We start from the raw sequence: 43,876 nt of genomic DNA, 5'->3' as shown, positions 1-43,876 counted from the left end.
CAACTAATGCAGGACCTGGGAATTTAGGGCCTCATATACAATTAGCCGATATAAGTTCAGGTTCAAATAATTATATAGACTTCAATAATGATGGTAATTTCCTAATGAGAATTAGAGGAGACGGCAACGTAGGCATCGGAACGACGGACCCGTCATACAAACTAGACGTCCAAGGAAACGTCAACGCCTACCAGTTGTTAATTAATGGCTCGGAGGTCGCGACAACAACTGGAGCAAACGTAACGTCAAGCGGGTCGGCTAATTACATTCCAAAATTCACGTCGGATTCAAATATAGGCGATTCAGTGATTTATCAGGACGGAAATAACGTAGGCATCGGGACAACGAGTCCAGGAAGTAAACTAAATGTCTATGATTCTTCAAGTGATGTGCAAATAAGAGTGGGGAAGAGTGATGGGACAATAAATCCTACTATTCGTTGGTCTGGAGATTTTGAAGGAGTAAACAATGAACATGCAGATATACAACTAGACGCAGAAAATAATGTGTTTAATATTTTTGCACCAAATAATGGGGCACCTGATATAAAAGCGATTTCAATAATAGAAAGTGGCAACGTAGGCATCGGGACGACGAGTCCGTCAGCGAAATTACACGTGAACGGCTCGGCGGTCATAAACGGGACGTTAATTGGACTTTCAAACGCGACGGAATTGACTGGGGCGGTAACGTTATCGCAACTTCAGGCGGTAAATGCGACTGCAAATATTGCTGAAACAGACCCTTATTGGACAGAAAATTCGACATTAGTTCCATATTTAGCGTCGGCAAACACTTTTACAAATAATAATATTTTCAACACTAATTTAACAGTTGACGGAACGACGTTTTTTGTCAATTCAAATACGAACAACGTCGGCATCGGCACGACGAGTCCGAATGCGAAACTTGAAGTGGCTGGAGGAATAAGAATGAATACGACTGCGAGTAAACCTACTTGTGATTCTAGTACTAGGGGCACGTTGTGGTTTGATCAGGAAGCTTCTGGAACAGAAGACATTATGTATGCTTGCATGAGAAATTCAGGTGGAACATATAATTGGGCAATGGTAGCAAGAGGTGGATAAATATGGAGGAAAATAGAATGAAGAATGAAAATAAAATGAAAGAAAAAAAAACAGTGAAAAAAGAGGAAAGAAAAAAAACAACGAAGAAACAAAACGCAGAAAAAAATAATGTTTTCAAATGGTTAACTTTAATATTTGCAGTTTTGTTTTTAGCAACAGTAATATATGTGTTAATAGGTAATTACCAACAAGCAAAAATTCAGCAGCAACAAGCAATATATATAAGTGGCGCACAGCAGGGTAGTGAAGATACAATAATGTATTTGTTTGAGCAAGGCAGTAATTGTAATCCAACTCCTATAATAGTTCAAAATACTACGATGACAATGCTTCCTTTGGAATGTGTGTTTTTACAAGCAACGACTTGTGAACCGTATCCTTTAACATTTGGAAATGTTACTGTTAATATGATTGCAGCGGAGTGTTTGCAGCAGACAAATTAAAAAAATGAAGTATGAAGAACAGCTAAAATTAAGTGTAATTTTAATATTCTTAGCGTTAGCATTATTTCCAAGTTCTAGCGCTGATATTAGTTGTAATGTTCAAACTACTGCTAGTTGTTCTGATGACATACTTCTAACTTTGCAATCAGATTCCGGAGGAATAAATAATAGTCATGTAAATCATGCAAATCAAACACAATACGCAAATGCAATTTGTTGTTCAAGCACAACTCAAACAATAGGTGCTGAGTGCAATGAAAAAGCAGATGCTATGTTATATTTAGAGTCCCTAACAAATAGTCATGTACAAGATCCTGAAAACAATTCTTTAAGTCCCAGATATTCTCATTCTACTTGTGTGAATAGTTTAGGAACTTCTTATTGTACTTTAGCAGAATCAAATTGTCCTGCTGATTATGAATGTACAGCAAGCATTGCAAGTTCAGAAGGAAATAATTATACTAATGCGCACATTGGTGATTGTAATGCGTATAATTTAAAAGTATGTTGTTTTTTAAACAGTGTTCCTACACATGATCAACCAACACTTTCAAGTACGGATTCAAATACCACAAATGATAATTTAACAGTGGTTTATCAGAATCAAAACGATGCGGATTCGGATACAATAACTTGGACTTATGATTGGAGAAAAACAGATACAAAAAGAGAATTATTAGTTATGAATTTTGACGAAAAAATAACTAGCACGACATTGGGCGCAATAAATGATTACTCGATTTATAACAATCATGGAACTCTTGGTGGGGGAAATTCACAGTATGTTCCTAATTGGACTACGAACGGAAAAATAGGGGGCGCGTATGATTTTGATGGTGCTGATGATTACATAAATATTTCTCACTCATCTTCACTAAATTTGCAATCCGCAGTATCGCTATCTGTGTGGGTATATCCAGAAACAGATCAAGTAAATTTTGCAGGAATAATTGCAAAAGACGAATCAGGAAGTTTTGGACATTATTCATTAGCATATTCTAGTGGAAATGAAATAGTCAGATTCGGATTCGAAAATGGAGGCACACAATACGAAGTTGATACGCAAACTAATATACCTATAGAAGAATGGTCATTTATAACTGGAACTTTTGATGACGCAACAAATACATTAAGGATATATGTGGATGGAGAACTAAAAGAAGAAAATGCTTCAATCACGGCATCTTTGGAACCTAACACTAATGATGTGTTGATTGGAAGCAGAAACGCAGGAAGCACATACGAATTCAATGGGCTGATAGACGAACCAAAAATATATAATTATGCATTAACTCAGGAACAAATAAATGCTAGTTACTATGCAGGATTGAGAAGATACAGAAATAATTATGACGGAGAAAGCTTAACTCTTTTACACATGAGTTTTGATAGAAATATTTCTAATGAAAGTACAGGATCTATAAAAGATTATTCTGTAACTGGAACTTTTGGAACTCTTGGAGATGGAGACTATGATAAAATGCCAGAATGGATAGAAAATGCAAAATATGGTGGTGGTTACAAGTTTGATGGTGTAAATGATTATATATCTGTACCTCAAAACATAATAGGAAGATTAAATGGTTCGCAAACATTCATATTGTGGTATAAACAACATCCTGATAATGTTACTAATTGGCAAACGGTTTTAGGAGGAAATAATTGGGCAGGAAATATAGATGTAGGTCATGCAATAGGGTTTTCAGTTACATCTAAAACAATTGGTTCTGATATATATTCAGGTGATCCTTATGGAACTCACAGAAGTTCGCTATCTTATAGTATGCCTTCAGATAATAATTGGCACTTTGTTGCAAGCGCATATAATGCCGAAACTAACACTCATTACTTAAGATTAGATAGTTCTTCGAAAACATCAAATCCAAATTTTTTGACTTATAATATTGACTGGTCAGGAACAGGTTTGGCAATAGGAAAAAAAGGAGGTTCAAACACTTATTGGTTTAACGGTTCATTAGATGAAGTGATGATTTTTGACAAGTACCTAAGCAATGAAGAAATACTTCAAATATATGCGGAAGGATATAACAAATTAGTTTCGCAAGAAACAACTTCAGGCGACAATTGGTCAGTTGCAGTAACTCCTAGTGATAAATATGATGAAGGAGTAACTTTAGTTTCCAATAGTTTATTAATAGAAAACACAGCTCCTCAAATGTTTTCTGTAAGAGTAGAACCAAGCACAAATGTGTTTACTAACAACACTTTGTTAGGTTTTTGCAATGCAACTGATGTTGATGAAGGTTCTATATTGCTTCATTATGTTTGGTACAGAAATGGAACTCAATATGCAACAGGAACTTCTTCTTTAGTAACGGAAGGAATTGAGCTAAACGTGGATAATATAACGAGCGGAGAAACGACAAAGCACGAAACATGGGTATTAGGTTGCAAAGCAGATGACGGAACCTTAAATAGTTCGTGGATGAACAGTTCAACAATAAATATATTAAATACTCCTCCAACAACTGTAAATTTAAGCAGGCCAACAAATAACGATTTGACATATACAAACAGAACTCCTTTTTATAACTGGACTCAATCATCAGATATAGATGGCGACGAATTAACATACGAGTTGCTAGTTGCAAGAAATGAATCATTCACGATAATAGTTGGAAATGAAACAGGGCTAACAAGCAATAATTATACCGAAATAAACGAACTAGATTTCGACACATATTACTGGAAAGTAAGATCTTATGATGGAGAAAATTACAGTGATTGGAGTGAAACTTGGAATTATACTTTAGTAAACAGTCTTATAATAACTATGACTAATAGTAACGTAGATTTTGGAACACTTGATGTTTCAAGCATAAGAAATACTTCTTTAGATTCACCTCTTCCATTTTCATTTAGAAACGATGGGAATGTAGAAGCAGATTTGAGAAACATAACAACTTCAGAAAGCTTATGGGAAACTGCTGATTTAGATACTGAGTATTGGCAAATAATGCCAAGAAGCACAGGAACATTTAATGAGTCTGGAAGCAAAGTTTACTGGAATAATATGTCTTTTGTAATAGACGACTTGATAAAGTTATTAGATTATCATCCAGAAAATAATACTGTAAATGCAGATATCCAAGTTAAAGTACCAACTTACGAATCACCAGGACAAAAACAAGCAACTCTAAATTTTACGTGGGGTGTATCTCAATGAAACGCGCCCTAATAATTACTTTGTTAATATTCATAATTTTCTCAAGTAATGCTTTAGCACTTGGTTTAGCACCTGCAACAAAAGAAATACTTGTAAAAGAGCAAAGCTACTCATTCCCAATAAAAATAATGAACAACCAAAACGAAGAGTTCATAGCTTTCATAAATGTAGAAGGAGAGCTATCCGAATACGTTTCATTAAGTGAAGAAACTATAATATTTACAAAAGACAAAGATTCTGAAATAATAAATGTGAATGTTGACTTGCCAAAAATAGAAACATTGCCACGAGGGAAAAATGTAGTAAACATTGTAATAATGCAAAAAATGCCGACAGGAAATCAACTGAGTGCAAATTTAGCAGTAAATTTCGACTTAATAATAACGGTTCCAAGCGAAGGACACTCTTTAGATATGAAATTTTACACAGCAAACTTCAAACAACACCAACAAAGTAACTTTTTAATAGAAGCTACAAATACAGGAACCGCAAATATAGTTAATTCAAAAGCAATAATAGAGATATATGATTTGGCAAATAACAAACTAGAAACTTTAACGTCTGAATCAAAAATGATAAGAAAAGGAGAAATGCATGCATATAATATGCCTTGGTCACCAGAACTAAATAATGGAGAATACAAAGCAACTGCAACCTTAATTTACGATGGACAATCAATGCAACAAACAAAAAGAATACATGTAGGAAGTCCATCCATAGACATAACAACAATAACGACTTATGATTTCTTATTAGGTGGTGTTGCGCACTTTGATTTGGTACTAAACAGTAACTGGGCAGAAAAAATAGAAAATGTATTTGCAGAAGTGGTCTTTATGAAACAAAACGAATTATTAGCAGCGACAAAAACACCTTCAGAAACACTAGAACCCTTAGGTAAAACAATTCTACCAGTATACTGGGACACAGAAAACCAAGCACCTGGCCTATATAAGATGATAATAAATCTTAATTATCTAGGAACGCAAAAATCACACACATATGATATTACCATGACAGAAGACGAATTAAATGTGTTGTTGCCTACAGGACAAGTATCAGGAAGCAAAAACAAAAAAGCGTCCTCATCTAGTAGTACAACGAGTTTATTAATAGTCTTGATACTGTTCCTAATAATTATGAATGCAATAATAATATACAAGTTCATGATAAAAAAGAAAAGAAAGTAATTACTAAAAAACAAACACAAAAAAAGAAAAATATATAAATGAAAACAGTCATGACTATTAATATTCAATAATATAGGAGGATAAAATGGGCAAAGAAAAGGATGTTTCGAAACAAACCGTAGTGGTCCTCGTATTCTTGGTTATTCTTGTATCGGTTCTGGGAACTTTCACAGTTTTGCAGGAAGCGAACAAAGTAGCACCATACGCAGAAATGCCACATTCGGAGACTACAGCGACTAGTAGTCGAGGCGTAGTAAAATTACACATAGGAGAACGAATACCGATAGAAGATTCAGTTAACGGAGAAGTTAGACTGAATATTGTAAATTAAAAATAAACCGTGGAGGAATAAAAAATGGATATATCAAATAGGGCATTAGCAATGTTTTTACTGGCTGCAATCGTAGTCTCACTAGGAGGAACAATAGTCAGTCTAAATAAATTAGATAGTGTGACAACAACAGGATACGCAACATCAGGATCAGGAGAAGTAAATCTGACAATAAATGAAACCTTAGCAATTGAAGTCGTAGATGGCTTAGTAGACTTCTTTGAATGTACAACAGGAGACACTGCAATTGTTATAACTTCTGATGCTAGTGGAGAAACAACAACTCACTGTTCTTTATTCACAGGTCCAGACAACATAACTGTAAGAAATAGCGGTAACACTGATGCGAATGTAACAATACAATTCAGCGATGTAGGAAATGGAACAACTTCATCAGGAGGATTCCTAGCAACAGAAAACGCTGAATCTGAAATAGCATACAAAATATCAAATGCAGGGGATGCTACTTACGGTGCTGGTTGTTCAGGAAACTCACAATCAACATTTGTGAATGCAACTCAAGCAGCAACCGAACTGCTTGCTTGTGAAAACTTAACAACAGGAGTGGATACTAGTATGTTTACAACGGATTTCCAAATAATAGTTCCAAGCAATGCACCACAAACAACACATTCAGTTACAGTAACGTATACTGCTACGGCTGCAGGGAACTAAAAATTTTTATTTTTTTATTTTCTTTTTATTTTTTTAACTAGAGGTGAAAACAGTGATTGTTAGATATTATTTTGGTATTATTTTTCTCTTACTTTTGATACCTAGCGTTTTATCTTTAGGAGTTACACCTCCAATAATAAGAGCATATTACGAACCATCTACAGGACTGAGTGGAGAATACTCTGTAAGTATAAGATCCTATTCTTCTCAAGAAACAAGTTTTGAAGTAATTATGAATGGAGAACTAGCGAAATATGTTATAATAGAAGATGAAAAAATAACTGTGCCTCCAAAAGGACTTACTGCAATAAACTTCTTAATAGACATACCTTCTTTTGCGGATTATGTGGGGCCTCACGAAGTACAAATAGGTGCAAGAGAATTTATTCCAGAAAACCAAGGATTGATAGCTGTAAGAACAGCAGTAAAATCAAGATTCATAGTTGACTTTCCATATCAAGGAGAATACTTAGAAATAAAAGGATTTTCTATTGAAAATGTAAATAAAAACCAAGACACAACAATGAACATAAACATTTTATCAAGAGGTCTAGATGTTACAAATTACGAGACAGAAGTTAAAATATTAGATAATAATTACGAAAAAATATATGAAAAAACATGGCCAAAAAAAAGAATAGGTCCAAAACAAACAGATGAAATACAAGAAACAATATCTACAAAAACATGGATTCCAGGAAAATACTATGCAAATCTTAAAGTAAAATACTCGGATATGATTAGAGAAAAAAACATTACCTTTAGAATAGGAGAAGAATCCATAATTTTACTAGACTATGACCCAAAGAATGTTACTGAGGGAGAACTCTTAAACCTAAGAATGGAATTTGAAAACTTATGGAAAGGAAGATTTGAAAATGTATATGCAGAAATAAACTTAGAAGGAGTAAATGCAAGATCTCCTAGCTTCACAATAGAAGAATTAGGAAAAATAAATATAACTCAATTCGTAGACACAAAAAATCTAGAAAATGGAACATATGATGGAGAAATAGAAATATTTTTCTTAAACAAATCAGAAAAACACCCTATAATTATAGAGGTATTAAATCCTTACATTCCTAAAAAAATAAATTATACCTTAGTACTACTAACAATTGCAATAATAATATTAATACTAGTAATTTTATTACTAACGCTAAAAACAACAAAAAAGAAACACAAACATAAACACAGAAAATGAACAAAACAAATAAAATATTACTTGGAGCATCGATAATTATAATTTTATGCTTACTACTTATAATAATTACGACGAGTTCACTTTCAAACAAAATACATTCCACAAACGAAATAAGAGCCAACATGATAATCGGAACTGACGTAGGAATAAATTTAGATTCTGACAAACTGTATTTTGGAACATTACTACCTAATGGTCGCGCAAAAAGAAACATGCACATAGCAAACGCACAAGATAAATACGTTTACATATCCTGGTCAGGCCAAAAAGACGGATGGCTAAAAACTTACGGAAACCCAATACAATCAAGTGTGAATGAATTCGACATAGAGATGCTTGCACAACCACAAAACAAATACTTCAAAGGAGAACACGAAGAAACAACATACATAACAATAACAAACAAAAAACTATCATTCTTAGAAGAACTATTTCTCAAAGGAACTCTAGTATCAACAAACACAATGCAAGAAGAAAAACCAAAAGTTGCAATAACAATAAACGATTCAATAAATACAACTCAAAATGACACAGATACTGAGTAAAAACACCCATTTAAAAGAAAAATTCCAAATTTAACAGCAACCTTTAAATATAAATAAGAGGATTTACCTGATATGAGAAAACTATTAATGTGGTTGGTAATAGCTCTATTCCTAACATCAATATTTCAAGCAACATTCTTAATATACACTACAAACAACATAGGATCTCCAAATTTTATAAAAGCAAAAGCAACAGGACAAGCACAACTAAATCTCTGCATAAATGCGCCTCCAATAATAGATACTTCTAATTGTTCTAATAACATAAATCAATCAACAACCATAGAAGATAACACTCAATATTGCCGTTTTTTAATAACAAATGATAATAATCAAACAAATGCAACTTGGGACTACGAACCAATAAATTATCCAGGAGTACTATTTGAAATAAATGACTCAGGTCACGTAACTATGTGGGGAAACCACACAGGCATAGGGACATATTCAACAGTAATACATTTTTTAGACACATCAGTTTGCACATCTTCAAATGTAACAAGAAACACAACTTATGAATTCACAATATGGCCGATAAATGACCCTCCCTACCTAATAACAAATATTCCCTCAATACAAATGCCTGCAGGAACAACATCATCCGTATTTTTCCTAAATAACTATTTTGGAGACTTAGAAGATACAACATTATCATATGAGGTTTCAGGAAATTCTGCTATAAGCATAAGTATAAACGAAAATACTTCAGAAGTATCCATTTTTAGTCCAAGCACCTTTTGTTCAACAGAAAATATATATTTTACAGCAATAGACTCCGGAAACCTAACAGCAGACTCAAACATTGTATCTGTAGAATCAATATGTGTACAAGAGTCAATTTCAACATCCAGTGGTGGTGGCGGTGGAAGCCGATGTATTCCTGAATGGCAATGCAGAGATTGGTCAAGATGCTTAATAAATGGAACAAGATACAGAGAATGTATAGATTTAAATGGTTGCGACGAGTATAACTTAAGAAGATTCTTCTGGGAAGAATGCGAATACGTGCCAACATGTTTTGACGGCATAAAAAATCAGAATGAAGAAGATGTAGACTGCGGTGGTCCTTGCCCAGCGTGCTTTGCAGAACCAACATGTTTTGACGGCATAAAAAACGGAGACGAAGAAGACATTGATTGCGGAGGTGCAACATGCAAAGCATGCCCAAAAATACCTGCAACTTGCTTTGATGGTATAAAAAATCAAAACGAAACGGGCATAGATTGTGGGGGAGAATGTGACCCTTGCAAAGAAATACAAATACCTTCTTCTATGGATGCACCAGATTCATCATTGGTAAGAATAGCTATGATTGTAGGTTTATCTTTAATATTTCTTGCAATGATATATTTAGTATTCAAAAAAGAAATAAATAATCTCATAGCAAAATTAGGTTGGCTATTTACAAGAAAACACAAAAAACAAATATTACTGGATGAAAAAGAAAAAACATCTTTACTTAAAGAATTAACAAACATAGAAAATAAATTGGCTCTTTCAAAAAAAGAGGAACTAAAAACAAACGAATCATTATCTTTAAACCTATTTAAAATAGCAAGAAAAGTATATTCAAAAGCACTAAATATGCAGCAAGAATTTGACAAAAAAGAATTAACAGAAAAACTAGAAAAAACAATACTTCTAAAAAATTTCGAAGAATCTCTAAAATCATACGCATATAAAATAATGTATTTAGAAACAAAATCCTTAAATCTGTCAAAAATACATTTTTCTTTATTAATAGAAGAATTAAGACTGATAATATTTGAAATAAGTAAAGTCAAATCTTCTGATTATACATTTAAAGCAAAAGAATTTCCTATAGAAGGATCTTCCTTAGAAATAATACTAAGATTATCTTTTGGCGCAATCATAGCACTACAATACGGAGAAATAGAAAAAGCAAAAAATAGGTATTTGAAGGCATGGAACCAATACGAATCATTAAAAACAAGCAAAAAAAGAATACTCTTTGCAGACTTGGAAAGACTATACAATCACATAAAATCAATAATTTCTTGGAACAAATAAAATATATTTACATTCGCATTTGCATATTTACAAGTATGAAACTAAAATATTCAAATTAAATCATCGGTTCTTATAAGCATATTTGTCAAAAAAAGTTCAATACAAATATTAGCAATAGCAAATCTAAAAAATAAGATGTTTGAGCGAACATCTAAAAAAATAAGTTTATGTCCTAAAAACCCCCAAAAAAAGAACTAACTCAAATAAGTTAACTAAGTAAGTTAAGCAAAATACGTAAACTTTATATACTAATTTAATAATTAAGATGGATATGCCAAATATCAACATACAAATACCTGAACAATTACACAAAAAACTAAAATACAAAGCACTAGAAAAAGACACAACTCTAAAAAATCTAATAATAGAATATTTAGGAAAATAAAAATGACAAACATAAACATACAAATAAAACCAGAACTTCACAAAAAGCTAAAATTTGAAGCACTAGAAAAAGACACAACTCTAAAAAACCTGATAATAGAAATCTTGGAGAAAAAAACAAAATGAAAACAAGAAACAAAACAACCACAATAATATATTTACTAGTGCTAATAATAATAACATACTCAACCCTGTCCCTAAACTTCACACAAAACCCTCAAATAAACTCAGGAACGGGAACTTCTTACACAACAGAAGACCTAATATGCAACTGGACATCATCGCCAGACACGACAAACACAATCATAAACTGGTACAACGGAACTCAACTGATATTAACAGAAAACCCAGCAACAAACCCAAGCACACTCAACTCCGCAAACACCACCAAAGGAGAAATCTGGCACTGCAACATAACAATACAAAACTCAACACACGAAACAAATCAATCAGCCTCAACAACAATAATAAACAGCCTGCCCCTAGTACCAACACTATATAATTCCACAAACCAAAACCAAGGAAGCACAATATTGGTATATGAAGACAACACATATGGCCTATTCATAAATTCAACAGACCCAGACAACGACCAAATAACCTACGCTCACGCTGGAACAATATGTGGAATAAGCACAACCTTTGACTACACAAACGGAAACTTTACTTGCACCCCAACTAACGATGACCTAACAAGCCCAGAAAGTCCATACAGCAAATTCATAAGCTTCTTTGCAGAAGACAACAGTCCAGGAGAAGGAGAATACTTAAGAGTAAATTTCACAGTAATACCTCAAAACGACCAAGCAAACTTTTCAACGCTGCCTTCCCCAATAATAACCATAAACGCAGACACAACTTGGGAATACACACTTATAGGAACAGACGAAGAAACAAACACACCATACAACTTCACACTAAGCTCGGACCTAAACAACGCATTTCCCAACTTAATAAACATACATAACACAAGCCAAACACAATCAAAAATAAACTTCTCAACACAAAACGGAGCACCAACAAACGCACACGTAGGAAACTGGACAATACAAATAAACATAACAGACAACTACGGATGGAACGCAACAGTGCCCCCTACAACATACACTTTTCAATTAATAATAAACAGAACAAACCACTACCCCGAAATAATCACTAACGCATCAATACAAAACGGAACACAAGGATTACTATACACAAACACATTATATGGAAACGATACAGACACAGAAAACAATCTAACATGGTCAATAACCCCTTTAACAAATGCAACACAACTATGCCAAAACAACTGGCCATGGACAATAGAAACAAAAAACAACTCAGCAATCAACTCAACAGCACTAATAAACATGACACTAAACAACACCCACATAGCATGCAGAACAGTAAATATAACCTTACAAGATGACGATTCAGGATCAACATCACAAATATACACTTTAAACCTAACGAATACAAACGACCCCCCCGAACTACATGAAGAAAGCGAATCAGGAAACATAACGCACCTAAACGTACACCTCTATTCAACAGTGCAATACAAAATAAACGCAACAGACATAGATTCATATACCTACGACGCAGAAAACACAGCAAATCTAACATATACTTCAAACGACACAACCTTCCTAACAATAAACAACGAAACAAACACAATAACGATAAATCCAACAAACGAATCATACGTAGGAAACTGGTCCTTTAACATAACTGTAACAGACAATGAATACAACTCATCAAGAATAATGAACATAACAGTAATAAACAACACAGCCCCAGAAATAACAATAAACCAAACAAACTATACATTCAACCAATCAGACACAATAGAAATATACTTTAACATACTAGAAAGAAATAACGAATCAATAAACATAACAATAGAAAGTCACACAGAATTCAACTCAACAATATATAATATTACAACAATAACAAACAACTACTCAAATTACATGAACAATCAGACATCATTAATAAACATGACTCAAACAACAAACAGATTAGCAAACGATCAAGTAGGGTTCCATAACATAACAATAAACACATACGACGAACTCAATTCATCAAGGCCAAATATAAGTACTGCAATAATAACTATGCAAATACTAAACGAAAACGATTACCCTATTTTTGACCAAAACAAAGACAACATATCAGATACATTAACAATGGGCACAATTGTAAAAAACATAATACACACAAAGAACATAAACGTAACGGACTACGACTTACTACTAAATTCAACATACGCAAACGAAACTCTGTCAATGACATACAACGAAACATCAGAAAACTTTGATCTAATAAACATAACAAAAACAGGACAAGACTCATTTGAATTAAAATTTAAAGCCAACACAACAGGAACGCAATGGTTAAATCTGATATTGACAGATTCAAATAATGCATCAACACAACAAAACATATCATTTACGGTACTAGATTCAAGTACGCCCCCAATAATTCACTATATAAAACCCTATTACAACGAAACGCTAAATGAAACACTAAATAACTTTACAAATGCAACAATATACCAAACAAAACATATGAATTTAACAATACCTGAAAATACGACTCTAATATATGATGCAATAATAGAAAATGATACAACAATACTTAATAACAACCTAACATATGCTTGGTACATCAACGGACAACTAAATAAAACAATAACAAACACGACGCAAAACACAAATACAAATCTAACAATAGAATACGATTTTTGGAGTTCTGGACTATACAATATTACGCTGATCGCGGAAGACATAAGATACTCCACAACAAATTTCACATGGCAAATAAATGTAACAAACATAAACAGACCACCGCAATACAACCACGATACACTAGAAGACTTATCTGTAAATTATTCTTCAGAATTCGTAAACTACATGAATTACAGAAATTTAACACAAAGATTCTACGATCCAGATGATGACATATTTCCACAAACACCAGATGGAAAAATACGTTCAGAAGACAATGAAACAAGCCAACTAACATACTCAGTGATGAATCCAGAACTATGTTCGCTAGCAACATTTTCATTCACACAAGACACTCTAAGAGTAACACCAACAGAAACAGGAAGTTGCGTGATAGTATTTAACGCTACAGATCCATACGGAGAATCTGTATTAAGCGATCAAGTAACAATGACAGTAATAGGCGCAACACCAGAGACAGGCACTAGTAGCGGAGCAAGTAGCGGAGGATCAAGAACAAATACTAGAGTAATAACAGTGCCTATAGAAGAAGAAGTAGAAACGCCAAAACCAATAAAAATAATAGCGCCTGCAAACGTAGATACATATGCAAACAAAACAATACACATACCTATAAAAATACTAAATACTTGGGAAGAAGAAATTAAAGGCGTTTATATAAATGCTTCAATGGCTCTACAAAATAACATAACGTACAAATTTGACAAAACATACTTTAACATAATAACTCCAGGGTCTCAAGTAGAAACAGACCTAAGCATAACAAACTATAGAACAGACGGACCATTTGAAATTACAATATATGCATCAGTACAAGAACCAAATTTTGTTGATTCCACAACAATACTAATAAACTCAATGGAACAAACAAATGAAGGAAAAGAAATAGAAGCAAAAGTAACATTTGCAAGAGACATGCTCTCAGAAAACCCTGAATGCAGAGAATTAACAGATCTTCTTGAAAGAGCAGACAGAGCATTAAAATCATTAGATTATGAGCAATCGCTAAATTTAGTTAACGGAGTGATAAATGGCTGTAAATTCTTAATAAATGAAGAAAAAATAATGAGGCGAGAAACTCCTAGTATTATAGATAAAAGCTTTGATTTCATAGGAACTAATGCTGAAAAACTAGTCATAGGATCAGGAGTTCTATTAATATTAACGATAGCATTCTATGTAGTTGCTGCATTTAGAAAAATAATAACGGAACAAAAGTAAAATTTTCTTTTCAATTTAAAATTAAAAAAATCATTTGACCTTTTCATATAATTTATTTACAGAATCAAAATACTTATCTTGCTCAGAAGCACTCAAACCATTATATTTTTCAAGAATTAATTTGTAAGACTCTAATAATTTTTTCTTATCTTTAAGCTTTTTAGCATCTTTTATCATAACAGATAAAGACTTATTATTGTTATTGTTGTTATTGTGAGAATTCTTAGCACTCTTTTTCTCTGACTTTTTAGTAGTAGCTTTACTAGTCCTTTTAACATTTTTCTTGTTTTTTATATTTTTACTCTTAACACTTAAATCCTTATCTTTTTTGTCTAATTCCTTATCTTTCTTGCTCAATTTTTTATTCTTCTTCGGAGTAGCAGTCCAATCGTCTTCTGGAATCTCATAATCTAAAACAGGATTCTTTTCTTTGTCTTTATCCAAAACTTTACGAACAACTCCCGTATTTAAAGTCGCATCATTTTCACGATTATCATAATCTTCATTAGTAGAAGGATCTTTATCTGCTTTTTTGTTATAAGAATTTATGTTTTCCTTTTTACTATCGTTATCTTTGAGAGAAAACTCTTTTTTAACTTTAACTTCAGAATCAGAAAAATAATTATCTTTAGTTCCTTCTAGTAAATTTTTTGAAGAATCTTTAACAGGTTTCTGTTTTTTTCCAAATAAAAACGCAAAAAAACTTTTAGAATTCTTTTTTTCATGAATAACTAAAGCATCAACGATGTGTTTCAATCTTTTCAAAAGCTCCTTAAGTTTATCCTGACCAAAAGGCTCTTCCTGATACTCAACCGCACGAATATCATCAATAAACAACAAAACATCTCGTTCAACAGAATCCTCTAAAAAAACTTTATTTAATTCTTCCTTTAACTCCAAACAAGTAAATTCATACCTAATTTCTAGCATCTCAGAAAAAAACTCCTTAAAAACAGAATAAACCTCGACATCAGTAATAAAATTCTTAGAAAGATAATAATCAATTTTCTTCTTAGTCAAATCAGCCAACATAAGCTTAGAAACTTTAGAGTTAGCCTTAACGTCTTCACCTCTTTCCCTTTCCATACAAATAATTCAACAAAGGCGATATTTAAACTTTTCCATAATAAAACAAAATAAATTGTTACCATTTGAAAATGGAACTATAATTTTTTAAACATCAACAGCCGATGAACAAATATGGTAGAATCACAAAAAATTTCTGAACAAAAATTAAAAGAAATAAAGAAAGAAATAGAACCATACCAAGAAAAACTTCAACTAATTAGAAAAGAAATATCAAAAATCTTTGTCGGCCAAGAAAAAATGGTTACCGCACTAATAGAAGCATTGCTCTCTGACGGACACGTACTCGTTGAAGGAATCCCTGGAGTTGGAAAAACACTCCTAATTAAAACACTAGCAAAAATATCAGGATGCAGTTTTTCAAGAATACAATTCACACCAGATTTATTACCTACAGATATATTAGGAATAACAACATACGAAGAAGGAAAAGGATTCTACACAGTAAAAGGACCTGTCTTTGCAAACTTTGTACTAGGAGATGAAATAAACAGAAGTCCTCCAAAAGTACAATCAGCACTTCTTGAAGCAATGCAGGAAAAACAAGTCACAATAGGAAAAGAAACATTCAAATTGCCAGACCCATTTTTTGTAATGGCCACACAAAACCCACTAGAACAAATAGGAACCTACAAACTTCCGGAAGCACAACTAGACAGATTCCTATACAAAATAGAAATGCTATACCCTGACAATGAAGAAGAAAGACAAATATTAAGAACAAATATGACTCTAAGAAAATTTGAAGACTTCGAACTAAACCCTCTAATGACTCCTGATGAAATATTAACTGCTCAAATGATAACAAAAAAAATACATACAGACAAAAAAATAGAAGAATACATAGTAAGACTAGTAGACTCTACAAGAAACCCAAAAAAATATAATATACAAAAAGGAAAATACATAGCATTTGGCGCTTCACCAAGAGCAAGCATAGCAATGTTTATAACAAGCAAAGCAAGAGCACTACTAGAAAATCAACCTCAAGTTACGCCGGACCACGTAAAAAAAATAGTCGCAAACGTCTTAAGACACAGAATTCTAATAAACTTCGAAGGACAAGCAGAAGACATAACTCCTGATGACATCATAGAAGAAATACTGCAAAAAGTAAGAATAGTATAAAAAAATGCCCATCAAAGAAATAAAATTAGACTTAGCCCCAGGACTAAAAAAACTAGAAGTAAATGCAAGAAGAGATGTACTATCAAGAACTTTAGAAGGGGAGTGGGCGACAGTATTCAAAGGACGAGGCATAGAATTTGCAGGATTTAGAAAATATGTTTATGGTGATGACGCATCACTTATAGATTGGAAAGCAAGCCTTAGAGCAAAAGAAACGCTAGTAAGAGAATTTGAAGACTACAAAAACTTTACAGTATTCTTTTTGTTTGATGTAAGCGATTCTATGCTTTTTACATCAACAGAAAAACTAAAATGTGAATACGCTGCAGAAATGATATACATATTAGCAGACGCAATAAACAAAGCAGGAGATGCAATAGGGCTTGCAATGTTTACAGATAAATTCATAAGTAGCGTATACCCCAATATAGGTGTGGAGGTACTAAAAAACATAGAAAGCAGTCTAATAAATCCAGAAAACTACGGAGGCAATCTAGACTTTGCAAAAGCAATGCTTATGACAAAAAATTTCGTTAATCAAAAAGCAGTAATCATAATAATATCTGATTTTCTCGGTTTTAAAAATGGATGGGATAGGTACATAAAAACAATGTCTGATAATTACGAAATGATAGGGCTTATGATAAAAGATCCAAGAGATAGAGAATTTCCAGAAACAGGAGGACAAGTACTACTAAAAAATCCTTATAATAATGAAAACATTTATGTAGACACAAAAAAATTTGCAAAACAATATAAGCAAAAAAACTTAGATCAAGAAAAATACGTATCAGACGTATTCAAAAAAAGCAAAGGAGATTTCCTACTATTAAAAACCAATGAAGATTATTTAGAGAAACTAACAACTTTTTTTAGAAGAAGAGGAAAAAGAGTAGAATAAAAATGTACTTACAATTTCAAAACCCTATATATTTATGGTTCTTAATAAGCATACCTTTATTCATTGTAACGCATTTTTGGTTTTTAAAATCAAGCAGAGCCAAAGCAATAAAATTTGCGAATTTTGAAGCATTAAAAAGAATATCAGGCCAAAAAATATTAACAAAAAATATGACTCATTTAGTTGTGAGAATACTAATAATGTTCGCACTTATAATGAGCGTAGCAGGTGCAACACTTTGGCATACAGGGCAAATAAATGAAGTTAATTTTGTAATCGCTATAGATTCAAGTGCAAGTATGACTTCGCAAGACATAAAACCCTCAAGATTCACAGCGTCAAAAGAATATGCGGAAATGTTCTTGGACGAACTAGACTCACAAGCAAATATAGGTTTAATAAGCTTTGCCGGAAGCACAGTAATAGAAATGCCCTTAACAGAAAAAAAATCAGATATAAAAGTAGCATTAAAAGGAATGCAAATCTCAGAAACAGGAGGTACAGATATACCTGGCGCAATAATAACTGCAACAAATCTATTTGCAACAGAATCTGATAAAGGAAAAACAGTAATACTTGTTTCTGACGGAGTAAATACTCTTGGAGCATTCATATCGGATTCAGTAAAACAAGCAATAAGATACGCAAAAGAAAATCAAGTGAAAATAAACACGATAGGACTGGGGACAAACACAGGGCCAATAGGGTATTTGCCAGAATATTACAATATAAGTAGCAATTATGATGCAGATATACTAAGAACCATAGCACAGGATACCGATGGATCTTATATTTATGTTACTAATACAGATGAACTAAAACAAGCATACGAAGAATATACAAAAAACACAAAAGAAGGATACATAAAAATAGACTTGTCATTTCTTGGACTATTAATAGCATTAGGACTATTATTTTTTGAATGGGGAATTGCAAATACTATATATAGAAGAGTGGTGTGAATTCTCAGTAAATATTTCCTGTATTTTGATATATTTATTGCGCGCCAGCGGAAGGGGTTTAATACAAATAAATGCTTCGCATTTATTGTACACAAAAGCTTTGCTTTTGTCGTACCCCGACCTGGACAAAAATCTTTGTTTCTGTGCATTTAGGTCGATAGCACGCAATCTGAACGCGTATAAACCTTTAGTTTATAGCGCACAGAAACACTATTGTGTTTCTCGCGAATCGCGATAAGCGACTGAGTCGTAATACTCCGTCCTGCTCAAAAATCTTTGATTTTTGGCATGCGAATAAAAACTTTGTTTTTATTGCACACAAAAATGTTCGTTCATTTTTGTTGTGCCAGAGACTTTGTTTCTGTGCATTTAGGGCGGAGATACACGAAGAAATCATTTTTGATTTCTGTGTGCAAGAAACTTTTAGTTTCTTAGCAGACTCGGAGCAGCGATTTTCATTATATTTTAGAGAGTTTTATTTTTCTATTAGTAAAAGACAAATATTTTGTGTGTTTCTTGACTTTTGCAATTAGTTAGCAAAAAACAACATAATTGCTTATGTCGCCAACTAAATTTTGGAAAACAATTTAAATACCAACCATTTTAAGTTCTGTATGTATTGGTTAATTCAATTATTTCAAAGCTATTATTTCGTATCATTTTTTATTGCATGGATACTAAGTTGTATAATAAAATCATTCACAAGAAGTCATCAAAAAGGAGGAAAATACAATTTCAGGTATGGATTTCAAAATGGCGGCATGCCTTCTTCACATAGCGCTTCAGTAACTAGTATAGTTGTAGCAATAGGATACGTTGATATGACTGCTTCGGGAGTTCTAAGTAGGTCTTTTTACGTCGCACTAGTATTGGCGTTAATAGTTGTTAGCGATGCTTTCGGTGTAAGAAAAAACATAGGTCAACAAGGGGATATGTTGAATCAACTTCTTAAAAAATATAGGAAAGATCCTATAAAAGTTGTATATGGCCACACATTTTTACAAGTTATTGCAGGAATGATATTGGGTGTGCTTGTTTCGTCTTTAATGTATTATGTTTTTTTCTGAATACTTTTTTAGTATATTTTTCTATATATTCTAAATGATTAATTTTCTATATGGTAATTAAATATTCTGATGTTCATACTAATACACGCCCTTTTTTTAGGGGTGTGTCCCAAGTCTTTCTTTTTCGTATTGCGGAGTATTGTTAGCTGCTTTGCAGTCTAAGTTTTTTACCGAGAAACACAGATCTTTAACGTGTTCCACGTTGTGTTTCTCTCAATTGAGCTCCAAGGCAATATAGATATTTGGGACACACCCCTTTTTTAGAGAAACTTATTTAAATGAACATTTTTTTCGAAGATTATCAAATAAAATCTATGCCCCTGTAGCATAGCGGCTATTGCGGCAGACTTGTAATCTGCAGGTCGGGAGTTCAATTCTCCCCAGGGGCTTTAATTTTCTAAAATATAGCTTAAAAAATCATAGAACAAATACTCTAGATCAATACCCAATATAATTTTTAATCATATCTCTTAGATTCACGCGTTTAGTTTTATCAACAACATCCTTTAAAACATTAAACTCAAAATTACCATTCCTAGGAGATATTTCAAAAACGCCCTGCTCCTTATACTTTTGCATAACATCATAATTACGAACTAATTTATTAGCTCTAGATAACGTATACCACTTATCATAAACTTTATCTTTTAATCTTTTTTCAACTTCCGTTTTTTTAAAATTTACAGACTTAAAAGCATTAAAAGCATCATCAACCATGCCTAGGCCGCCCATCCAACTAATATACGTATAAAACAAAGTTGTTTCTTCTAAAGATCTGCCTGATAATTTACTATCTTGCTTAACATAATTCCAAAAACCCGCTTTATTTTCAAATACTTCATAAAGATATTCTGCAGCCAATATGGATTGTAATTTTTCATCAAACAAAACATAATATTCATTAATAACATCAGTTAAAGTAGAATCTTGAACAATGTTTTTAGTTAACTCATCAATTTGCGTTTTTATTTCGCCAGATTTCTGTAAATAATTTTCTTCATTTTTTAATATGATGTCTTTTATTTTTTTATTAGTCAATTCCAACTGGCTTTTAGCACTGCTAATTTCATTTTTTATATCTGAAAAATTCTGAGCGCTATGCTCCAAATTATACTCTACATTCTCAACTTTTGTTTTTAAATCCTCTTTTTGCTTTAACAAACTTACAAAATAAGCATATTCATTTTTAGAGAAAATGCTGTACTTATCGCTTAAACCACGATCTAAAATAGACGCTCTATTGTCTTCAGGAATTATTTCTGACATCAAGTCAGTATTCCTGTTTCTTACAATTGTCAAAGTCCTTATATCTAAATCTATCTTATTTAATTTTTTTATTTTATCCAAATTTTTTTCTATTCTATTAGCAAATGATTTTAAAGAAATATCTCCATAATTCTTATCCTCATATATGCTTTTTTTTATTAAATTCTGATAATGCGTGCCATTACTTTGATTTAATAATCTTAAAATTATATTTTCATACTCAGTTCCTCTACTAGAAAATTTTGCAACAAGATTTAACGCGGGCCTTGGTTGAAATTGACCTATACCCGTATCTAAATTATTTGCTCTTCCAATAGCAGTTTCATCAGATTTAGTCTCAGTTTCCCACAACGCCATTATTATATAATTGTCTAGCTCTTCAGGTTTAAATATTCCTGTAGGCATTAAAGATAAAACATAATTTTTCCTTATTTTAGTTATGTCTCTCATATCTTTTATTGGCAAATTAGAACCGCTTCTTTTCATCAATAATGATTTTTGAGAAGGACTGCTAATCTCAAATAATTCATATTCCTTTGAAGAAAAATTTTCTAATATTTTACTGATTGCTTCAGATGTTTTTTCAAACCTTGCTTCTTGATATGTTTTATTTAATCTAGAAGAATCCATAACAGCACTTCTTAACATAGTGTTTAACGTAGAATTAACACCATCATCAAGTTTTGTTGCTAATTCATTCAAATCTTGCTGATCGAGAAGAGATCTCAAATTCAAATTAAATTTTTTTTGCTTAATCAAAAAAGTATCTAAATAATTTTGATCTACAAAAGTTTCAAATAAGAAATTACTTCTTTCAGGTCCGCTTATGCTCAAACCCATCCTTTTAAATGCTTTAACATTTGTAGAATCAATCAAACTCTCTATCGTTTCTAAATCAGAAATATTAGAATTTCTCGTAAAAAAAGCATAGGTTGCTAGTATTGCCAAAAAAACTCTGGCGCCTGTCTTGAAATTTTGCTTATTCTTCAATCTCTTAATTTCATTTTCTACAGATTCTCTTGTCTGCTCTTCCAGCAATGATTCCTTAAGAGGCATTTTCAATCACTACTTCTTAACTCTTTTCAACTCATAACCTAAATTATTCAGAAGTTTTCCTACTTTATATTCTATTATTGCTTTGCTATTCCTGGTTTGTACAACATCATATATTGTCTGTAAAACACTTTGAACATTATTAAACGCAGAATTTGTTTCTTCAAGCAACTCAAGTTTTCTATCGGCAATACCCTTAACTTTATCAATTATAGAATAAAATTTATTTTCACAACTAGTCAAATTTTCTGGTATGACTTCTTCAATATTTTGATCTAATTTATTAATATAATTTGTCGTTGCTTCAATTAGGTCTTTAGCAGCTAAATTTGCGTGCACAACATCTGTTTCAAGCAGCTCACTAGTGTTTTTTTGCGCCTTAAACTCTTCAAATCTTTCAAAAATATTACTTTTCCAACTAGCAAGTTGAGTTTTATAAAGAGTTCCTTGCTTGTCCGGATCACTTTTTAAAATAAAATACGCAAGCTTTTTTGTTTGTTTTTCCATATCATTTTCAAATAACTCAGATTTCTCTTTTTCTGAATAATTAAAAAACTTATATAAATTAACAACTTGTCTTTTTATTTCATGCAAATTAGCAAAATAACTATATGGTTCTAAAGAGCTTCCTTTTTGCTCCATAACTTTCCTTATTGTTTCAGTTTTTTCTTTTATAGAAACGAAATGTTTTTCCTTATCTTCACTCATTTTCGTTCTTAAATAATCTCTTATATTCACAACTCTGAAACAAAATTCTTGAGCGTTACCAATATCTTTTCTTGAATACTCATCAATAATCTCGTTCATATTCTTTTCATTCAAATCACTATACCCTATTTCAACTCTGACTCTATTTATTTCATAAATCATAGAATCATCAATAGAATAAAATATGTCTTCGCTGTATGCCTCCTTAAGAAGAGTGTGCGCTTCTCTTAAAAATATTTTTTTTATCTCCGCAGTATTTATCTTTTCCTGAGACTCTGATTCTTCAATCTCTTTTATTTTTCCTGATATTCTTTGATATTCATTCCACGCATCCTTTTTTTCATCTACATTAAAACCTAAATTGTAATTTATTTTCTCCACAAGCTTATCAAACGAATAAGTTTTATCAACAAATCTTTTTATGATGTTGAATTTATTAGTTTCACTAACAAGATCTTCTAAATTTTTCTCAATAAATTCCGGAGTAAAATATTTTGTTTTAAGAAAAGGAAATTTTTTAATCTTCAATATTGTTTCAGCAACATAATTTATTTCTTCCTTAAAACTTGCTAGCTCAGGTTTATAATTTTCTTTATTTTCAAATTGATTGGAAATACTCTCAAAAATGTTTATTTTCTCGTTGTACTGAGAAAAAATATCTTCTTTAAAACTATAAACCTTTTCTTCAATTTCTTGGGATTTTTCACTTAAAGAAATTCCTATGTCTATATTTCTGCGAATAAAATCTGTATTTTTTATTATTTCAGGCAACAATTTCACAAATTGCATTGTTGAATATAAATCTTCATTTTTTAATTCCTCGTAAAGTGGTATTGATTCCTGAGATTGTTTTTCCCTCTTTATCGATTTCAATATATAATTGTCATCAACGCTATGAGTTTGGGTTTGAAAAAACTCTGAAAAATTTAACAAAGTCTTACTTCTTTGTTTTTTTTCAATGCTCTCTTTTAAATTCTCAATTCCAGAAACTGGAAGAAAACTTTCTATTATGTAATTAAGCAATTTTTGAGGTTGAGGCTGAACAACATTTTTATCTTTAAAAAAATCTAATAAATTTTCTAAATAAAGCCCGATAATTTTATTAATATTAAATCCTTTTTTTAATTTTACAAGTTTTTTTGTAGGTTTATTCATACTATTTTTAAGAAAATAAAACTTATCTCCTCTAATGATATCATCTGATAATTCACAAATAACGTTTGACATTTCATAAGTTGCAGTTTTATTTGGCAAATGTTTAAATGAATAATCTTCATTATATGCTTTAGGAGCTAACAGAATTTGCTTTTTCACATTTTTCTTCAAAATCTTTCCTTCTACGATATCTGAATATTTAACTTTAACAAGAATTTTTTCATTATCTTCAGAAGGCGTATTTCCTGTAATTACTTCAGTGTTTAGTTTCAAATCATCTTCCGTACTTACAAAAACAGCACTTTTGCCAATTTTTTCATTTTCATCAGTATAATATAAAGGTGAACCTATAACTAACAAATCTTCTAAATTTTTTTTAATAGTACCTTCCAGTTCTAACACCTTAGGGTCTGTAAGTTAATAGTAATATATAAATGTTCCTCTAGTAACCCCTCGATAGTCATAACTAAACGCTAAATTTATAAATATAAGCGTACTTATTTAAAAAATTAGGGGAATATAAACAAGATGTCAAAAGAAAAAAATGATCTTGAATGGGTAGGTCAAGAATATAGTGCTGCAGGTTTAGATACTGCAAATATAAATGAACTGTTTTCCAATCTTCAAGAAAAAATAGAAAACTTCTTAGATTTTATGAGACCTCTAAATAATTTTCCAATACAAGAATTTGAAAAACTAAACGAAGTGCATTATTTGATAAGTGAAGAAAAAAGACCTTATAAAATATCTGCTGCAAACGAAAGATTAAGACTAAATAGAGAACAAAGAATTAAAGAAGAGGAACTTTTAGGGAAAGTTAACTCTTTTATGAAAACACCAGAATTCGGAGATTCTATAACCTACATTAAAACATTCGCAGAAAAATATGATTCCCTAAAAAATACGATAAATGCCACACTAAAAAATGTAAAAACAATAATAACTGATGTTGATAACTACTCTAAATCAGAACTAGAAAAACTAGAAAAGCTCCAAAAAAATCTAAACCTAACCCAAGAAGAAATAATGTTAGCAATACAAAAAGGAACAAAAGAAACAATATCGAACATATCTGAAATAATAGACTCCTATTCAAAAAACATAGAAATAAAAGATGCTGACTTAAATACATTAAAACAAGAATTCGACTCGATAAAAAAAGAGAATGAAAATTTGCAAATTATATTAGATAAAAAAGACAAAAATTATGATGACCTAAAAAAAGAAGCGAATCTTGAGAGAACAATAAACAATTACAATCTGAAAAAAGAATTAGAATTAAAAGGAATTAACGAAATAAAAATTTATGATGTTGCAACTCAAAGAATAAAAGAAAAAAACGCGGAAAATTTTGACACAGAAATACTTCTTCCAATAACAGAATTCATAAAAAAATCTCCTGAAGAAACAAATTGTTATTTTGACTTTTTCGCGTTTAAAAAAGAAAAGAAACTAACATTCTTAGACGAAACATATGATGACGAAGAATATTCAAGAGAATTCAACAAAAACATAAACGATTTAGAACTAACAATGGCCATATTAATCTCAAAAAACCCGGCATATGAAATACCGATAAGCGCAGAAAAAACATTCTCCTCCAAATCAATAAATTCTATAACTTTAAATCTGTACAAAGACCAAGAACTAGACTTCAATTTTTCAAAAACATCTCCTTTAGAACTAAAAGAGTTTGACGATCTAAGATCTGGTTTAACAGTTTTTAATTACATACTAAAACTATTCAAAAGAAATGAAGAAACAAAAGACGAAAAAACAAAATTAAACATAGACTATGAAATATTTAAAAGCATAGCTCTGACAAAAATAACGCACAGAAACAATCAGCAATCATACTTAACTCTGTTTTCGACAGAAAATACAAGTTATTCAAAAGTTGATGGAATACAAATAGGTTCAGGAATAAAAATAATGCAATAAAGGTGAATGAATGGCAAGGCCACAAGATTGGGGAAGAAAAAAATCAGACGAAAAAGAACAAAACCAAAAAGATAAAGACATTCAACCTAAAGAGAAAAATAATAAAAAAACAAAAAAAGAAACAAAAAAAGAAACAACTAAAGAAATTAAAGAAACAACTAAAGAAGAAAAAACAGAGGCTATTCCGCCTAGTAATGAACAAAACATCAACACTCTTGTTGAGCATACAGTTGAAAACACATACAGTTTTATCAAACTCTCTGAGCACACTACTAAAATAGCAAGCAATTTTGTTGAACTCCCCAATAATTATAATAAAACACCAAATATTTCCGAAATAATTAATGATGCTGCTGTGAGTAACACGCAAAATAATAAATTTGATGATGCTGCAAAAAAAGAAAATACTTATAAAACCAAACCACAAAATAAAAATGAGACTGGTCAACAAGATCCAATAAACATAGACGATGAAATAAAAAGAAAAATAAAAAACGATCGAACAATTTCGGACTTAGCAAAAACAGAAGCTCAAAAATTAGAACAAAATGAAAACAAAGAATTTACATCATCAATATATACAGAAAAAGAAATAAATAATGGAAATGAAACAAATAAAAATGGAATGAGTGAAGAAAAAATGGATGAAAAGAGAAAAAGTCTTAAAGAACTTCTAGAAACAATAAAAGATTACGCCGCCAAAACATGGGATGTATCAAAAGTTGTTACAGATTCCGTGTTTGAAGGAGCTCTTACTATAAATGATTACGTTAAAGACCTAAATGATCAAAAACTCAGAGTTGAAAAAACAATAAATAAAGAAGTAAACCAAATAATTGAAGATTACAATTTTGGAAAAATAAATTTCAAACAAGCTATAAAAACGGGCTATGAATTAATAGATGAAAAAGATATATTTGTTCGCGAAACAAATAACACTAAGGTCCTTTTAAACCAAATATATTTTTCTGCTAAAAAGAAAATAAAAAACATATTAGGAATCAAAACAAAAGAAACAAACTTAGAAGAAAAAATAATTCTTTTAGAAGAAAACTACAAAAAACAAGAAAGCGAAGAAAGCAAAGAACAGAATGCCGAAATGACTGAAGATACAAACACTAAGGACAAAAAAGAAGAAACAAATACAAAATCAAAAACATCAGAACAAAACGAACCACAATATAATAAAAAAACAGAAAACGCAGAAAAAACAAAACCATCTTGGATAAGAAAAAAATACGAAGCAGCAAAAAAACATTTGGATGAAAACTACAAAGGAATAACCACTGGAATGTTCCTTGCAGGTTCATTAATGCTCGGTGGCCAAATGATAAGAACTTGTATAGATGATTCAACAATATATGTAACGGAAAAAAATCAAGAATCAAAGACAGAAATAACAATGATGCCTATAAAAATAAACGAAAAATTTATGATAGGTGACAAAAAAAACAAAATGGAAATAAAAAATTTCAAAGAATACACTCAAGAAGATCTTGAAAAAATAGCAAAAAAAAGAGGGTTGACAGGAATATACGAAGAACTAACAGAAAAACAGACTAAACCTGAGGACTATTTAAAAGAAGGAAATATAAATTATGTGGCAGGGCTTGCAGGAATAAATCTTCAAGAAGAAAAACCTACGCTTGAAAACAAAATAAACAAAAAATATCAAAACAACGGAATAAATGATATAGTAACTAAAGAAGATATAACAAAACTAAAAGAAAACCTAAATAAAAAATATGAACAACACCAACAAAAAATAAGACAAACTACAAAAGAAATAGTTAAAAAAATGAGTAAAATAGGATCGCCTACATACCAAACAAAAAAATCAAATACTAAAGAAACAAAAATAACAAAAAAACTCGAAGGAGACAAAGCCTACGAAAGTGCATTCCAAGAACCAAAAACACCAGAACAAATATATTCAAATAAGGATTCAGACCCTATAACAAAACCAGAAAACACAAGGGGAACTGAAAAAATCAAGTATGCGAAAACAACAAAACAGATACCAGAATACAAACAAAAAAATGAATTTTCAAAACAAAAAGAAAACTACCTTGGAAATAACAGTGAACAGATAAAACTAACAAAAAAATATTACGAATCATTAAACAAAGAGGAAAAAACAGACCTAATAAAAGTTATAGCAGAAACATATCTTAACAACACATTACAAGAAACTCATAAAAAATTATCAGAAAACAACATAAAAACAAATAACTACCAAATATACTCTTTATTCAACAGAGAACTGGGAAATAAAAACTTTAGAAAAACAAAAAAAGAAGACTCAAAAGAATGGTTGACTTCTTTGACACAATATAAAAATACAGGACAAGGATTGTCAGAAAAATTAAGCTAGAAAAACATTTTTTTAAATACTTAATTTTTCGTTGTTCAATAGAATGTTTATTATTGCGCGCTAGCGGAGGGGTTTAATACAAATAAATGCTTCACATTTATTGTACACAAAAGCTTTGATTTAGTCGTACTCCGTCCTGCTCAAAAATCTTTGATTTTTGGCATGCGAATAAAAACTTTGTTTTTATTGTACGCAAAAATGTTCGTTCATTTTTGTTGTGCCAGAAACTTTGTTTCTGCGCATTTAGGGTGGAAATTCGCGAAGAAATCAGTTTTGATTTCTGTGTGCAAGAAACTTTTAGTTTCTTAGCAGACTCGGAGCAGCTATTTTCATTATACAATAAAAAAATTCAATGAAATGAAATTCAATGAATCAAAAAAACATATAAATGATTTAATACTCATTTACATCTATGGACAGATCGCATATGAAGATCGAGGATGAATCAATAGAAAAAGTATTATCAAAAATAGGTGAATCACTAGAATCAAAACAACTTTTTAACAACGGCTTTAATAATCAGGTTTACTTTATAAAAACAAAATCAGGAAAAGAATTAGTCCTTCGGCTGACAAATCCATTAGAAAAATGGAAAACATACAAAACACTTAATGAAGTTGAAGCAATTAACTTCTTAAGTGAAAAAACAAACATTCCTGTGCCTCAAATACTTGATTATTCTATTGATAAAGAACTAGTTGGTTTTGAATATATTCTTATGAATAAAATAGAAGGTGAACCTTTATCAGAAAAATATGAATCATACAGCAAAGAAGACAGAACTCATGTTTTACAACAAATAGCAGATTTCTATGTACAGATTAAACAATTCGAATTCGATAAAATAGGATGGTTTGGAAAAAACATGGTAATTTCTAAAGTGGGCGATATAGAATCAGGTCCATTCAACGATTTTGATGAATATATGTTTGCAGAAATTACATATCTTCTTAATCAAGCCAATAAAAGAGAGGATTTGAAAGAATATGTAAAAAAATCAAAGGATTTCTTAAAAAATCTCCTTTCTAAAAAATCTTATAATCCTAAAATGGTTTTCACATCTAATGATTTAATGCTTAAAAATTTCTTAGTTGAAAAAAACAAAGTGGTTGGTCTTCTAGACTTAGAATGGGCAGGTTCATACCCGGAATATAATGATTTAATGAATATTGTTGGTGATTTCAAATTTGAAAAATATAAAAAAGAAAAAGAAGAATTTTTCAAGATTCTAAAGAAAAATGGTCTGGAAACAGAAGTTTCTGAGCCATTTAAATCAATTTACGAACTGAAAGGGACTCTAACTGGCCTGTTATATTATAGTGATTGGTTTGATGATGAACTTGAAGCAGAAAAATATTATAAAATAAAAATAACTGATCTCAAATCTTTGTTTAATTAATTGCAATTCCACAACATTTAAATATCAGAATATTGTACAAATATACAATATTCACAAAATTGTGAAAATAGAAAATGTTTGATGGTGTAAATGGAAAAAACAGAACAAGAAACAGGATTCAAAAAAGAACTCTTAATACTATTTGAAAAACTATTCAGAGACGTAGGATTAGACTCATTAAGCTCAAAACTAGTTTCTTACATATACCTGGAACCAAACGAAATAAGCATGGATGAATTAACAGAAATAACAGGTTACTCACTAAGCGCAGTAAGCACAAAACTAAAACCTCTAGAAAACATAGGTATGATAGAAAGAAGAAAAAAACCAGGAAGCAAAAAACTATACTTTTACATGGACAAAGACTTAATAAAATTAAACCAACAAAAAATAGAATTCGCAATAAACAAACAAATAATCCCCCTAAAAGAAGCACTGCCAATAATCCTAAATAACAACAAAAAATCAAAACTTCCTGAAAAAGAAAAACAAATACACGAAATAGCAGAAAACTACTTAACTCAAATAACAAAAATGGAAGGATTACTAAAAAAAGTATTAGAAGAACTAGAAAAGCTAAGACAATGAAAATGAAAAACAACAAAAATGGAGCATGCAAGAAAATCAAAGATTTTCTGCACACGGAAATGAAATCATTTCCTTTGTTTTTGAGCTTTCCATTTTTTGGTGAAACAAAATGAAAAACATAATAGAACTCAAAAATGTGTGGAAAACATACGATATGGGAGAAGTAAAAGTGCATGCACTAAGAGGACTAACTCTAGAAGTAGAAAAAGGAGAATTCCTTGCAGTAATGGGACCTTCTGGATCAGGAAAAAGTACTGCGATGAACATGATAGGATGCCTCGACGTACCAACAAAAGGAACCATACTATTAGATGGAAAAGACATAAGCAAAATGACAGAATCAGACCTAGCACAAATAAGAGGAAAAAAAATAGGATTTATATTTCAAAAATTCAACCTACTAACAAGCATGACTGCAAAAGAAAACGTAATGCTGCCCCTAACATTCCAAAACCTTACAAAAACAGAAAGAGAAAAATTAGCAGAAAAAGCACTAACAATGGTAGAACTGCAAGAAAGAATGAACCACACACCAAACGAACTATCAGGCGGACAACAACAAAGAGTAGCAATAGCAAGAGCACTGGCAAACACCCCAGATGTAATTCTTGCAGATGAACCAACAGGAGCACTAGATAGTAAAACAGGATCATCAGTATTGGATTTCCTAAGAGAACTACACGAAAAAAAAGGAACAACAATAGTTATGGTGACACACGATGACAAAGTAGCACATAACGCAGATAGAATAGTATACCTAAAAGACGGATTCATAGTCAAATCACTAGATGAAGACACAACAAAAATAATAGAAAAACAAATACCTGAAACCAACAAAAACTAAAAAATTTAAGGTTTCAGAAACAAATTTGGAGGATAAAAAATGAAAAAAACAACAATACTAATGGCGCTAATAGTAATATTAACTCTTGCAATGGCAACACAAACAAACGCAGCGAGCCCAGAAATAGAACTAACAATACAATCATACTCGCCAAGTCCCATAGAACCGGGAGATTCAGCGGAATTATGGATAAAAGCAGAAAACATAGGAACTGAAACTGCAAAAAAATTGCAAGTAGAATTCCTAGACAACTATCCTTTCAAACTAATATCAGAAAATGACAGAATCACAACAATAAACGAATTAGAAATGGGAAGAAGTTACATACTCAGATACAAAATACAAATAGATCCTGGAGCAATACAAGGCAGTAATAACATACAAATGAAATACTCCTATGACGGTCACCAAGAATATAGTGTAACAAAAAACCTGCCGCTCCTAATAAGAACTACAGATACCCCAATAACACTAAGCTATGTAAAACTAAACGATGAAACTATGCACCCAGGAGAAAAAAATACACTAAAAATAGGGATTAAAAACTTAGCAAAATCGTCAACAGTAAGAGACCTATCTGTAGAACTAATACTAACGCCAGTATATGGCTCAACAGGAATTCTAGCAGACATACCATTCACGCCACTAAATAGTGGAAGCAAAAAAACACTAGACAAAATAAGAGCCGGACAAACAGCGGAATTTGAATTTCAAATAGCAACATATCCTGACGCAGAAAGCAAACTATACAAAGTTCCAGTACAAATAAAATACAGAGATGAAATAGGAACACAATACAATGATACAATACTAATAGGTCTGGAAGTGAACAGTAAACCCGAACTAATGATAACTTTAGAAGACTCACAAATAAACACTCAAAATCCAAAAGGAGAAATAACAATAGCAGTAACAAACAGAGGTATAAGCGACCTAAAACTAATGACTTTGACGCTAGAAGAATCTCAAGACTACCAAATAATAAGTCCTACAAACCAAATATATTTAGGAAATGTGGATTCAGATGACTTTGAAACAGCTAGATTTGAAATAAAAACACAAGGTTCTGGAACAATAAAACTACCAATTCAAATAGAATACAAAGACTCCTTAAACAAAGACTTCAAAGAAAACTACGAAATAGAATACAATATACTAGAACCAAATGGAGAACAAAACAACACAGGAACCATAATAATTGTAGTAATAATACTAGCAATAATTGGGATAATAATATACAAAAAAAGAAAGAAAAAAAGAAAATAAACTTTTTTTAACTTTTTATTAATATGAAAAAATGAAAAAAAACAAAAAAACTCTTCGTACTGCTGTACTTTCAAGCTTGCTTGAAAGTTCGGAACTTAGTGACCGAATGCAGTACTTAAGCTTGCGTGTTATGAGCGTAACCATAAAATGATAAGAGACTACATAAAAATAGCGTGGAACAGCCTGAAAAGAAGAGGTATAAGATCTTGGCTGACAATGCTAGGAATATTTATAGGGATTGCTGCAGTAGTATCCTTAATAAGTCTTGGAGCCGGATTAAAACTTGCAGTTGCACAACAATTTAATATTCTTGGAGCAGAAAGAATAACCATACAAGCTAAAGGTATAGGTGCTGGACCTCCAGGTCTAAACGTGGCAAACCCCCTTACAGACGCAGAGTTAAAAGTAATACAACGAGTAAGAGGTGTGGATATAGTCGCAGGCAGATTAATAATTCCGACAACTGCAGAAGTAAACGACAAAAGATACACAACATACATAGGATCAACTCCTAAAAATCAAGAAGAAAGAGAATGGATAAATACTGTTGGAAACATAGTTATAGAATATGGACGAGAACTGAAACCAACAGATAAAAATAAAATAACAATAGGCAACGATTATCACACAAAAAAAGCATTCGGAAAAAACCTTAATTTAGGAGACTCAATAAAAATACAAGAACAAGACTTTGAAATTGTAGGCATTCACGAAAAAAAAGGATCTTTTACAGTAGATGGCGTAATAGCTATGAATGAAGAGGTCATGAGAGACCTATTCAATGAACCAACAGACTATAATCTAATTGTAGCAAAAGCATCAAATACAAATGAAATGGACGAAGTTGTAGAAAGAATAATAAAAGATTTAAGAAAAGAAAGAAATATAGATGAAGGAAAAGAAGATTTCACTGTTCAAACAAACGAACAAAGCATGCAATCAATAAACGACACACTAAACATAGTAACAATATTACTATCAGGAATAGCAGCAATATCATTATTTGTAGGCGGCATAGGCATAATGAACACTATGTACACATCCGTTTTAGAAAGGCAAGCGGACATAGGTATAATGAAAGCAATAGGCGCACAAAATAAAGACATATTCATTATGTTTTTCATAGAATCAGGATTCCTCGGTCTGGCAGGAGGCATAATTGGAATAATTTTAGGGATGGGCATAGGAAAAACCGTAGAAATAATAGGAACGCTAGCATTAGGATCTAATTTCCTAAAAGCATCATTTACACCAGAACTAATAATAGGAGCATTATTGTTTTCATTCATTGTCGGTGCCGCAGCAGGAACTTTACCTGCCCTAGGCGCAGCAAAAATGAATCCCGTAGATGCACTTCGGGACTAAAAGAGTTCAGCGAGCAGATTAGAGATAAAAAATGGATCAAAATATTCAAAGAATAAAAATGAACTTAAAAAATAAAAACAGACGCAAGAATGTCGTACCATCGAAAATGGTACTTAGCATTGTCAAGGAAAACATAGTTTTCCGGATACCAGAAGCTTTGCTTCTGAGTACGTCTTAAGCGAGCGTAACCAGTTATGATAAAAGACTATTTTAAAATGGCTTTTACAAATCTAAGCCACAGAAGAATAAGAACTTTTTTAACACTAATAGGTATATTTGTAGGAATAGCTGCTGTAGTTGCCCTAGTAAGTCTAGCACAAGGTTTCCAAAACTACCTTGACACAGAATTCAAAGAACTAGGCGCAGACAAAATACTCATAAACCCTGCAGGTTCTGCATTTGGCTTAAACGATAAAAATCCTGATCCTCTAACAACAAAAGACATAGAAATCATAAGAGATGTGAACGGAGTAAAAGAAGTATCTTCCTACTCATATGAAGTATCAACTGTAACATGGGGAGACAACGACCAAACATTCGCAACAATAATAACATATCCCCTAGATGAAAACAGGAAATTACTAGAAGAAATAACAACCTCAGAAATAATAAGCGGCAGAAGACTAAAAAAAGAAGATAAATTCAAAGCAGTAATAGGATACAATTATCAAAACTCAAACAAATTTTCAGAAAACCTAATAACAGGAAAAAAAATAATCATAGAAAATAAACAATTTGAAGTTATAGGCATAAATGACAAAATAGGAAGTCAACAAGATGACGAAGCAATATATATAACGCAAGAAGCATATTTCGAAATATACCCTGATGAAAACAAAGAAGAAGTAGGCGCAATATTTGTAAGAGTAAAAGATGGAGAATCTCCCTCAGAAATAGTAGAAAAAATAGAAAAAGACCTTAGAAAAAATAGAAATGTAAAAGAAGGTGAAGAAGATTTTGAAGTAACAACATTTGAAGACTTAATACAAAGTTTCTTAAACATATTTAATATAGTGCAAGTAGTTTTAGTAGGTATAGCTGCAATATCTTTGGTAGTTGGAGGCATAGGGATAATGAATACTATGTATACTGCAGTAATAGAAAGAACAAAAGATATAGGCGTCATGAAAGCAATAGGTGCAAGAAATTCAGATGTTCTGCTAATCTTTGTAATAGAATCAGGATTCTTAGGGCTTGTAGGAGGCGCTATGGGAGTCATATTAGGAATTATATTAGCAAAAACAGTAGAATATTTCGGAACAAACGCTTTTGGAACAGAATTACTGAAAGCCGCGATGCCTTGGTGGCTTATATTAGGCGCACTAGCTTTTGCTTTTACATTAGGTGCAGTCTTTGGAACCTTGCCTGCAAGACGCGCAAGTAAAATGAATCCTGTAGATGCACTCAGAACGGAATAAAATTAACGCAAGATATCTAATGTGCGTTTTCACTAAACTGAAATATTTGTTAAAAATCCATACGTTAAGAAAAAAAATTATCTCGAAGAAAACAACAAACCAAGTAACAGCATAAAAACCACTTCAAAACAAGCTAAAATTGTTTCATACTAACTAGGTAGTTAGGAAAATTTAAATAATATTAATAAGAAGATACTGCTATGGTGACTAAAAAAACAGAAAAATCAAGAAATTTAGATTTACTAATGCTCCTATTATATCTGCTAGCAATGTTAATATTATACGTGATATTCAAACCATATTTTTCTGCGCTCATGTTGGGTGCAATAATCATAATATTTCTTTATCCTTTAAACAAATGGTTTCAAAAGAAAATAAAAAACAAATACATAACAAGCACAATAATGCTACTAATAGCAATACTCATAATATTTATACCAGCAGTATTTGTAACAACAAACCTTATAGGAGAAGCAGGAAAAGCATATACTAGCTTTAAAAACGTAGATATGGTCATAGTGACAGAAAAAATAAATGAATATACAGGATTAGATTTAGATATAATGTCTTTTATAAAAGGAGTGAATTCTAAACTTCTAAATTATGTATCAAACTCAGCATTCTCCTTAATAGGATCAATAACAGATATAATACTAAGCACGTTTGTGATGTTCTTTTTCATATTCTATGGGTTTAAAGAAGGAGACAAAATACAAAAATCAATAATTAATATACTGCCCATAAAAAAAGAACAAAAAGTAGAAGTAGAAAGCGAAACAAAAAAAGTAATTTATGGTGTGATGTATGGTCAGTTTCTTGTAGCATTAATACAAGGAATACTAGGAGGTATAGGATTTTGGATATTTGGAGTCCCAAATCCAATACTGTGGGGATTCATAATGGTCTTATTTGCATTTCTACCATTCCTAGGAACTCCTATAATATGGCTTCCAGCATCCATAATAGTTTTACTAAGCGGAAACACTGCATCAGGTATAGGCCTTATAATATACAGCGGAATACTTGTAACAAACATAGATAATGTCATAAAACCAAAAATAATAAGTGATAACTCAGGTATACACCCTGTACTTGTCTTAGTAGGAACACTAGGGGGTCTAGCGGCATTTGGATTAATAGGATTCATATTAGGTCCTATGCTTGTAGCACTATCAACACTAATCATAAAAATATATATAAAAGAAGTAAATAATGAAACCTAATCATTACAAGGTTCGCAGGACTGTTTTTTTAAGACTTTAAAATCTTTATAACTTTTATTTAATCTGTTAACTTCATAATCTTTCAATTTAGATATCACTTTACTTTTCAATTTTTCATCTTTAATAATTTTAGAAACTTCAACATCCCAATCAACAATAGGAAACGTCCTTAATTCACTAATAAATTTTCTGTCGGCATCACCTATAAGTCTATGGATATCCTCTGCGCCTGTTGTACCAAATATCTTTGTGGCAGGAATCTTAGTAATTGCATTCGCGCCAGCTCTTAATAAAATGCTAATTTCATTAAGCCTTGTTTCAGCAGTTCCCACAACTATTTCAATTTCAGGAAAATCAATTCTAGTTTTAGCTATCCACTCCGCAACAAACTCAGGATCAGGACCATGTTCATAAGGAGTCCCTTTAACAGGGCGCAAGGCATAATAAGTAATTCTTGAAAGTTCATGTTTCTTGATGAATTCTTTTACATATTTGTAATCAGAAATAGGCTCTCCGAGACCTAAAACAATAGTTATGCTGGTTTTCAATCCCAATTCACGCGCAACTTTAAGAGAATGCTCATAAGGCATCATTGGTTTTCCCGGTGCAACCTTTTTGTGAAGTTTAGGCTCTAACGTTTCAACAGAAGCAACATATCCTTCTATATAAGGAATAAGTTGCTCAAATTGTTGTTTTGAAAGAGTTCCCAGATTAACCCAAATTTTCTCACCAAAAATATCACTTACAGTTTTAGCAATCTTAACAAGATCCTCAAACTCAAAAATACCATATCCTCCTGTAATAAACTCAAGTTTCCAATTTAAGAACTTAGCAATAAATGCCTCTGCATAAATAGATTCATAAGTTCTACGTGCATTTGCAGGATGCTTAATTTTATGCTTTTGAGTGCTTCTAAAACAAAAATCACAATTTCCAAGAGCACAATACCAAGACAAAAAAATACACCTACCAAGCCAAGCATCACCATTAAAATTAGATTTATAACAAGAATTAGCTTTATCAATTAAGTTTTGCAAATCTTTAGTTACTATAATTTCATCCACATTATTTTTTCCTTGAATCGGCATATGTCAAGAAATCGACTTTGTTTTTTAAATAATTTGGTTGTTAACAAATACATAATTAGCAAATTAAGGCTTCAAATTTTCATTTTTTTATGTAAAAACTATTTCTGTCGTGATAAATTGCGAGAACTTTTTAGATAAATTTGAAAGATTCTTTTATAGGTATTAATGAATTACACATATAATGCCTTAAGATTGATATTGTTCATATATTTTCTTTAAAATACTTTAAAAGAAATAATTTTACTAACAAGCTAATTATTAATGTTCAATTATGACTATTTTTAAAGCTCAATTCTTAAGAAAAGAAAGCAGCTCAAGTAACGTAGCTGCGCTCCAAGCTTGACATAAACAACCTTTACTGTTATTTTCAGCAGCATCACTTAATTCAGCACACTGTCCAATAAAACCAGAAAATAACATCTCTCTAATAGAAGCTGCTTTAATTTTATCAATAAATTGCTGATAAGTATTATTTCCTATAATGCTACTGAATTTATTTAAACTTATGGCGGCAATATTATTAACATAATACCAAGAATCTCCTCTGTGATAACTATCATTAGTCATGCCTGTATGTCTATTGCAAAAAAGAGAACTTCTCTTAGATATGCTACTTAAACCACCCCAATTAAGCCAACAATTCTCTAGCACAAAATCAAATGTCTTTTTCCAAATAGAATTGGACACGATTTCAGGAGCAATATAATACGCTAAAAAAATATTAGGTCTTGCAGTCCAATCAGGAGAAAAATCAAAATAAATACCATCTAATAAAATATCCTCAAAAACAAGATTCTTATTAACAGCAAAGATTAATTCTTTTTTCATAATACTGTATTTTGATTCATCAACACCTAACATAACGGATAACTTTTCAGCCAATTCCAAGCCCTTGAAATGAAGTGCTTGAATCTCAACTCTAAAACCATCTCTGACATCGCCTGTGTTTCCATGAGTATCCATCCAAGTTTCTAAACCGTGATTAAAAAATAAACCCTCTCTAAAATTAGACTCTCTAATCTTACTAATAGAATTTAATAATTTAACGTAAATAAAAATCAATTCTTCATCATCAAAATAATCTCTCAAAAGTTCTTCATCTTCCAAATGTAAAATAAAATTTAAAGTTCTCTTATACAACCAACCAATACCATCAGCACTACCTAAATCTGAATGAGGTCTTCTATTAGCTAAAAAACCATTATCCAATACATTATTCCAATTATTCAACAAAATCTCTTTTAACAACCAATAATTTTTCTCAATTAATAAACCAACACAACTAATCAATTCATCCCTAGACCAAATCTGAAAAAACCAGGGTAACCCTGCAAAAATACCATAAGAATTATCTTTAGAAAAATGAGTTAACAGATTATGATTAGCAATCTTAACAATATCCAAATTAACATCCTCGGAATTTATGTCTTTAACCCTGTGACCTTCTACGTTGCTATAATATGCCCTAAAACAATCAGACAATGCAACTTCCTTATTAGAATTAAAAGAAAATACAAAAAAAGAATCTCCTTTGCAATCAACATCTAAATCAAAACCGTAATTGACATAAAACTCGCTTTTAGTATTTCTTTGAGCATCAAAATTGTAATTTCTTTTTATCCATTCATTTCTCTTTACAAACTCAAAATTCCCTTTTAAAACAAGAAACTTAATCTCTCTTAGATCGCGTAACGAATTATCATAATATTTTTTATACTCAACAACCAAACAACCCTTTTCAAAATAAAAATCATAAACTTTTCCACTATCATCAAAATCATGAACCCTGCGAAAATCAAGAAACACATTAATCAAACCTTCATAATTTCTAACTACATATGTAAAAGTGGTGTCATTATTTAAAATAAAAGTCTCAACACTATTTCCAGTAATTCTCTCAAAATAATTTCCATGATTAATGATTTTTTCAGGAGAACCTCTTAAACCAATGTGTTCTATACTCTTAAATAAATTCCACTCATCTTCTAGAAAGTGAAACCAACCTAAATACTGAGAAAAAGAACTACTTCCAACACCTAAAAAACCACCGCTATTGCTAGAGAGCAAGAAATTATCGGAACCTTCCCCGCTCACCTCTTTTTTATTAAATTTATGAATGATGTTCATTGAAAATTAAGTGTAATGAATTTCTGAATTATCTCCAACATTAAGCTTCTTTGCATTTCCTCTAATGATTGTTTTCTTACCAATCATGCACTCTTTTAAAGATGCATCTTCAACAACTGCACTTTCATTGATTATGCTTTCTTTGATTATGCTGTTCTTAATAACTGCTTGTCTACCAACAGAGACAAAAGGTCCTATTATGCTGTTTTTAATTATTGCGCCTTTTTCAATATAAACAGGTTTTAAAATCACAGAATTCTCGACTTCAGAAACTCTGCTTTTATTTTCACTCAACAAATATCTATTAGTATTCAAAATGTGAGGGATATTTCCGCAATCATACCAGTCAACAACCTCTAAACTTTTAATTTTTAAACCCTTGCTAATCATGAATTGTATTGCATCTGTTAATTGATATTCTCCTTTATTAGTTATTTCATTAGAAATAATGTGATTTAAAGAATCAAACACTTCATTAGAATTACTAAAATAATAAAGTCCTACAATTGCCTCATCAGAAATTGGATTGTCAGGTTTTTCCAATAATCTTGTAACAAAACCATCATGCTTAAAAACAACACCAAAATTACTAGGATCCTTAACTTTCATAGTCCAAATTAAACCCTCACAATTACGAGGTGGAAAATTCTTCCAATCAACTTCAATCAACGAATCTCCTAATAGAATCAAGACATCATCGTTTTTACAATGTTTTCTAGCACCATAAATTGCATGTCCAACGCCTTTTTTTTCTTTTTGCTTAATAAAAACAGATTCAAAAGAATAATTCTTTAAAATTTCTCTTAACTCGGAGTAATTTTCATCAACGATAAAAATAGCCTTATCGATTTTTAACTTAGATATGCTATTAAGAATATGCTCGATCAAAGGCTTACCTGCTATGTGAACTAAACCTTTGGGTGTGGAATGAGGACTAGAACCTAAAAATTCTCCTTTTTCAGCCATTGGCACGATTAATTTCAAACTGATACCCCCATGTAATCACAACTGAACACATCTTTATATAGTTTTCTACATTCTGGTTAGCAACTCACAACACAATCTTAAATATTCTTATTAAGCTCTAAGTTGAGAAAATGAAGATATTTGTCTTTAGAATGTAAGAATAAACAATTTTTGAGCAAGATAACGAAATATTTTTATAATTATGAGGTAGAATCCGTCATATGAAAAGGAGACGGATAGTTTTGTTGTTTGGTTTCTTGTTTTTTATACTTCTATTAATTTTGACTGTTAGTGCGCAGGTTCCGCAGGAGGAAATTGATTTGAGTTTGGGTTTGCTTGGTCGTAGTAGTGGTGTTATGGATTGTTATGTTCATAATTTGTTGGAGCGTGGCGTTTCTTGTTTGGAGGGTTTTGATGTTAGTTGGGATTTGCAGCTTTCTGGTCATTTTAATCAGGCTCCTGGTCATGGTTTTTATTTGTGCTGCTCTTCTCAGGGCAGAGATGCTGCGGAGGTTTATGGTTTGAATTCTGTGGATTTTTTTGTTGCTAAAACAGGTCACGTTTGGAATTATAGTCAAGGCAAGAACTATAATGATAATGGTGGTGGTTTGGAAGAGGTTGATGTTGGTGCTTTGAGTTGTGCTGTGAGGAATGTAAGTGCTTGTCTTGGTTATGAGGAAGAATTGTTAGCGGTTAGTAATCTTGTGAATGGGCATGTTGGCAGTACTTCCGATACAACGATTGGTAATCCTGGTGATGATAAGTATCCTTATCCTAGCGGACACAGTTTTAAGTATAGTTTGTGTTGCACGACGCCCGAGCTTTGTTGGGATGGAACTGATAATGACGGCGATGGATTTATTGATTGTGCTGATCCTGACTGTTATGGGTCTGATATGGATCCTAAGCCTCCTAATCCTTTAGCTGGAAAATATGGTGCTGGCCCTCAGCTATGTACTGGCAGCCCTTTTGACACGAATGGTTGTAGTACTGGTAGTGTTGGTGGGGTTAATGAAAGCTGTCAAGGACCAAATGATTTATTTGGAGCTTCACAGTACTTTTATTGCAGTTACGGTTTGTATGACGAATTTAATTTAAGAGATGATAACGGGGAGTTGTTGGATGATAGTAGTCAAGTTGGTGTGTGTTGTCCTATAGGGACTTTTGCTTTTTATGATAGCTTAACTGGTTTGTGGGAATGTCAGCAAAGAGATGAGTGCGGCGTTGCACCCAATACTGTTTGTAAGTTTAGTTTTGATGATACTAACAATCCGTTCTATAATCGTACTGGTTGGCTAGCAAGCACAGACTATTTTAATAATAATTTGTGTAATTCTCCGTTTTGGGTTGCTTCTCAATATACGCCAGAAGAATTAATGCCTCATTGGGAAGGCAAAAGCACAGCTTGCTGCAAAATGGAGAAATATGGTAAAACAGATTACTGGTTTGATAAAGATAACGTTAAAATATTTGGTTATCACGAACCAGACGAAGAGGAAGAATGAAAACAAGAATGTTTTCTTTATCTTCCTAAGGGGTACCCTTGCGGTAATAACAATTTTTGTTGTGTCATACCCCAACAAGCTTCTGTTAACTGCGTATCGTTGTAACCAGTGATGTCTGTTGCAAGAAAATAATCAGCAACCTTAAACATCAACGTAGGAGGATCTCTACAATTAAGAATGCCTTCAAATATCTCAGAAACTTTATTGCCAAGTGTTGAGTAAGGTTCGAATTTTATTCCAGCACCTTTTATTCTGTATAAAGAATCTATTGATTGACTATTACCCGTAAAATTCATAAAATAAATATTCGCGTAGTTATAGCCATCGTATTCTTCAGCGATTCGGTCGTATATTTCGTTATTCAATATGTCGTCAACCTTATGCGGCCCAGAATAATTAACTCGCTTCCACTCTTCCAAACTCGTACCTTCAAGATTTAGAACTTTTTTTAAGTCTGTTAGTACTGTGTCTCTTTCTTGAATTTCAAGTTCATGTGCTGGTGTTCCGTAGTGTTGGTTGATGTCGCTTGTGATTATGAATAGTGTGTCTGTGTGTTCAGAAGTCCATGTGGTGTTTAGGCCTGATTTGTTTATTGCTCTGTGTTCTGGGTTGTCTAAATCAAGGTATCCGCCTGCGTAATCGTTGGTTCGGTATTTGCTTTTGAAATCAAACAATGCTAGATCTGCTTCATCATATGCTTTTTGCAAGGAATCAGTTTGTATGTACATATCGTTGTAGACTTCTACGTTTGGATAATCGTACAAATATCCTGTTATTGCTACAGGCTTTTGGTCTAGCATTGACCCTTTTTTGTGTATTACTCTAGCATTTAATTTATCTTCATAGTCTGGAAATGTGATTGTTATTTCTTGGTTTTCCGTATCTGGCCTTTTGAATGTTATATCTACTAGTCCGTTTGTGTCGGAGTAAAAAGTTGTGTCTAATACGCCTGAAATGTTTGTTGGTAATTCTTTGTTTGCGTTTACTTCTCCTAGGCTGGTAACGTACCAAAGCTGCACTGATACGTAGTTGTCTTTTAAGTTTAGTTTGTGCTTTTGATTCGTTATGTTTGTAGGTGCATCTTTTGGTGTGCTTACTATTGCAGTATCTGCTCTGTATTGTTTCAGGTTTCCTTCAAGATTTTCGGGGTTAGTTATTAATCTAAAATACAAATAATCAGAGTCTTGAAAATTCTGCGAAGCTTGCGAGGCTTGCACTTTTTGCATATTGTGTTCATTGTTTCCATTGCTTTTGTTTACGGGCATTTTTATGGTTCTGTTTCCTTTTACGCTCTCATGAGTAATTTGACCGTTCTGAATTGTTATTGCTCTGGTTATTACACCGTGTTTGTTGCTGTACGTTTCAAAATAGTGCGAGTTTGCTAATCCGTGAAAATTGTTTTTTGGCAAATCGTT

31 protein-coding genes and 1 tRNA gene are annotated in these 43,876 nt (G+C 31.8%); 25 read left to right on the top strand and 7 right to left on the bottom strand.

Features of this window, described 5'->3' with window-relative positions; translation table 11 throughout:
* The 10 genes from K9L97_03690 to K9L97_03645 form a co-directional block, all read left to right on the top strand.
* Nucleotides 1-1,088, top strand: a 1,088-nt coding sequence (locus K9L97_03690; GenBank protein MCF7872111.1) for a hypothetical protein, incomplete at its 5' end; no start/stop codon positions are given.
* Nucleotides 1,089-1,123: 35 nt separating this feature from the next.
* Entirely contained in the window at nucleotides 1,124-1,531 is a 408-nt protein-coding gene (locus K9L97_03685) for a hypothetical protein (GenBank protein ID MCF7872110.1), read from the top strand.
* A 4-nt stretch (nucleotides 1,532-1,535) separates the two neighbouring features.
* The gene (locus K9L97_03680) at nucleotides 1,536-4,718 is read left to right on the top strand and encodes a LamG domain-containing protein (GenBank protein ID MCF7872109.1); all 3,183 of its coding nucleotides are present in this window, start codon (nucleotides 1,536-1,538) and stop codon (nucleotides 4,716-4,718) included.
* Nucleotides 4,715-5,908 (top strand): hypothetical protein, encoded by a 1,194-nt coding sequence (locus K9L97_03675; protein MCF7872108.1) that lies wholly within the window; start codon nucleotides 4,715-4,717, stop codon nucleotides 5,906-5,908. Before K9L97_03680 ends, K9L97_03675 begins: the two co-directional genes overlap by 4 nt.
* A gap of 175 nt (nucleotides 5,909-6,083) precedes the next feature.
* Nucleotides 6,084-6,239, top strand: a complete 156-nt coding sequence (locus tag K9L97_03670) for a hypothetical protein (protein MCF7872107.1) — start codon at nucleotides 6,084-6,086, stop codon at nucleotides 6,237-6,239.
* 24 nt (nucleotides 6,240-6,263) lie between these two features.
* A complete protein-coding gene (locus tag K9L97_03665; protein MCF7872106.1) occupies nucleotides 6,264-6,914 on the top strand; it encodes a hypothetical protein in 651 nt (216 codons plus the stop codon).
* A gap of 52 nt (nucleotides 6,915-6,966) precedes the next feature.
* Complete coding sequence (locus K9L97_03660; protein ID MCF7872105.1) at nucleotides 6,967-8,118, top strand: hypothetical protein; 1,152 nt, start codon at nucleotides 6,967-6,969, stop codon at nucleotides 8,116-8,118.
* Entirely contained in the window at nucleotides 8,115-8,663 is a 549-nt protein-coding gene (locus tag K9L97_03655) for a hypothetical protein (protein ID MCF7872104.1), read from the top strand. The genes K9L97_03660 and K9L97_03655 overlap by 4 nt, the downstream gene beginning before the upstream one ends.
* A 72-nt stretch (nucleotides 8,664-8,735) precedes the next feature.
* Entirely contained in the window at nucleotides 8,736-10,694 is a 1,959-nt protein-coding gene (locus tag K9L97_03650; GenBank protein ID MCF7872103.1) for a hypothetical protein, read from the top strand.
* Nucleotides 10,695-11,200: 506 nt separating this feature from the next.
* Nucleotides 11,201-15,031 carry a hypothetical protein gene (locus tag K9L97_03645; GenBank protein ID MCF7872102.1) on the top strand — a complete coding sequence of 1,277 codons (3,831 nt, stop codon included), beginning with the start codon at nucleotides 11,201-11,203 and terminating at the stop codon, nucleotides 15,029-15,031.
* Between the two features lie 30 nt (nucleotides 15,032-15,061).
* Here K9L97_03645 and K9L97_03640 read toward each other — a convergent pair whose 3' ends face one another.
* On the bottom strand, nucleotides 15,062-16,117 hold the full coding sequence (locus K9L97_03640) for a hypothetical protein (GenBank protein ID MCF7872101.1): 1,056 nt from the start codon (nucleotides 16,115-16,117) through the stop codon (nucleotides 15,062-15,064).
* Nucleotides 16,118-16,231: 114 nt separating this feature from the next.
* On the opposite strand from K9L97_03640, the gene K9L97_03635 reads away from it, so the two are divergent.
* The 5 genes from K9L97_03635 to K9L97_03615 all read left to right on the top strand — a co-directional run bounded on the left by K9L97_03635 (nucleotide 16,232) and on the right by K9L97_03615 (nucleotide 20,564).
* Nucleotides 16,232-17,245, top strand: a complete 1,014-nt coding sequence (locus K9L97_03635; protein ID MCF7872100.1) for a MoxR family ATPase — start codon at nucleotides 16,232-16,234, stop codon at nucleotides 17,243-17,245.
* 4 nt (nucleotides 17,246-17,249) lie between these two features.
* Nucleotides 17,250-18,146, top strand: a complete 897-nt coding sequence (locus tag K9L97_03630; protein ID MCF7872099.1) for a DUF58 domain-containing protein — start codon at nucleotides 17,250-17,252, stop codon at nucleotides 18,144-18,146.
* Between the two features lie 2 nt (nucleotides 18,147-18,148).
* Nucleotides 18,149-19,108, top strand: a complete 960-nt coding sequence (locus K9L97_03625) for a VWA domain-containing protein (GenBank protein ID MCF7872098.1) — start codon at nucleotides 18,149-18,151, stop codon at nucleotides 19,106-19,108.
* A gap of 614 nt (nucleotides 19,109-19,722) precedes the next feature.
* Nucleotides 19,723-20,175 carry a divergent PAP2 family protein gene (locus K9L97_03620; GenBank protein ID MCF7872097.1) on the top strand — a complete coding sequence of 151 codons (453 nt, stop codon included), beginning with the start codon at nucleotides 19,723-19,725 and terminating at the stop codon, nucleotides 20,173-20,175.
* A 316-nt stretch (nucleotides 20,176-20,491) separates the two neighbouring features.
* Nucleotides 20,492-20,564, top strand: a tRNA-Thr gene (locus K9L97_03615).
* A 49-nt stretch (nucleotides 20,565-20,613) separates the two neighbouring features.
* Here K9L97_03615 and K9L97_03610 read toward each other — a convergent pair.
* Nucleotides 20,614-22,497 (bottom strand): hypothetical protein, encoded by a 1,884-nt coding sequence (locus tag K9L97_03610; protein ID MCF7872096.1) that lies wholly within the window; start codon nucleotides 22,495-22,497, stop codon nucleotides 20,614-20,616.
* Between the two features lie 9 nt (nucleotides 22,498-22,506).
* On the bottom strand, nucleotides 22,507-24,759 hold the full coding sequence (locus K9L97_03605; protein MCF7872095.1) for a hypothetical protein: 2,253 nt from the start codon (nucleotides 24,757-24,759) through the stop codon (nucleotides 22,507-22,509).
* 126 nt (nucleotides 24,760-24,885) lie between these two features.
* Between K9L97_03605 and K9L97_03600 the strand changes: the two genes are divergently transcribed.
* From K9L97_03600 to K9L97_03560, 9 genes are all read left to right on the top strand, one after another.
* Nucleotides 24,886-26,298 carry a hypothetical protein gene (locus K9L97_03600; GenBank protein ID MCF7872094.1) on the top strand — a complete coding sequence of 471 codons (1,413 nt, stop codon included), beginning with the start codon at nucleotides 24,886-24,888 and terminating at the stop codon, nucleotides 26,296-26,298.
* 10 nt (nucleotides 26,299-26,308) lie between these two features.
* The gene (locus K9L97_03595) at nucleotides 26,309-28,672 is read left to right on the top strand and encodes a hypothetical protein (protein MCF7872093.1); all 2,364 of its coding nucleotides are present in this window, start codon (nucleotides 26,309-26,311) and stop codon (nucleotides 28,670-28,672) included.
* 412 nt (nucleotides 28,673-29,084) lie between these two features.
* On the top strand, nucleotides 29,085-30,071 hold the full coding sequence (locus K9L97_03590) for a phosphotransferase (GenBank protein MCF7872092.1): 987 nt from the start codon (nucleotides 29,085-29,087) through the stop codon (nucleotides 30,069-30,071).
* A gap of 90 nt (nucleotides 30,072-30,161) precedes the next feature.
* Nucleotides 30,162-30,659, top strand: coding sequence for a winged helix-turn-helix transcriptional regulator (locus K9L97_03585; GenBank protein ID MCF7872091.1), 498 nt, complete (start codon nucleotides 30,162-30,164; stop codon nucleotides 30,657-30,659).
* 118 nt (nucleotides 30,660-30,777) lie between these two features.
* Entirely contained in the window at nucleotides 30,778-31,503 is a 726-nt protein-coding gene (locus K9L97_03580; GenBank protein ID MCF7872090.1) for an ABC transporter ATP-binding protein, read from the top strand.
* 39 nt (nucleotides 31,504-31,542) lie between these two features.
* Entirely contained in the window at nucleotides 31,543-32,769 is a 1,227-nt protein-coding gene (locus K9L97_03575; protein MCF7872089.1) for a COG1361 S-layer family protein, read from the top strand.
* Nucleotides 32,770-32,916: 147 nt separating this feature from the next.
* Nucleotides 32,917-34,134, top strand: a complete 1,218-nt coding sequence (locus K9L97_03570) for an ABC transporter permease (protein ID MCF7872088.1) — start codon at nucleotides 32,917-32,919, stop codon at nucleotides 34,132-34,134.
* Nucleotides 34,135-34,349: 215 nt separating this feature from the next.
* Nucleotides 34,350-35,552 carry an ABC transporter permease gene (locus K9L97_03565; protein ID MCF7872087.1) on the top strand — a complete coding sequence of 401 codons (1,203 nt, stop codon included), beginning with the start codon at nucleotides 34,350-34,352 and terminating at the stop codon, nucleotides 35,550-35,552.
* A gap of 200 nt (nucleotides 35,553-35,752) precedes the next feature.
* On the top strand, nucleotides 35,753-36,775 hold the full coding sequence (locus K9L97_03560) for an AI-2E family transporter (GenBank protein ID MCF7872086.1): 1,023 nt from the start codon (nucleotides 35,753-35,755) through the stop codon (nucleotides 36,773-36,775).
* Here the strand turns inward: K9L97_03560 and K9L97_03555 are convergent.
* The 3 genes from K9L97_03555 to K9L97_03545 form a co-directional block, all read right to left on the bottom strand.
* Complete coding sequence (locus K9L97_03555; GenBank protein ID MCF7872085.1) at nucleotides 36,772-37,863, bottom strand: radical SAM protein; 1,092 nt, start codon at nucleotides 37,861-37,863, stop codon at nucleotides 36,772-36,774. The two genes, K9L97_03560 and K9L97_03555, sit on opposite strands and share 4 nt — an antisense overlap.
* Before the next feature lie 288 nt (nucleotides 37,864-38,151).
* Nucleotides 38,152-39,990: a hypothetical protein gene (locus tag K9L97_03550; protein MCF7872084.1), complete on the bottom strand. Its 1,839-nt coding sequence runs from the start codon at nucleotides 39,988-39,990 to the stop codon at nucleotides 38,152-38,154.
* Nucleotides 39,991-39,996: 6 nt separating this feature from the next.
* Nucleotides 39,997-40,974, bottom strand: coding sequence for an NTP transferase domain-containing protein (locus K9L97_03545; protein ID MCF7872083.1), 978 nt, complete (start codon nucleotides 40,972-40,974; stop codon nucleotides 39,997-39,999).
* Between the two features lie 203 nt (nucleotides 40,975-41,177).
* Here K9L97_03545 and K9L97_03540 point away from each other — a divergent pair, with 203 nt between their 5' ends.
* The gene (locus K9L97_03540) at nucleotides 41,178-42,461 is read left to right on the top strand and encodes a hypothetical protein (GenBank protein MCF7872082.1); all 1,284 of its coding nucleotides are present in this window, start codon (nucleotides 41,178-41,180) and stop codon (nucleotides 42,459-42,461) included.
* Nucleotides 42,462-42,478: 17 nt separating this feature from the next.
* Here the strand turns inward: K9L97_03540 and K9L97_03535 are convergent.
* Nucleotides 42,479-43,876: hypothetical protein (locus K9L97_03535; GenBank protein ID MCF7872081.1), on the bottom strand; the 1,398-nt coding region annotated here is incomplete at its 5' end.

It is taken from the genome of Candidatus Woesearchaeota archaeon (assembly GCA_021735165.1).
In the GTDB taxonomy this organism is placed as follows: domain Archaea; phylum Nanobdellota; class Nanobdellia; order Woesearchaeales; family 21-14-0-10-32-9; genus JAIPET01.
Note: the sequence above shows the minus strand (reverse complement) of the source record. Positions and strands in the feature narration are given on the sequence as shown.

What these genes read in the sequence shown, in the direction of transcription:
- K9L97_03585 (MCF7872091.1), top strand. Translation starts at nt 30,162, where the DNA reads ATGGAAAAAACAGAACAAGAAACAGGATTCAAAAAAGAACTCTTAATA.
- K9L97_03635 (MCF7872100.1), top strand. Translation starts at nt 16,232, where the DNA reads ATGGTAGAATCACAAAAAATTTCTGAACAAAAATTAAAAGAAATAAAG.
- K9L97_03650 (MCF7872103.1), top strand. Translation starts at nt 8,736, where the DNA reads ATGAGAAAACTATTAATGTGGTTGGTAATAGCTCTATTCCTAACATCA.
- K9L97_03625 (MCF7872098.1), top strand. Translation starts at nt 18,149, where the DNA reads ATGTACTTACAATTTCAAAACCCTATATATTTATGGTTCTTAATAAGC.
- K9L97_03550 (MCF7872084.1), bottom strand. Translation starts at nt 39,990, where the DNA reads ATGAACATCATTCATAAATTTAATAAAAAAGAGGTGAGCGGGGAAGGT.
- K9L97_03560 (MCF7872086.1), top strand. Translation starts at nt 35,753, where the DNA reads ATGGTGACTAAAAAAACAGAAAAATCAAGAAATTTAGATTTACTAATG.
- K9L97_03665 (MCF7872106.1), top strand. Translation starts at nt 6,264, where the DNA reads ATGGATATATCAAATAGGGCATTAGCAATGTTTTTACTGGCTGCAATC.
- K9L97_03565 (MCF7872087.1), top strand. Translation starts at nt 34,350, where the DNA reads ATGGCTTTTACAAATCTAAGCCACAGAAGAATAAGAACTTTTTTAACA.
- K9L97_03610 (MCF7872096.1), bottom strand. Translation starts at nt 22,497, where the DNA reads ATGCCTCTTAAGGAATCATTGCTGGAAGAGCAGACAAGAGAATCTGTA.
- K9L97_03620 (MCF7872097.1), top strand. Translation starts at nt 19,723, where the DNA reads ATGTATTGGTTAATTCAATTATTTCAAAGCTATTATTTCGTATCATTT.
- K9L97_03675 (MCF7872108.1), top strand. Translation starts at nt 4,715, where the DNA reads ATGAAACGCGCCCTAATAATTACTTTGTTAATATTCATAATTTTCTCA.
- K9L97_03655 (MCF7872104.1), top strand. Translation starts at nt 8,115, where the DNA reads ATGAACAAAACAAATAAAATATTACTTGGAGCATCGATAATTATAATT.
- K9L97_03685 (MCF7872110.1), top strand. Translation starts at nt 1,124, where the DNA reads ATGAAAGAAAAAAAAACAGTGAAAAAAGAGGAAAGAAAAAAAACAACG.
- K9L97_03570 (MCF7872088.1), top strand. Translation starts at nt 32,917, where the DNA reads ATGATAAGAGACTACATAAAAATAGCGTGGAACAGCCTGAAAAGAAGA.
- K9L97_03555 (MCF7872085.1), bottom strand. Translation starts at nt 37,863, where the DNA reads ATGCCGATTCAAGGAAAAAATAATGTGGATGAAATTATAGTAACTAAA.
- K9L97_03575 (MCF7872089.1), top strand. Translation starts at nt 31,543, where the DNA reads ATGAAAAAAACAACAATACTAATGGCGCTAATAGTAATATTAACTCTT.
- K9L97_03600 (MCF7872094.1), top strand. Translation starts at nt 24,886, where the DNA reads ATGTCAAAAGAAAAAAATGATCTTGAATGGGTAGGTCAAGAATATAGT.
- K9L97_03680 (MCF7872109.1), top strand. Translation starts at nt 1,536, where the DNA reads ATGAAGTATGAAGAACAGCTAAAATTAAGTGTAATTTTAATATTCTTA.
- K9L97_03630 (MCF7872099.1), top strand. Translation starts at nt 17,250, where the DNA reads ATGCCCATCAAAGAAATAAAATTAGACTTAGCCCCAGGACTAAAAAAA.
- K9L97_03645 (MCF7872102.1), top strand. Translation starts at nt 11,201, where the DNA reads ATGAAAACAAGAAACAAAACAACCACAATAATATATTTACTAGTGCTA.
- K9L97_03590 (MCF7872092.1), top strand. Translation starts at nt 29,085, where the DNA reads ATGGACAGATCGCATATGAAGATCGAGGATGAATCAATAGAAAAAGTA.
- K9L97_03595 (MCF7872093.1), top strand. Translation starts at nt 26,309, where the DNA reads ATGGCAAGGCCACAAGATTGGGGAAGAAAAAAATCAGACGAAAAAGAA.
- K9L97_03640 (MCF7872101.1), bottom strand. Translation starts at nt 16,117, where the DNA reads ATGGAAAGGGAAAGAGGTGAAGACGTTAAGGCTAACTCTAAAGTTTCT.
- K9L97_03540 (MCF7872082.1), top strand. Translation starts at nt 41,178, where the DNA reads ATGAAAAGGAGACGGATAGTTTTGTTGTTTGGTTTCTTGTTTTTTATA.